The organism is Pseudomonas sp. CJQ_9 (assembly GCF_043106615.1).
Taxonomy (GTDB): Bacteria; Pseudomonadota; Gammaproteobacteria; order Pseudomonadales; family Pseudomonadaceae; genus Aquipseudomonas; species Aquipseudomonas juntendi.
This window is the reverse complement of sequence record NZ_JBICMS010000074.1, coordinates 1-57,671: the sequence shown is the minus strand read 5'-3', so window position 1 is coordinate 57,671 and position 57,671 is coordinate 1. Positions and strand designations below refer to the sequence as shown.

Here is a 57,671-nt window from a genome sequence, read left to right as displayed (position 1 = left end):
GCGCTGAACGTTCAGCCAGAGCCAACGAGCCTGGCGTTCCCTGGCGCACTGTCGGTTTCAGGAGCGCTGAGCAATCCGGCCGGGTTTGTCATCCGCGACGATGCGGTCAATCTGCTCGCTGGCAGCTCGCATGAATTCAGCGTCGATAACCCGCAGGACCAAGCCCTGACCTGGACGTTGCAAAGCCTGCCAGGTGGGCCCACGCACCCCGGCAGCTTCGACGAAGGGAAGTACCAGGCACCGCCCGCCCACACGCTACAGCGGCGTTCCGGGCAAGTGCTGGTGATTGCCTCCAACCCGGCAGGGCAACGCAGCGTGGCCGTGGTGACCGTGCTGCGCCAGGCGCTGACGGCCAACCCCTTCATCACGGTGATGCAAGCCGGAACGCAGCGCACGTTCAGCGCCGGGGTGCTGGATGTTGCCGCCCTGGGCACCAATCCCTTGAGCTGGACGATGCTCACCCACGACCCTGAGCACAGCGGCGAGACGCGGGAGGAGGATCAGGGACAGCGCTGCGTTTACAGCGCCAAAGCAGCCGACCCAGCCAGCCGGACAACCTATTGGCTGGAGTCGCTCGAAGTCGCCTCTGACGAGCCGCTGGCGAAACAGACCGTGCACGTGCTGGTGACCCAGCGCACGCCTGGTCTGGTGGTTGCGCTGGCCGACGAAGTGAAGGCCGATGGCAACCTGCAATTCGTCGCCTATTTGAACGGCCGCCCAGTACAGGCCGTCTGGTCGCTGGCGGTTGGCACGGGGCAGATCGAGCGTGACACCGGCCTTTATGAGCCCGCCCGCAGCGGGCCGCAGTCACCAGGGATTCTGGTGTTTGCAACATTCGACAGCGGTGACTTCGGCGTTTTCGAGGGGCACCAGATCATGCCTTTGCAGACCGACCGCTTTACCACCTTGACCCGCCAGTTGCTGGCACCCTCCGCTCGCTTGGCATGAGCCCAGGGCATCTTTTCAGGAGAATGTCATGTCTAACAATCCTATCGAGCATGTGTTGGCGCGAATGGATAGGCGCAACATCACCAACGGCTGGGGCGCCGTTGCGGCATTCAGCCGCTCGCGCTTGAATGACTTGCTGTTCGCGCAATACCGGCAGCGCTCGACCAACTATAGTTTTCTACCGCTGTTGAACATCGATGTCGACCACAACGATCACATCCGCACCCGCAGCGTCTTGCGCCAGATCGAGTTCGGCGCGCCGCTGTTGTCGTTCGCCAATGCCTCGTTGCGCGATTCGCGGGCGCAGCTGACGTTTCCCATCATTGCGGGCGTCTACAGCCGTCAGTCGCCCTTGGCCGAGAACCTGCTGACGCGTTTCATCATCGATGAGTCGATGGGCTATACGCTGGTGTTGGAGATCGAGCTGCGCCTGGTGACCGGTTCGGTCGACCGGCGCGGGAGGGTAATTTTGGACCTGGCCGATGCGTCGACCTTCAGCTGCAACCTGGCGGGGGAGGACCCGCGGGTCAATGACCTGATCGCTGCTGCTATCCAGGAGCAGTTTGCCCAGTTGCCCGCGCATCGCAGTCAGTTCGAGCTCGGCATGCTGGATTTTTCGGGCTATTCCGCTTTGACACCGACGCACTTCAGCCTCGTGACCCAGGCGGCGCCCGGCGCCCAGACGCTGGGTGCTGATAACTACGGGGACGGTGCAGTGCTTGCATTCATCCAGCTGCGGGCCAATACCGGTCCGGGGCATGACCCTGCGCAGACGTTTCCGTATCTGATTCCCGATGACCGCGATGACGATGGCCGCGAGCGCTATTCCGCGACCATGGTCGTGGACAAGAGCATGCTCGAACACGTGACAGACGACCGCCTGGAGGTGCTGGCTTCTTTGCTGTTCACAACGTCGCACCGGTTCGCAGAGCGGGAACGGCACACCCCCCATGACCTTGCAGTATTTGGCAATATTGTCGCGATACCGCCGTTGTATACCATTGATTCGCCGTCGAACAAGGTGCTTGCGGGGCAAGCCTTGAAGTTCACCTTGCGCGATCGGGCTGGGCAGGAGGTGAGCGCAACCAAATGGCATGCCCAGAGCCGTCAGAGCCATTCGGCAGTGGGCGATGGCGTGATCGACGGGAACGGTTTCTACCAGGCTGTGGGGCTCGAGGATATCGGCCACCATAGCCTGACCGTGGTGATCACGGCCGAGGTTGAACAGGGAAACCAGACCCATCGAGTGAGCACTGATCTGATCGTGCAGTTCGAGCAGGTTCAGATCGCGCCGCGAGTCAGTGTGTTCGCACCCCATGCGCCCATGGCGTTGGCCGCGGCGATGCAGGCCGATAGTGTCGAGTGGTCGCTGTCTGGCGCCGAGCTCGGTCAGCTTGCTCAGCCCCACGGCAGTCGCAATGTGTTCAGCGCCGGGCAGGCTGCCAGCCGGCGCCAGTTGAGTGTCCAGCAGGTGCAAGCCGCGGGTGGTGAACGGCGCAGGTCAGCGCTTGTCATGCTCAATGGTTTGCAATCGATGGTGATTGACCCCGTACGTGCTGTCGGCCTGCAGCCAGGTGAGGTTGTGTCGTTGACTGAACGGGATGCGGACCTGCTGCCAGGTGCGCATAGGCGCTGGCAACTCGCCGGGCCGGGGACGCTGGATGCGACGGGCAATTACACTGCGCCTGCTGGCGACGAGCAGGGCACCAGCGTGGTGACGTGCGAGCTGGTGCAGAACGGCGTGGTGCTGGCGGCCGGTTATAGCCTGTTGGAGTTCGGCGAGCCCCCCCTGGTAGACGAACCCTCCTGGCAAAAGATACTGACCTACAAAATTTTTGTGCCGGGCGGGCAAGAGAATGAGACCAAGGGCCAGTTGCTCAACAACGGTTTTCAGTCAATACGCTTGCAGGCGGTCATCGAGACCGAACCGGTGGATGGCAAGTTCTATCGTCTCAGCCCTAACGAGCGCGCCAATATCGGCTTGAACGCGCTGATCAGCAAACAGCGCCTGAAGGCGTTGTCTACCGATAGCCTGAGCGGCGGGCTGGAACCGGCCGACGAGGCCCTATGGGCGACACGCCAGGTGCCCAACCGCTTCGAACTGGCCATGGGGGGCGTGGCCGAGGTCTCTGCCAACGAAGAAGCCATTACCCGGCAAGATATCTACCTTCATTGTCTAGAGCGTGCGGGCACGGTGACCACCTTTTACAGCACGTTCGCTGCTGACAAGGGCGGCATAGAGTCTTCCGATAAAGACAGCGGACAAGAGAATGGCCTGGTGATGATTCTACCGGTGTCACCCCAAGACTTCGGTAATGAACACTATACATTCACCCGTGTGCGTGTAGAGGGTGGAGCGGGCGGTCCGAACGATCCGGGGGACCCAGACTTCGACTACCATCTGCGAACCCTGGACTATTGGGTATTCAAGCTGATGGGGAGCCGTTTCGAAACCGTCGAATTCCTGCCGCAGACGGTAAAAGAGCCAAATAAGGACGCCCCTATCAACCGCTCCATGATTCGTTGGGAGTCCGAGCACAGCAACGAAATCATGTTCAGCTTTACCGGCTCGATTTTCCGCGACAGGTTGTCCGAGAGTAAGGGCGAGGACGCTGGCAATGGTGATGGCGATGGCGATGGCGATGGCGATGGCGATGGCGATGGAGACGATGGGGACGATTGGGCATCGGGGGATGTCCGTATCAAATTCGATGAGCAACTGTTTACCTTGATGAAGGACCGCGAAGAGCTCTTGACCAAGGTAAGCCTGACCAACTTCGAAGAAGGCAGTCTGGTCATCACCAATCATCGGGTGCCCGATTTCAGGTACCAGGCACCAGGCACGGAAGTACGCGACCTACTTGCGCGAGATATCGTGGTGCTGCTGCGTGACCGTAAGGGTAATGCACATTATCGGCGCTTCGCTTATCGACCTGCCTCAGTTCCTGGTCACCGGAATTACATTGAACATAGCCTGTTCACGCCAGTATGAAACTTACCGGCCGCTTTTTATTGAAGCCGGCCGGTTCAATATCCTTTGTGGGAGCGTTGCCATGAAATACCGTTCAATTATGTTGAGCCTGGGGCTGTCGTTGGCCTGTTTGTCAATCGGGGCTTGTTCGAGCCCAACGCAAGCTGATGGCTCGTTCAAGCCGCAACATACCCCCCTCATTTATTTTGCGGGTGGCAAAAATGGCGAGCCCGATGAAAATTCATGTTCAATCGAGATCAAGAAGGGCACGTACAAATTCAACGGAGGGGATAACAATTCCTGTACAAATGATGATATGTATTTTTACCGTGTCGATAACGCCCCCTCGGCAGCATTAATTACGCTGCATGCGGAAGACGATTGCAGAGAGGAGGGTGGGGATTGGCATTTCCAGCTTCGTATCTATATAAATCCGACCACAACGGGTTGGCTGAAAATATCGGACCTCAAGAACTACAACGCCGGGGATATCGTGACGGCGGGGGTCATGTACCAAACGGGTAAATATGAAAAGGGCAGTGTGGGTGGAAAACTGTCCTGTGTCACCATCGACTACTGACTTTTTGACATCGGTGTGGAGAACATCACTATGTCTAATGACCGTTTAGTTCATTCAAATGCCTTCAATTTCATGAGCCACTTGTCGGGTGGCGTGGATCCGCGCACAGGCTTGTACACGTTTTCTGCCAACCTGCGCAGTGTTTCCGGTAACGACCAATTGGGGCCCGAGTTTGACGTTGTGGTGCGCTACAGTCCACTCAGTCTTCAAGACAGTGGCTACGGTAAAGGGTGGACTCTGCGCACCAGCGAATTCGATTTCAACCGCGGGCGGCGGATCATCTCCCTGGCCAATGGCGAAACCTTCAAGGCCGACGGCCGAGTGGGTACGACCAATCAGCTGACCATGTCGGAAAAGAAAATCGACACCTTCCACCTGTATGAGGACAGCGACAGCCAATGGCGCGTGGTGCACCGTTCCGGCGTGGTCGAGGTGCTCGAGCCAAAAGGCACGGGCGAAAATGCCAGGGCCGTGCCGACACGCATCTTCAGCCCGCAGGGGCATTGGCTCGACCTCGAATACACCAACCATGCCGGTTTCCCGATGCTGAGCAAAATCACCGACATGCGCGACGACGTGGTGTTCGAGGTGACCCCCAGAGGCCAAGGCAAACGCGTCACGCTGACACTGCCAAGCGACACCGGCAGTGCCAGCTACACCTTGGTGCTGAACGGCGACAGCCGGGTGGAGCGCATCGAACTGCCCACCGAGAACCTGGCGAGTTGGCGCTTTTCCTATGGCGAGCAGCGCGGACTCTATTGCTTGCGTGAGGTACGCACCCCGACCGGCGGTTTCGAAGAAATCACCTACGGCGATGGCGGCCACCAGTTCCCGATCGGTTCAGGCCTGACCCCACTGCCGCGGGTAACCCGCCATGTGCAGCACCCAGGCCATGGGCAACCGGCGATCGACACACGCTACACCTACGGCGCCGATGACCATAACTTCCTCGGTGGCAACATCCGGCTGGACTGGGCCGACGATGGCCTGGACAACCTGTTTCGCCAAGTCATCGAATATGACTATGCCACTACCGAGACCCTGTGGGTCGATGAAAAACCGGTACGCAGCATCGTCCGCGAGTTCAACAAGTTTCACTTGCTGACGTCGGAAACTACCTATCTGGGCGATGAGCGCAATGCTGCTGGAACCGAAGTCATCGGTAACCAGATCAAGGAGGTCAAGACAACCTATGCATTGAGGTCTGGCTTTTTCAGGGAACAGCCGAATTATTGCCAGTTAGCCCACGGCATCGATACACGCTGGTGGCTTGTGAACAACCCCGGCAACAATTTCACCCTGTCTGAGGCCAGTACCTACGACGACTACGGTAATCTCCTGACACAAAAAGCCGTCAGTGGTGTGGAGGACACCTACCAGTGGTACAGCGCCAAGGAGCCAGGTTTCCCCGGGCATGACGAAGGCTTCGTCATGTACATGAAGGAAAAGAATCAGCGCCCGGCCGCCGGCCACTCCGGCGCGGCGCCGGTGCGCACCACGCATTATACCTGGCAGCAACTGCCAACCCTGACCGCCAGCCAATCGCAGACCGGGCAAACGCATTGGCTGGCGGTAGATGTCGAAACCTTCACCAGTGGGGATAATTCAAACACCACTTCCCACTGTTTCGAGCAAGTGGCGGATGAAACCGTCGTTGCGGCTGTGCCGCTGCAGCATGGTCGCCTGAAGCGGCAAGTGATCAGCTATCCGAACCCGAAAAAAGGTGCGACGGATGAACCGGACACGTTGGATACCTTGACTGAGCACGCCTACACCTACGAAACGCTGAACTGGGGGGTTGCCAAGCACGCCGGCCCCTTGGTCCGTGGCGCCATGCGCGTGCTGCAAGACCACCAGCTGGTTACCGGCTTTGACGCTACGAGCAAGCAAATCAGGACCCAGCAATCGCTGGCAACGGGTGAAGTGGTGCTCACCCGCGACGACACCGACACAGAGATCATGACCGTGTGGGACGCGCTGCTTCGCGTGGAACGTGAAATCGTCAGCCCGGGTAAGGAGGAAGAAGCATTTCGCCGATACGAATATGCACTGTGCGCCAATGACGGCGAGCAGGCGACCCAGACCCGGTTCGATGTGAAGGATGTGATGACCGTGGCGTACTTCGATGGCGTGAACCGCACCGTCAGGGAAGAGCGGGAAACCAGGATGCTTGAACTGCCTCAGGCGCAGTACACGCCCAAGGCCGAGAGGTCGACCAAACCTGCCTACAGGGCAAACTATGACAGTTGGGGCCGATTGAAGGATGAAACCGAGATCGACTGGCTCACCAAGGGTGACCTGGACCTGACCAGTCATTATCGCTACGACGAATGGGGTGAGCAATTGTGTGTAATTGGCCCGGATGGTGTAGCCGACTTCGCCCACACCGACCCGATCGGCGACGGCACTATTGGCCCGATCAGGCGCGAATGGCGCCAGCAGATGTTCGACGAGCAAGGCGCTGAGCTGGAGAACGGTCGCAAAACGGGGGTCACGCAGACCCAGTTGAACCGTTTTGAATTGCCAGTCACACTTCGCCGCTTGGTCAAGGAAAAGCCAGATGATGAGCAAGAGACCGTCCTTAAGAGCGAGACGCGAACCGATTACGATGGGTTCGGGCGCAAGATCAAGGAGGTGTCGGGGCTGGGCACTGCAGCGCAAAAACAGGAGGAAACTTTCAGCTACGATGGGTTCGATCGTTTGTTGACGCATAGCCTGCGCGAAGGCGACGTGGTGCACAGGGCCTATGCTGCGCATTCTGATCAGGACCTGCCGATCAGTATCCGAGTGAATGACCTGTTGCTGGGTGAGCAAGGTTTCGATGGCCTGGGCCGCAAGGTCTTGTCCATCACCGGTGGGCGTCGGCAGATTCTGAAATACGGGCCCGGTGAATCGCAGCCGAACGAGGTGATTACGCCGATGGGAGCGATCCATTATAGCTATCGCCCCCATCTGACAACAGAGCCGACAGCCAGGACACTGGCTGGAACTGAGGCAAGCTATGTATTCGACGAGCACAATGCACGTCTCAAAAGCTGTAGCGAGCAAGGAGGAGAGGCATTTACACGTAGCTACTACACCACCGGGCAAGTGCATAAAGAAGAGCGTGGTGAGTACGCAATGGAATATGTCTACAGCCTGCAAGGGCGCATGGAGCAGTACCGGGATGTTCTGGAGCAGGTTCAGGTCAATGATTACGATGCCGCTGGACGGCTCGAACTGACAACGTTAGGCGAACTGAGCAGCCTGTTCAAGTATGACGAGCTCGGCCGGACCTTGAGTTATGAAACGCTCGACAATACCCCTGGCAGCGTAAACGCACTGAAAACCGAACTGACATACGACGATCTAGAGCGAGAGGTTTCACGCACATTCACCTTCAGTCAGCACCCGGCGCAGGTGCTGAGCCAGGACTATGACGAGTTTGACCGGATCACCGAGCGTACCTTGTTGCAAGGCACCACAGAATTGCGCAAGGAAACCTACAAGTACGACACGCGCGGCCGCCTGACCGGATACGCGTGCTCTGGCGAGTTGTGCCCTGTCGATCCGTATGGCAAACAGATCACTGAACAGGTGTTCGGTTTCGATGCGCTGGATAACATCAGGCAGGTGTTGACCCGCTTCGAGGGGGGGGAGAATCGTGCGATCTATTGGTTTGATAACGACGATGATCCTGCGCAGCTTTCACGGATCACCAACACCTTCACTGATCTTTATCCGGCGGAAATCCAGTTGGCCTATGATCCGAATGGCAACATGACCGTCGATGATGCGGGGCGTGTGCTGGAATACGATGCGCTCAATCGCCTGAGGAGGGTCACCGATGCCGAAAATCGCCAGCATGACTATGGCTACGATCCGATGAACGTTCTGACTTCGACCAACGGCCCGGCGTGACGCTGGCGCCGAGCGTGATCCCGACAACCAAGGCGTGTGTCGCCTTGGTTGTCGTTTTTTTGCTGTCAGCGGTAACGGATGGTGAAGTTCAATGCGCCCTTCGCTTCACCTGCGCGCACGGCGCTGGCATCGTCGGTCTGATAGAAGCGGACGCCAAAGTTCAGCTCGGTGGTGCCATTCTGGATCGCCTTGAGGTCCTCTTCGCGCTGGAGGGGTAAGGGGCTGCCGTCGTCCTTCAGCACCTGGATACCCACCCCCTCAGCGGTGGAGTCCGTTGTCAGGGTGAATACCCCATCCAGACCGGGGACCGGGCTTGAGCCGTCGGCAGGATCGAGTTCGATGCTGGCCCGCGTCAAGCCGCCGGGGTCTGTCTGGCAGTTGCTCAAGGTGATCGAGAACGGGATGATCGCGGTCGTGGTGCCCTTGGCAACGAAGTGGGACTTGTCCCATGGCTGCAGGTCAACCGGATTGGCGTCGACCGGGTCACCAATAAGGCTGCACTGGGTTTGCAACACCGTGGCCTGCAAGCGATAGCGCGTCACCAGCCCCAGCCCCTGGGCACTCAGATGCCCGGTGAACAGTTCGCTGTCGACGTGGTGCTGGCCGGGGGCGATGTCGCCTGTCTTGACCAGCGTCACCTCATTCCACACTCCGCCGAGCGTGAACCCGCCTATTTGATTGTTGTACTGAAACGTCGAATTGAAGGGAATGAACGGATTGCCAGGCCCACCTTCGGGCATGAAGTAACCTGGGTGTGAGCCGTTGAAAGGTTCTCTTAGGCGAATTCTGGCGCCGACGCCATCGATATTGGTGTTGAGGATGTAGCCATCGGACGGCTCACCTGCCACCGGTGGCAACGGATCCGGGAATACCGAGTTGGCATGCGTGTCGTAGCGCCAGAGCACGTCGCCGTCGTTGAAGCAAAGCATCGTCGATCTTGGGGACGAGACGGTGAAATCCCGCTGGTTGGGTGTGCCGATCACATCGCCTGGCGTGGCGTTGAGGGGGACATGCATGATTCCGGGGAGGACACGCGTCAAGTTCGTGGGTTGGGTACCCTCCGACCATGAGCATCTTTCACCAGCACGGACTTGGCCACCGGCAAATAACATGACGATGAGCCCCAGGGGTATATAGCGATTCATGAATGGTCCTGCTGTTATGGGGCGATTGTGGGCGTAGGTACTGGAGTGGGGCTTTTCATTCGCAGAGCAATGACTGCAAGCGATAGCCCTGGTCTGGCGCAATGGCTTGTGGGTCTAGCTGGAAACTACAGCCGCTGTCTGGCGCCTCACCCCAGCGGGCCTCGAGCTGCTGCATGCCATCGGGCAGCGACACCACGGCGCGACCTGCCGGGCCAACCATACCCAGCGCGCTGCCCTCGGCATCGTGCAATTGGCTACCGAAAGGCAATGGCAACTGGTTGCTGTCGAACAGCGTGAGCACAACGCGATTGGCTTTTCGAGCTTCAAAGCGGCTTTTGACCACCGCCCCGCGCCGTGGCACCACATCGGCGGTGGCATTGACGATTTCAACATCCGGGGCCAGTTGGTCTGTGTCGAGTACCAATTGGTTGAGCCGGTACGGCCGCAAGTGCGGTACCAACGCATAACCTTTAGCGTTGGTGCGGCTTGCGCCATGGTTGCGTACCCCCACTGCGGGAATGTCCGGTACCTCTACCAGGCCGATGGTCTCGCCCAGGTACGGTCCCAACTCCATGCCATCGGCATGCAGCAGGGCCGCGCCGCTCATGTTCAGCGACAAACTACGGTGGTTGTCCGACGCAGACAGGCCCGCGCCCAGGGTGGCTTGGGGCGCCTGATAGGCCAAGGACAGCGCAGCGGCCTGCTGGCGCTGCGCGTCGGAGGCTATCGACGCGTTGTAGCTCAGGCGCTCGACCTGGCTGCTCAAGCTTGCACGCTGCGATGTGCCGTGGGCCGAATGTTGCACGTCCAGACTCAGGCTGCTGCTGCGGCCAAACTCCAGCGGTATCGAAACGCTGAGGCCGAACTGGCGGTCGGTCGCCGCATGGTCGCGCGTCAACGACTGTGACCCATGTAGGTTGTAGCTGATGCCGTTGTGCGAAGTGCTGAAGCTGAGCTGGAACTGGCGTTGGCTGTCGCGGCGCTGCCAGTAGTCCTGTTGCGACAGGCTGAGGCTTAGCGTGCTGCGCTCCCCAATGCGCTGGTTGATCGAACCTTCCAGGCGGCTGCGCCGGCTGCCAAGGAACAAGCGGTCGCTGCTGCGCTGGCTGACCCACTCGTCGAAGTCGCGATAGCCGCGGGTCGAGTAGCGGTAGCCGGCGAAGCGCACATGGGTGCCGCTGTTGAATGCCTTGCTGTATCTGGCGCTGTAGCTCATGCCTTGTACGGTTTGTGGCTCGGCCGGCGCGAGATCACTGCGGGCATGGGTGATATCGAACGACAGCGCACCGATGCTCCCGAGGTCGCGCGCGATGCCCACGGCTTCAGCCGTATAGCCCTCACTGGCCATCAAGCCGCCGTACAACGTTGCATTCCACACCATGCCTTTGGCCAGGGTGCCTTGCCACAGCAGTGGCTGCTGGTTGCCATAAGCCGGGTTGTAGCGCCCCAGTGTAGTGCTGTAGCGCGTAACGCCGGGCCGCAGCAGGTTGGTGATGCTGGCGTAAGGCTGGATGAAGCGCCGCACCTGGCCATCGGCCTCGGTCAACACCACCTCCAGCTCACCTGCGGCCCCCACGTTGAGATCGTCGATGGCGTAGGGGCCTGGGCTGACGTAGGTGGAATAGATCGGGTAACCGTTTTGCCATACTTCGAGTTTGGCCCGCGTCTGCGCCACCCCACGCAAGGTGGGCGCATAGCTGCGCAGCAAATCAGGCAGCATGTCGGTATCGGATGCCAGGCGCACGCCGGTGACCGGCACGCTGCGAAAGACATCGCTGCCGCTGAACGTTTCGCCCACGGTGATATTGCCCCAGGTGCCGGGCAGATCATGCTGGGCGTAGGTTGATGAGCGATCCCACGTTTGCCGGCCATCGTGGTCGCGCCGCCAGGCCTGGTTGCTGCGCAGGCGCCAGCCGCCTAGATTGATACCGCTGTTGAGGTACAAGTCCTGGCTGTTCTGCGTGCCGTATGCGCGGCTGCCGCTTTGCTGCACGGATGCCTGATAACTGACGAATGCCGCCGGAATGCCTGCTTCCCATTGTGCCGGATCAACCTGGCCGGCCAGATCTCGGCGCATGGCGATCTGCGGAATGGAAATTGCGAGTTGCAACTTGCCTGCGTCGAAGGTGGCCAGTGCGCCTGGCACTAGCCTGGGTAAGTCCAGGCAGGCGCTGGCCAGCGCGCCGGGGTCGGCGATGGCGTCCAGCCTCAGGCCCAGCTCGGCCAGCAGTTCAGGCGCCAGGCACGCCTGCAGTTGCCCGTCGGGCCTTGCCTCGAAGGTCAGTTCATGTATGCCGCCCGGGCTGAGATTGACCAGCACTTGCACCGAATAACGCCCAGGCGGCAGCTCTTGTTGTTCTGAAAGCCCGTGCAGGGCGTGGGTGGCATGCGTTCTTGGCTGCCCGGGGGAAAGATGCAGAAAGCTGGCATCGAATTCAGCGCTTGCCAGCGCAAATGGGGGGGGCACCAGCGTGGCAGCCGTCAGGGACAGGAGCATGGGGTAAACGCGGCGCAGGCGCGTACGCCTGCACCCGATGGGTTGCAGGATCATTGAAGTTCCTTCGTTGGAGCGGTAGATCAGGGGGTGTCGTTCACACGTAACGTCAGCGGCTTGCTGGTGCCGCCATAGTCATTGATCACCGCGACGATGGCCTGCAGACCGGGGCCGTCGAGCCCGTCTGGCAGCGCGTAGCTCAGTTCGGCCATGGGCGGCAGCATGTCTACACCAGGCACGGCTTTTTGCTGTTTGCCCTTGATCAGATCCAGCCGGCTGAAGGTGTAGTGGTAGGGGGTGGGGTTGCGCAGCGTCAGGCGCGCTTTGCCGTTGCGCACGGTTCTGGAAAGCTGCAACTGGTCGAGCTGGTTGGCCGGGTTGCCCTGCACGGCGGCTGGGCGGTAAAACAACTTGATGCGCGTGCGCAAGGCGATGTTCAGGGCGTTGCGTTGACTGTCGACCGCTTGCGGAACCTCTTGCAGGTTGAAGAAGAACAGCGATTCACGGTCTTCGGGCAGGTCGTTTGGCAACCCGCTGATCTGAACCGACTGCTGCTTGCCAGCGGCTAGCCGGAAGAGGGTCGGTGACGTCACGAATGGAACCGCCGTGGTGGTGTCATCGGCCAGGGTATTGATCCAGGCCTGCGCGGCAAAGGCGCGTTGACTGGGGTTCGCAATTACCACCGAAGCACTGCGCTGGCTACTCTCGTAGACAATGCGCGTGCTGCTGATGGTGAGGGCAGCTTGGGCGGTGTTCTGCAGGCTGCTGAAAAGCAGCATGCAGCCCCCCAATAACGTTGAGATGCGAGTGAAGGAACGCATAAAAATGACCGAGTCGCGGTGATTGGAGCGTCCAGATGCACAGCGGCATCTGGACAGAGGGTCAAGGAAGGGCGACGATGAAGTTCACATCTGCGTTGGTAGCCCCGTCAGTCACGGTTCCAGTCTTTCTCAGCGAGGCATAGAACTTCAGGTCGGTGATGCCGGTGGATGCCACCGGGTAATCCTTGGAATCAGTGCGTGGAGGGATCGAGTCGTAATCATCATCCTTGATTTCCAGTGCCAGGCCGCCGGCACCCGCAGTGCGAATGGCGTAGTATTCGCTGCTGGCCCCCGCATCACCGTTCACCGAGTCGAATTGCACTTTGGCGTTGCCACCCGGTGGGACGACGCAGGTGCCATCGGCTTCGACTCGCAGAGCGAACGCGACATCGGTGGTAGAATCGTTATTGGTGAAGTACTTGACTGGGTATACCCCGAGATCTACCCAGCCCGTGCCGCCCAAACCCGGATCGACGACTTCGATGGGGCAAGTGCTGCCCCCATTGATGTGGCCCTTGAAGAGAATTTTGCCGGTTTCGGTGGCGGCAAATGCGCTGCTGCTTGCCAGGCTGAAGATGAGCGCGATAAGCGTTTTGTTCATGTCCTTATCCTTACGTTGAGAGGTGGGCGGGCTGCTTGAGGAGCACGCAGCGTTCCAAGTGCCGGAGCATGCTTGGAACCCGATCAGCGTATGGATAGGGCGTGGAGAAGTATGTAGGCCGAGGGGAAACCTGGATGGTGATACTTCCCAACCCCAGCGGGTAAATGCCAGGCGCCAGGCCTGTCAGTGGCGGGGCACTGCGCCCGCTGCGTTCAGCAACTGCTTTTCCGCATGCCAGTCGAAAGGTTCGTCGTTCTGCTCAGCCTCATAGCGGCGTTCTTCCAGTTGCTGATAGAGGGCAAGTTCGTCATCGGGCATGAAGTGGAGGCAATCGCCGCCAAAGAACCACAGTAGATCCCGCGGCACCAGATGGGCGATCTGCGGGTAGCGCTGGATCACTTGGCAGATCAGGTCTTGGCCCAGGTACTGGCTGTGCAGCGGGTCCTGCGGCAGCAGCGTGAGCAGTTCATCGAAGCGGTCGAGGAACAGGGTGTGGCTTTCCTCCGGGACCTGCTCGGCATCACCCAGGGCCGCCAGGATGGTGCGCAGGTGGTTGAGCAGTTGCAGGTGGTATTCCAAGTGGGGGGTGGCCATGGGGCGATCCTCGATTGGTTGAAACGGGCGCGGAGTATACGCCGGTTCGGCCTGGGGCTGAAAAGCGGGGAGCGTTGCGAGCCTTGTCCCCGGCAAGCCTGCTCCCCCCGCTCTGGTTCAGCGCACCTTGCCTGGTTCAGGCAACAACTGCTCCTTGTCGAAGGCATCCACATCGATGACTGCCCGGCGCGCTTGCTCCGCGGCATACAGCCGTTGCCCTTCGCCAGGCTGCAGCACACCGCTTTCGACTGCTGCCTCGATAAGCGGCTGCCTAGGTGCGGCCCTGACCTGGCCCTGCTTGATCGCATGGTTTAGCGCCTTATGCAGAGGCGCGGCTTCATCCAGCAGGTCGCTAGCCCGTTGTAGGGCCGCCACTGGGTCGCCTTCGGCCTGGGGCCTGAAGCAACCGGCTAGCAGCTCTTCCAGTGCGGGATCACCCTTGCTGCGGCCGATCAATGTCGCCACTTCGGCATCCAGCTCATCGCTCGGCCCGTTATGCCGGCGGCCGAAGGGGAATACCAGCACACGCAGTGCGCAACCCACAAATCGGCTGGGGAAGTTGTCGAGCAACCGGTCCAGGGCCTGCTCCGCCTGCCCAAGGCTTTCTTCCATGGCCCAGCGCAGCAATGGCCGCATGTGCTCCGGCGAGCCCAGGTCGTGGTAGCGCTTGAGTGCAGCGCTGGACAGGTACAGGTAGCTCAACACATCACCCAGCCGTGCGCTCAGCCGCTCGCGGCGTTTGAGTGCGCCGCCCAGCAGCATCATCGACAGGTCAGCCAATAGGGCGAAGGCTGAGGCCTGGCGGTTGAGCGCGCGGAAGTAGCCTTGGCTCAATGCATCACCGGGCACGCTTTCCAGGCGGCCCAGCCCCAGGTTGAATACCAGCGTGCTGGCCGCATTGCCAGCGGCGAACATGATGTGCTGCATCAACAGGTCGTCGAACTCGCGCAGTGCCTGGTCGTGGTCATGGCGCCCGGCCAGGGCCATTTCCTTGAGCACGAACGGGTGGCAACGGATGGCGCCCTGGCCAAAGATCATCAGGTTGCGCGAGAGGATATTGGCACCCTCGACGGTGATGAAGATCGGCGCCCCTTGCCAGTTACGGCCCAGGTAGTTGTTCGGGCCCATGATGATACCCTTGCCGCCGTGCACGTCCATGGCATGCTGGATGCATTCACGGCCGCGCTCGGTAAGGTGGTACTTGAGAATCGCCGACAGCACCGAGGGCTTTTCGCCCAGGTCCACGGCCTTGGCGGTCAGCAGGCGGGCGCTGTCCATCAGCCAGGCGTTGCCGCCGATGCGTGCCAGGGATTCCTGGATGCCTTCGAAGGCCGCCAGCGGCACATTGAACTGCTCGCGGATATTGGCGTACTGGCCGGTGACCAGGCTGGTGTACTTGGCCGCCCCCGTGCCGACGGCGGGCAGGGAAATCGAGCGGCCCACCGACAGGCAGTTCATCAACATCATCCAGCCCTTGCCGAGCATGGCCTGGCCACCGATCAGGAAGCTCAGTGGCACGAATACGTCCTTGCCGCTATTGGGGCCGTTCATGAAGGCAGCGCCCAGCGGCAGGTGGCGCTTGCCGATTTCGACGCCGGGGGTGTCGGTAGGGATCAGGGCCAGGCTGATGCCCAGTTCTTCCTGCTCGCCCAGCAAATGGTCCGGGTCGTAGGCCTTGAAGGCCAGGCCCAGCAGGGTCGCCACCGGGCCGAGGGTGATATAGCGCTTTTCCCAGTTCAGGCGCAGGCCGAGGACTTCTTCGCCTTGCCATTGGCCTTTGCAGATGACACCAGTGTCGGGCATGGCGCCAGCGTCGGAGCCGGCCAATGGGCCGGTGAGGGCGAAGCAGGGGATTTCTTCGCCACGGGCCAGGCGCGGCAGGTAGTGGTTGCGTTGCTCATCGGTGCCGTAGTGCAGCAGCAACTCAGCGGGCCCCAGGGAGTTGGGCACCATCACGGTCGAGGCCAGGTCGCCGCTGCGGGTGGCCAGCTTCATCGCCACCTGGGAGTGGGCATAGGCGGAGAAACCTTTACCGCCATATTCCTTGGGGATGATCAGGGCAAAGAAACCGTTCGACTTGATATGCGCCCACGCTTCGGGCGGCAGGTCGAGGTCCTGGCCGATCTGCCAGTCGCTGACCATTGCGCAGAGCGCTTCGGTGGGGCCGTCGATGAAGGCCTGTTCTTCCTCGGTCAGCTTTGGTGCAGGATAGGCCAGCAGGGTACGCCAGTCGGGGCGGCCGCTGAACAGTTCGCCGTCCCACCAGACGGTGCCTGCGTCGATCGCTTCGCGCTCGGTTTGCGACATGGGCGGCAGGGTGCGCCGGAACCAGTTGAACACCCGGCCGGTGAACACCTTGCGGCGCCAGTCGGGCAGCGCCACCAGGGCTACCTTGAGCGCCAGCACGATCCAGATCAGCGCTAGCAGCCAGCCGGGGGCGCTGCTGAAAATGCTCATCAGCAGGGCATAGGCCGCCACGCTGCCGAGAATCTGCAGGGGCGCCAGGCGCCGGTGCGTGAGGTATGCCGCGCCGATCACCAGCACTACCAACCATAACAGCAACATAATCGGTCCTCCTTGGAACCAAGGGCTTGAGCCGTCCCGGATAGCTTAGACGCAACGCTGTGAACGGCAGGGTCAGAACAGTGACAGGGTGTGGCGGTGGGAGTTTCAGGATATTTTCAGCCTGTGCCGGCCTCTTCGCGGGCACGCCCGCTCCCACAGGGATATCACAGGGTTCGAGACTGGTGAGACACCTGTGGGAGCGGGCGCGCCCGCGAGGAGGCCGGTACAGGCGAGAAAACTCTGGAGTAGACTGTGCAGCCCTCCACATTCATAAGGACGTTGCCATGCTGAAGATCTGGGGCCGCAAGAATTCGAGCAATGTGCGCAAGGCGCTGTGGATTGCCCACGAACTGGGCCTGGACTTCGCGTCCATCGACGCCGGCGGCGCCTTCGGCGTGGTCAACGAGCCGCACTACCGCGCGCTCAATCCCAACGGCCTGGTGCCCCTGCTGGAGGACGGCGACCTGGTCCTGTGGGAGTCCAACGCCATTGTCCGCTACCTGTGCGCCGAGTACGGCGCCGAGCGAGGCTGGTACCTGGAAAACCCACGCCAGCGCGCCCTGGCCGACAAGTGGATGGACTGGACCACGTCATCCTTGGCAACCCCCTTCCGCCCGCTGTTCTGGGGCCTGCTGCGTACCCCGGAAGACCAGCGCGACTGGGTGGCGATCAACGCTGCGCACAAACGCTGTGCCGAGCTGCTGGCGATGGCCGATGCAGCCCTGGCCAAGCAACCGTATCTTTCCGGTGACCAGATCGGCATGGGCGACATCCCACTGGGGTGCTTCGCCTATGCCTGGTTCGAGCTGCCCATCGAGCGCCCGGCCATGCAGCATCTGGAAGACTGGTACGCACGACTCAAGGCACGCCCGGCCTACCAGGCTGCGGTGATGACGGCGTTGACCTGAATCGAACACCACGGCTGTTTCGATAGTCACTATCAATACACATGACTGTACTTGTGCGGCCAGGCCTTGCACCATTGGCCGCACTCACTGCGCCAGTGACGTTATCTGGCGTGTCCTGCACCTTATTCTTCGGTAAGTGACCCGCTATGAGTTCTGCCCTGTCCATCCGACAGCTCACCAAAACCTACGGCAACGGCTTCCAGGCCCTCAAGGGCATCGACCTGGACGTTGCCGAAGGTGACTTCTTCGCCTTGCTCGGCCCCAACGGCGCCGGCAAGTCCACCACCATCGGCATCCTGTCCACGCTGGTGAACAAGACCAGCGGCACGGTCAACGTGTTCGGCCATGACCTGGACCGCGAGCCCGCCGCGCTCAAGCGCTGCCTGGGCGTGGTGCCGCAGGAGTTCAACTTCAACCAGTTCGAGAAAACCTTCGATATCGTGGTGACCCAGGCCGGCTACTACGGCATCCCGCCCAAACTGGCCAAAGAGCGCGCCGAGCAATACCTGACCCAGCTGGGTCTGTGGGACAAGCGCGACGTGCAGTCGCGTTCGTTGTCTGGTGGCATGAAGCGCCGCCTCATGATTGCCCGCGCGCTGATTCACGAGCCGCGCCTGCTGATCCTGGACGAACCTACCGCCGGGGTGGACATCGAGCTGCGCCGGTCGATGTGGAGCTTTCTCACCGAGCTGAACCAGAAGGGCATCACCATCATCCTCACCACCCATTACCTGGAAGAGGCTGAGCAGCTGTGCCGTAACATCGGCATCATCGACCACGGCACCATCGTCGAGAACACCAGCATGCGCCAGTTGCTGGGCAAGCTGCATGTCGAAACCTTCGTCCTCGACCTCAAGCAGGACCTGGCCACGGCGCCGCTGTTGCAAGGCTACCCTTGCCGGCTGCTGACCCCGCACACGCTGGAAGTGCAGGTGGACAAGGACATCGGCATTACCGCGCTGTTCGGCCAGCTGGCCCTGCAGAACATCGAAGTGCAAAGCCTGCGCAACAAGACCAACCGACTCGAGGAGCTGTTCGTGTCCCTGGTGGAAAAAAACCTGTCGAAGGTGGCCGTATGAGTGTGGAACTGCGTACCAACTGGGTCGCCCTGAACACCATCGTCTACCGTGAAGTGCGGCGTTTTCTGCGCATCTGGCCGCAGACCCTGCTGCCGCCCGCGATCACCATGGTCCTGTACTTCGTGATTTTCGGTAACCTGATCGGCCGGCAGATCGGTGACATGGGTGGTTTCACCTACATGCAATACATCGTGCCCGGGCTGATCATGATGTCGGTGATCACCAACTCTTATGGCAACGTGGTGTCGAGCTTCTTCGGCAGCAAGTTCCAGCGCTCGATCGAAGAGTTGATGGTGTCGCCGGTATCGCCGCACATCATTCTCGTCGGTTATGTGCTGGGTGGCGTGTTGCGTGGCCTGGCGGTGGGGGTGATCGTGACCATCCTGTCGATGTTCTTCACCGACCTGCAGGTGCACCACCTGGGCGTGACCGTGGCCGTGGTGCTGCTGACCGCGACCATCTTCTCGCTGTTGGGCTTCGTCAACGCGGTGTTCGCGCGCAACTTCGATGACATTTCGATCATCCCGACCTTCGTGCTGACGCCACTGACTTACCTGGGCGGGGTGTTCTATTCGATCAACCTGCTGCCGCCATTCTGGCAGACCGTGTCGCTGGCCAACCCGGTGTTGCACATGGTCAACTCATTCCGCTACGGCATCCTAGGGGTGTCGGATATCAGCATTGGTACGGCGATCACCTTCATGCTGGTGGCCACCGCGGTGCTCTACCTGCTGTGTGTGCGCCTGCTGGTCAGCGGCCGCGGCATGCGCGCCTGAGGCCTTGCACCGGCATTGGCGCCGCCGCCACTGCCGGCCCACCCACCAGCGCCAGTACAGCATGGTGCCGAAGTAGCCAAGGATGCCCAGCACCACGCCGCACACCACCGAGCCGAGCAGGAAGGGTTGCCACAGCGTCGACAGCTGGTCGGTGATCCACTCGAAGGTCAGTTCGTCGGGCAATGTGCGCGGTGGTACCTGCATCAGCCAAGCGCCGGTCATGTAGGTGACGAAGAACACCGGCGGCATGGTCAGTGGGTTGGTCAACCATACCAGGCTCACCGCGATCGGCAGGTTGCCGCGCACTGGAATGGCCAGCGCGGCGGCCAGCAGCATCTGCGCCGGCATCGGGATCAGTGCCGCGAACAGGCCAACGCCCATGGCCCGCGCCACCGAATGGCGGTTCAGGTGCCACAGGTTCGGGTCGTGCAGCAACTTGCCGAAAAAGCGTAAGGACTTGTGTTCCCGAATACTGGTCGGGTCCGGCATGTAGCGTTTGAAAAGTCGGCGCGGCATGTAGGCTCCCGGAGCGTTGACCCGGGCAGTATGCCCTTATTCCCGCTCAGCCTCGTTCAGAGTTTGTGACAATTGTTGAGCAAGCCGTGCCGGCAATTGGGCTATGCCTCAGAAGGTGATTTCGCTTCTGGAGCTCTACCTCATGCGCACAGGGATGTTGGCGCTTGCGCTCGGGCTGCTGTGCCTGGGCTTTCTTCCTGCATTGCCACCGGACGGGTGGTTGTGGGTGCTGGCGGCTTGCGCTGGCGTCTGCCTGTTCACCCGCGGGTGGCCATTGGGCTGTTTTCTGTTGGGGCTGTGCTGGGCCAGCTGGTCTGCCCAGCAGGCCGTGGATGACCGCCTGGCGGCCGCTTTGGATGGCCGCACCTTGTGGCTGGAGGGGCGGGTGGTCGGTTTGCCGGCGCGCACTGCGCACGGTGTGCGTTTCGAGCTGGAGGCCGCCCGTTCGCGCCGTGCCGAATTGCCGCAACGCCTGCAGGTCAGCTGGTTCGACGGGCCGCCGGTTCGGGCTGGCGAGCAGTGGCGGCTGGCAGTGACCTTGCAGCGCCCGGCAGGGTTGTTGAACCCGCATGGGCCGGACCGTGAAGCGCAGCTGCTGGCCCGGCGGGTCGGTGCTACCGGTACGGTGAAGGCGGGGCAACTGCTGGCGCCGGCCAGCTATGGGTGGCGGGACTCGCTGCGCCAGCGCTTGCTGGCGGTCGATGCCAACGGCCGGCAGGCCGCGCTAGTGGCCCTGGTGCTCGGCGACGGGGCCGGTCTTGCGCGGGAAGATTGGCAGACGTTGCAGGCCACCGGCACGGTGCACTTGTTGGTGATTTCCGGCCAGCACATTGGCTTGGTCGCCGGTTTGCTCTATGGCCTGGTCGCCGGGTTGGCCCGCTGGGGGCTGTGGCCCGCGCGTCTGCCATGGCTGCCCTCGGCCTGCGCGCTGGCCATGGGGGCGGCACTGGCCTACGGCTGGCTGGCCGGCGCGGGGGTGCCGGTACAGCGTGCCTGCCTGATGCTGGCCGTGGTGTTGCTGTGGCGGTTGCGTTTTCGGCACCTGGGGGCGTTCCTGCCACTGTTGCTGGCGCTGGTGGCCGTGTTGCTGGTCGAGCCGCTGGCGGCACTGCTTCCGGGCTTCTGGCTGTCGTTCGGCGCCGTGGCCACGCTGGTGTTTTGCTTCAGTGCCCGCCTGGGGGCATGGCGGCCATGGCAAGCCTGGACGCGGGCGCAGTGGGTGATTGCCATCGGTTTGTTGCCGGTGCTCCTGGCTGTGGGCTTGCCGGTGAGCCTGAGTGCGCCGCTGGCCAACCTGGTGGCGGTGCCCTGGGTGAGCCTGGCGGTACTGCCGTTGGCCTTGCTGGGTACCTTGCTGTTGCCGTTGGGTGGGGCTGGGGAGGCCTTGTTGTGGCTGGCAGGTGGCTTGCTGGATGTGCTGTTTCAGGTGCTGGCGCTGGTTGCGCAGCAACGCCCGGCATGGGTGCCGCCAGCCCTGCCGCTATGGGCCTGGCTGCTGGTCTGCCTGGGGGCTTTGCTGGTGCTGCTGCCCCGTGGCGTGCCGCTGCGAGGGTTGGGCGGGGTGATGCTGTTGGCCCTCTGGGTGCCCCGCGAGCCGGTGCCTTTCGGGCAGGTGGAGGTCTGGCAACTGGACGTCGGCCAAGGCTTGGCGGTGCTGTTGCGCACCCGGCATCACAACCTGCTGTATGACGCCGGGCCGGCGAGGGGCGACTACGACCTGGGGGAGCGGGTGGTGTTGCCGACCTTGCGCAAGTTGGGGGTGAGTCACCTGGACGTGATGCTCATCAGCCATGCCCACGCCGATCATGCCGGCGGTGCTGGGGCGATACAGCGGGGTTTGCCGGTCGAGCGGGTTATCGGTGGGGAAGCGCTGGATGATGTTCAGTTGCAACCTTGTGCCAGTGGCGAGCAATGGGAATGGGATGGCGTGCGTTTTTCGCTGTGGCGCTGGGCGGATGGGCGCAGCAGTAATGACCGCTCCTGTGTGTTGCTGGTCGAGGCGCAGGGGGAACGGTTGTTGCTGGCCGGCGACATGGAAGCGGGGGCGGAGCGTGCCTGGCTGGCGGCGACCGACGCGCCACGCATTGACTGGCTGCAGTCGCCGCACCATGGCAGCCGCAGTTCTTCCAGCGAGATGTTCATGCGTGCCACGGCGCCGCGTGGGGTGCTGATATCGCGGGGGCGCAACAATAGTTTTGGGCACCCGCATGCGCAGGTGGTGGAGCGGTACCGGCGGCATGGGGTGGTGGTGCATGACACGGCGGTGCAGGGGGCTTTGCGGTTGGTGTTGGGCGGGTGGGGGGAGGTTGAGGGGATGCGGGGGCAGCGGCGGTTCTGGCGGGGTCGGGGGGAGTGAGGGGAGGGGCTTGCAGGTGCTTGCCATGACATTTTCTATGCCCCAGGGGTTCGCCATGACAGTTGCAGCGCCTGTGAAATCGAGCGCCGCCCGCGCGGCGCATCGCCGGCAAGCCGGCTCCCACATCTGTTTTGAGCCAGTCTCTCCTGTGAACTCACCGCTGCGCGCCTTGTTCGTTCCCTTCGATATTGAAGGTGTCGCCTCTGTCTTTCATCAATATCCAGCCATGCACCAAGGGTGCGCGCGCCTAAGGTGCAGGAGTAACTGGCCCGAAACAGATGTGGGAGCCGGCTTGCCGGCGATGCGCCGCGCGGGCGGCGCTCGGTCTCACAGGCGCTGGAAAACCCAAGGCATGCACCTGTCAGCTCTGATACCCACCCAAGGCATGCCCCTGTCAGCCCTGATACCCATCCAAGGCATGCTCCCTGACCTCCGGCAGATGAGCCTCCGCCGTGCCTATGGTAGAGTGGCGGCCTTTATCCGAAGGGGCGTTTACTGTGTGGGAATTGGTCAAGTCCGGTGGTTGGATGATGCTGCCGATCATTCTGAGCTCCATCGCTGCCATGGCTATCGTCATCGAGCGCCTGTGGACCCTGCGCGCCAGCCGCGTCACCCCGCCACACTTGCTCGGCCAGGTCTGGATATGGATCAAGGACAAGCAACTCACCAGTGACAAGCTCAAGGCGCTGCGCGCCGATTCGCCACTGGGTGAAATCCTCGCCGCGGGCCTGGCCAATTCGCGCCATGGCCGCGAAATCATGAAAGAGTGCATCGAAGAGGCGGCTTCGCGCGTCATTCACGAGCTGGAGCGCTACATCAGCACCCTCGGCACCATCGCCGCCATGGCCCCGCTGCTGGGCCTGCTGGGCACCGTGCTGGGCATGATCGACATCTTCAGTGCCTTCATGGGCACGCAGATGACCGCCAACGCCGCGGTACTGGCCGGTGGTATTTCCAAGGCCCTGGTCACCACGGCGGCGGGCCTGATGGTTGGTATTCCGGCGGTGTTCTTCCACCGTTTCCTGCTGCGCCGCATCGATGAACTGGTGGTGGGCATGGAGCAGGAGGCGATCAAGCTGGTGGAAGTGCTGCAGGGCGACCGCGAAGTGGAAGTGGCTGGAGGCAAGGCGTGAAGTTCCGGCGCAATCGCCAGCGGGAGAACGTCGACATCAACCTGGCGTCGCTGATCGACGTGGTGTTCGTGCTGCTGCTGTTCTTCGTGGTCACCACCACCTTCACCCGTGAAACGCAGCTGCGGGTCGAGCTGCCAGAGGCCGCCAGTGCCGAGCAGGCGCCGGCCGACCAGGGCAAGCTGGTGGAAATCACCATCAGCGCCGAAGGCGTGTACTCGGTGAACAACCACCTGCTGCCCAAGAGCGACCTGGCCACCCTGAGCGAGGCCATCGAGCGTGAGTCGGGTGGTGACAACAAGCTGCCGCTGGCCATCAGTGCCGATGGCAAGACCCCGCACCAGGCTGTGGTCACTGCGATGGATGCTGCCGGCAAGCTCGGCTTCAGCCAATTGCGCATGACCACCGTCGAGGCGGCCCAGGGCACGCCCTGATGGCTATCGCCGACCGCCTGCTCGCCGCCTGGTACGCCGGGCACCCGGCGCTGGCGCTGCTGCGCCCGCTGGAGGCGTTGTACCGCCGCGTGGTCACGCGCAAGCGCGCGCGCTTTCTAAAGGGTGAAAGTGCCAGCTACCGCGCACCGGTGCCGGTCATCGTGGTGGGCAATATCACCGTGGGTGGCACCGGCAAGACACCGATGATTCTCTGGCTGATCGAGCATTGCCGCCAGCAGGGGCTGAAAGTCGGCGTGGTCAGCCGTGGCTATGGCGCCAAACCGCCGCAGTTGCCGTGGCGGGTGCTGGCCGACCAGTCGGCCGAACAGGCCGGGGACGAACCGCTGCTGATCGTGCAGCGCAGTGGGGTACCGCTGATGATCGACCCAGATCGCGCCAGGGCCGTGCAGGCCCTGCTGGCCAGTGAACCGTTGGACCTGATCCTGTGTGATGACGGCATGCAGCACTACCGCCTGGCACGTGACCTGGAGCTGGTCCTGATCGATGCCGCGCGTGGCCTGGGCAACGGCCGCTGCCTGCCGGCCGGCCCGCTGCGCGAGCCTGCCGAACGCCTGCAGGGCGCCGACGCGGTGCTGTTCAATGGTGCCGGCGAAGACCGTGCCGGTGGCTTTGGCCTGCGCCTGCAGCCATCCGCACTGGTCAACCTGCGCAGCGGCGAGCGCCGCGCACTCGACCATTTTCCCGCCGGCCAGCGCCTGCACGCGGTGGCCGGTATCGGCAACCCGCAACGTTTCTTCAATACCCTGCTGGGGCTAAACTGGCAGCCGCTGCCGCACCCTTTTGCCGACCATGCACAATTCAGCGCCCGGAGCCTGGCCTTCAGCCCACCGCTACCGCTGGTCATGACCGAGAAAGACGCCGTGAAATGCCGCGCCTTCGCCGCCGACGACTGGTGGTACCTGGCTGTCGAAGCACAGCCCACGCCGGCATTCAGCGCCTGGTTCGACAGCCAACTGCAGCGTTTGCTGCACCAGCCCTGAGCCCGTTTTCATTTCTGGCCATCTGGCCTAAAGGAAGCCTTCAATGGACACCAAACTGCTCGATATCCTCGCCTGCCCGATCACCAAGGGCCCGCTCAAGCTCAGCGCCGACAAGACCGAGCTGATCAGCAAGGGTGCCGGCCTGGCCTACCCGATTCGCGACGGTATCCCGGTCATGCTGGAGAGCGAGGCACGTACCCTGACCGACGACGAGCGCCTGGACAAATGAGCCTTGACTACACCGTGGTGATTCCTGCCCGCCTGCGTTCCACGCGCTTGCCAGGCAAGCCGCTGTTGGCCATCGCCGGCAAGCCGATGGTGCAACATGTATGGGAGCAGGCGCGCAAGAGCGCGGCCAGCCGCGTGGTCATTGCTACCGACGATGCCAGCATCTTCGAAGCTTGCCAGGCATTTGGCGCCGAAGTGCTGATGACGCGTGTCGACCATGAGTCGGGTACCGACCGCCTGGCTGAAGTGGCGACGCAACTGGGCCTGGCGGCCGATGCCATCGTGGTCAACGTGCAGGGTGACGAGCCGCTGATCCCGCCGGTGATCATCGACCAGGTAGCTGCCAACCTGGCTGCTCACCCGCAAGCGGCCATCGCCACCCTGGCCGAGCAGATCCATGAGCCGGAAACCGTGTTCAACCCCAATGCGGTGAAGGTGGTCAGCGACAAGCATGGCCTTGCCCTGAGCTTCAGCCGGGCGCCGCTGCCGTGGGCGCGTGACACCTTCGCCAAAGGCCAGGACCAGTTGCCCGCCGGCGTACCTTACCGCCGCCATATCGGCATGTACGCCTACCGCGTGGGCTTCCTCCACGACTTCGTCAGCTGGGGCCCGTGCTGGCTGGAGCAGACCGAAGCCCTGGAGCAGTTGCGTGCCCTGTGGCACGGTGTACGCATCCACGTCGAGGACGCGATCGAAGCGCCTGCCGTGGGCGTAGATACCGCTGAAGACCTGGAGCGCGTACGGCGCTTGCTGGAGGCCTGATGCGCGTACTGTTCGTGTGCCTGGGCAACATTTGCCGCTCGCCCACTGCCGAAGGCGTGCTGCGCCACCAGCTACAGGCTGCCGGGCTCGCCGACCGCGTGCATGTGGCCTCTGCGGGTACGAGCGACTGGCACGTTGGCAAACCACCCGACAGCCGCACCTGCAAGGCGGCGCAGGCGCGTGGCTATGACTTGTCCAGGCAACGCGCGCAGCAGGTCAAGCAGCGGCACTTCGCCGAATACGACCTGGTGCTGGCCATGGACGAGAGCAACCTTCGCGACCTGAGTGCCCTGCGCCCGCCAACGGCGACGGGCGAGCTTGACCTGTTCCTGCGCCGCTATGGTGCGGCATTGGATGAAGTGCCTGACCCGTACTACGGCGGCGCCGATGGCTTTGAGCAGGTACTCGACCTGATCGAATCGGCCTGCCAGGCGCTGGTGCTGGAAATCAAGGGGCGGTTATGACCGGGCAATGGCAGGAGCAGGTATCGCTCAAGCCTTACAACACCTTCGGCATCGACGTGAAGGCGCGGTACTTCAGCCAGGCGCATGATGACGAGCAGATACGCCAGGCGCTGACGCAGGCGCACCAGCGCGGCCTGCCGGTGCTGGTGATCGGTGGCGGCAGCAACCTGCTGTTGACCGGCGATATCGACGCGCTGGTGCTGCACATGGCCAGCCGTGGCCGCCGCGTGCTAAGCGACGATGGCGAGCGCATCGTGGTCGAGGCCGAGGCCGGTGAGCCTTGGCACCCGTTCGTGCAGTGGACGCTGGCGCAGGGCTATTGCGGGCTGGAAAACCTCAGCCTGATCCCCGGTACCGTGGGCGCCGCGCCGATGCAGAACGTGGGGGCCTATGGGGTCGAGATCAAGGACGTGTTCGTTGGTCTGACCGCTCTGGATCGCGAAACTGGCGAGCTGCGGGACTTCGATCTGGCGGAATGTGCCTTCGGTTATCGCGACAGCCTGTTCAAGCGTAACCCTGGGCGTTGGTTGATCCTGCGCGTTCGGTTCGCCTTGAGTCGTACTTTGCAGGCTCACCTGGACTACGGACCGGTGCGCCAACGCCTGGCCCAGCAGGGGGTGGCTACGCCGACCGCGCAGGCGATCAGTGATGCGATCTGCAGCATTCGTCGCGAGAAGCTGCCGGCCCCGGCAGAGCTGGGCAATGCCGGGAGTTTCTTCAAGAACCCGGTGGTATCGACGCAACTGGTTGAGCGTATTCGTGCGCAGTACCCGGGCGTGGTGGCTTATCCCCAGGCTGATGGCCAGGTGAAGCTGGCGGCGGGCTGGTTGATCGAGCAGGCGGGCTGGAAGGGTTATCGCGAAGGTGATGCCGGGGTGCATCGTTTGCAGTCGCTGGTGCTGGTTAACTATGGCCAGGCGAGCGGGGTGCAGATGCATGCGCTGGCGCGACGGATCCAGGCCGATATCCTCGAACGGTTCGGGGTTGAGCTGGAGATGGAGCCTAACCTGTACTGATTGCTCCCACAGGTTTACCGCTGCATTAGAGGGCGGTGCAGAACCTGTAGGGGCGGGCCTTGTGTCGCGATGGGGCGCAAAGCGGCCCCAGGAATATTTGCATTGACGCTGAAATCTGGGGCCGCTACGCGCCCCATCGCGACACAAGGCCGCTCCTACAAAGGGCAGCGCCGGCGCTGACATAAAGTGATAGGCCAAGAAAAAGCCCCGCCAGTTCGCACTGGCGGGGCTTTTTCATTCAGCCTTGGCTATCAACCATGATGAGGCTTTTGCTCATCGGCGGTTTCCAGGGTTGGCTCTCCGGCGGCTGCAGCAGCTTCCTGCGCGGCTTTGGCGGCAGCCTCGGCCTCACGTTTGCGGCGGCGAACTTCACGCGGGTCATTCGGCGCACGGCCGTTGGCCAGCATGACAGTGGCAGGCTCTACCACGGCTGGGGCCGCGACCGGCGCAGGCTCGACAACCACAGGTGCAGGCTCGGCCACTACTTCTGGCTGGGCTTCGGCAACCGGGGCAGGCTGTTCGGCAGCCGGCGCAGCCTCGACCACGGTCGGGGCCTGCTCGATTTCACCGGCTTCGACAGCTGGCGCTTCTACCGGAGCTTCGACAGCCACGGCCGGCTCGACAACAGGCGCTTCTTCGACGACCGGTTGTGGCGCGACTTCGACCACTGGCTCGGCAGTTGCCTCGACCACGGCTACAGGCTCGCTGACCGGCTGCTCGACCACTGGGGCCACGGCCACTTCTTCAACCTTGGTGCCAACTTCGACTTGCTCGACCTTTTCAGCCTGCTCAACCGGCTGGGCGGCTTCGCTGTTGTCGGTTGCTGCAGCGGCAACGACGTCAGCGGTGGCGCGCTCGGCCTGCTGGTTGGCCTGGGCTTCGGCGTCGCTGCTGATGTTGCTGGTAGCGACAGCGGCAGTCACGGCCAGGCCGGCCGCCAGTTCAGCACCCAGCTCGGTGGCCTGGTGCTGCTGTGGCTGTTCGTCGCTGCCTTCTTCTTCGCCGTCGATCAGCTCGCCATTGGCATTGCGCTGACGTTCACGACGGTTGCTGCGGCGACGCTGGCCACGCGAGCGGCGGCGCGGACGCTCGCCATCGGTGCCTTCCTGCTCGTCTTGCAGTTGTTCTTCATTCGGCAGTTGCTCTTCGGCCAGCTCGGCAGCCTGTTCGGCCGCTTCTTCGGCCGCGCGTGGCTGACGCTCTTCACGGGGTGGGCGCGGGGCGCGCTCTTCACGCGGAGCACGTTCTTCACGTGGTGCACGCTCTTCACGCGGGGCGCGTTCTTCACGTGGTGCACGCTCCTCACGCGGGGCGCGCTCTTCACGTGGTGCTCGCTCTTCACGCGGCGCGCGTTCTTCACGTGGTGCTCGCTCTTCACGCGGCGCGCGTTCTTCACGCGGGGCACGCTCTTCACGGGCTACGCGCTCTTCGCGCGGCTGGCGCTCTTCACGCTCGGCTGGCGGGGTGGCATCCAGCGGCTCGCGCAGTTCGCGCACGCGCTCTTCGCCACGGTTGCCACGGCGGTCTTCGCGTGGCTGGCGTGGGGCGCGTTCCTCACGTGGTGCACGCTCTTCGCGTGGTGCACGTTCTTCGCGCGGGGCGCGCTCTTCACGTGGCGCACGTTCTTCACGCGCAGCGCGTTCCTCGCGTGGCTGACGCTCTTCGCGTGGTGCGCGCTCAGCACGCTCTTCGCGTGGTTTACGCTCTTCGTCGCGGCGGCCATTGCGGTTGCGGCTTTGCTGACGGCCGTTGCGGCGTTCTTCGTTGCGTGGGCTGCGCTCGGCGGCCGGTTTTTCGGCGGCAGGGGCGACCGGGGCAGCGGCAGGCTCGTCCTTGCCGGCGAACAGGCTGACCAGCGACTTGACCAGGCCCTTGAACAGGCTTGGCTCCGGCGCGCTCGGCGCGGGGGCGGCAGGTGCAGGCTGCTGCTCTTCGGCGGCGGCCGGTACCGGTGCATTGGCGCGGGCCGGGGCGGTTTTCACTGCCGCCTCCTGGCGAACCAAGGTACGGGTGGCAGTCGGTTGTGGTGCTTCTTCGGTTTCGCTGGCGGCGATTTCGTAGCTGGACTGGTTGTTCAGCACTTCCGGGTTGTCGTCGCGCAGGCGCTGGACTTCGAAGTGCGGGGTTTCCAGGTGATCGTTCGGCAGGATGATGATGCGCGCACGGGTGCGCAGCTCGATCTTGGTGATGGAATTACGCTTTTCGTTGAGCAGGAACGCTGCCACCGGGATTGGCACCTGGGCACGCACTTCGGCGGTGCGGTCTTTCAGGGCTTCTTCTTCGATCAGGCGCAGGATGGCCAGCGACAGCGACTCGACGTCACGGATGATGCCGGTGCCGGAGCAACGTGGGCAGACGATGCCGCTGCTTTCACCCAGCGATGGGCGCAGGCGCTGACGGGACATTTCCAGCAGGCCAAAGCGCGAGATGCGGCCCACCTGCACGCGGGCGCGGTCGGCTTCCAGGCACTCACGCACGCGCTCTTCGACGGCGCGCTGGTTCTTGGCTGGGGTCATGTCGATGAAGTCGATGACGATCAGGCCGCCGATATCACGCAGGCGCAACTGGCGGGCGATTTCCTCGGCCGCTTCCAGGTTGGTCTGCAGGGCGGTTTCTTCGATGTCGCTGCCTTTGGTGGCGCGCGCCGAGTTGATGTCGATGGACACCAGGGCCTCGGTCGGGTCGATCACGATCGAGCCCCCGGACGGCAGGTCGACCACGCGCTGGAAGGCGGTTTCGATCTGGCTTTCGATCTGGAAGCGGTTGAACAGCGGTACGCTGTCTTCGTAGAGCTTGACCTTGCTGGCGTACTGCGGCATCACCTGGCGGATGAAGGTCAGGGCTTCTTCCTGGGCGTCGATGCTGTCGATCAATACTTCGCCGATGTCCTGGCGCAGGTAGTCGCGGATGGCGCGAATGATGACGTTGCTTTCCTGGTAGATCAGGAACGGCGCGGCGCGGTCCAGGGACGCTTCCTTGATGGCGGTCCACAGCTGCAGCAGGTAGTCCAGGTCCCACTGCATTTCTTCGCTGCTGCGGCCCAGGCCGGCGGTGCGCACGATCAGGCCCATGTCGCCCGGTACGGTCAGGCCGTTCAGGGCTTCGCGCAGTTCGTTGCGCTCTTCGCCTTCGATGCGGCGCGAGATGCCACCGGCGCGCGGGTTGTTGGGCATCAGTACCAGGTAGCGGCCGGCCAGGCTGATGAAGGTGGTGAGGGCGGCACCTTTGTTGCCACGCTCTTCCTTCTCGACCTGAACGATGACTTCCTGGCCTTCGCTGAGCACTTCCTTGATGTTCACCCGGCCTTCCGGGGTTTTCTTGAAGTATTCGCGGGAGATTTCTTTCAGCGGCAGGAAGCCGTGACGTTCGGAACCGAAGTCGACGAAGGCGGCTTCGAGGCTGGGTTCGATGCGGGTGATCTTGCCTTTGTAGATGTTGGCCTTTTTCTGCTCACGCGCGCCGGACTCGATGTCCAGGTCGTAGAGACGTTGGCCGTCCACCAGGGCTACACGCAACTCTTCGGGTTGAGTTGCGTTAATCAGCATTCTTTTCATGTTGTACCGTCGGTTTCCGGGCTGCCGGAAACGGCGTTCGGCACACACGACGTCTCATGGTCGGTGCCAAGGTGCGCAAAGGGTGGCCGGGCCACCCCCGTGTCGAGCAACGTTCGGCACCAGCCGGTTGCCCAGCCTGCCGTTGTCGCGACGACGCGTCCTGTTTGCTGCGGTGCCAACAAGGCCCCGGTGGCTTCGAATGGGTATCCGAATCAACCAAGCGGGCCTTGTGCACTCAGTCAGGAGGAGGAATCAACCGTCAGCCGTGGACGCCCGGGGGCATCTGTTCAGGACCTTATCCGCTCACCAGCCTTCAATCGGCTGCTGGCCGGACGCGGTGCTACACGGTCCGAGGGCTGTGCATCTCCACCCTGCACGTATCCCTGATAATTCGGGTGCTGCCGCGCGCTGAATCCGCAACGGGTTGCATTTTTCGCCAGCTTCGAATGGGAAGCTGACGCCATTACATGTCCAAGGCTGTTGTTTCCGGAGCATTCGCCTTGCGTTGCGTGGAAGCGACGGGGCGGGCAGAGCTACAACGAAAAGAATCGGGTAAGCAGGTGAACAACCACACTTGTCGTTTTTTTCGGTCTTCTCTACACAGCGCTGGTGGCGATTCCAGGCAATTCGGTAAACTGGCGAAAACCCCGTAGGACGGCCTCGCGTCCTGGAGAATTGCGTAGGTCAGCAACCGGCCCAGGGCCTGGTTTTGCTGGCCTGCCACTTTTGGCGGCGTTCGCGACTATAGCAGCAATGATTAAGTGCTTCAATTCCATAAAAAATTGTTATGATTCCCGCCATGACGACCAATACCCCTCCGACTTCCGGCGTACAGCTGATCGAAGTCGCGCCGGAGCTTGCCGGCCAACGCATCGACAATTTCCTCATCACGGCGCTCAAGGGCGTGCCCAAGACCCTGGTCTACCGCATCCTGCGCAAGGGTGAGGTGCGGGTCAACAAGGGCCGCGTGAAACCCGAGTACAAGATCCAGGCCGGCGATATCGTGCGGGTGCCGCCCGTCCGCCTGCCGGAGCGCGACGAGCCGGCACCGGTTGCCCAGGGGCTGTTGCAGCGCCTGGAGGCGGCCATCGTCTATGAAGACAAGGCGCTGATCGTGATGAACAAGCCCGCCGGCATCGCCGTGCATGGCGGCAGCGGCCTGAGCTTCGGCGTGATCGAGGCGCTGCGCCAGCTGCGCCCCGACGCCAAGGAGCTGGAGCTGGTGCACCGCCTGGACCGCGACACCTCCGGCCTGCTGATGATCGCCAAGAAGCGCAGCATGCTGCGCCACTTGCACGCGGCGCTGCGCGGTGATGGCGTGGACAAGCGCTACATGGCATTGGTGCGGGGCCACTGGCCCACGGCCAAGAAACAGGTCAACGCGCCCCTGCTCAAAAGCAACCTGCGCTCGGGCGAGCGTATGGTCGAGGTGAACGATGAGGGCAAGGAGGCGCTGACCCTGTTCCGCGTGCTGCGTCGCTTCGGCGATTTCGCCACCATTGTCGAGGCGCGGCCGATCACCGGGCGTACCCACCAGATTCGCGTGCATACCCTGCATGCCGGGCACATGATCGCCGGCGACAACAAATACGGCGACGAAGATTTCAGCCGCGAAATTCGCGAGCTGGGTGGCAAACGCCTGTTCCTGCATGCCTACGCGCTGACCGTGCCGCTGCCGGACGGTGGCGAGCTCAAGCTTGAGGCGCCGGTGGACGAAGTCTGGGCCAAGACGGTGGAGCGGCTGAGTGCGCCGTGACCTATGAAAAAAGCTTATGAACTGCTGATCTTCGACTGGGACGGCACGCTCGCCGACTCCATCGGGCGCATCGTGGAGTCCATGAACGCGGCTGCCGTGCGTGCCGGTGAGGTGCAACGCAGTGATGATGCGATCAAGGGCATCATCGGCCTGGCCCTGGACGAGGCCATCCATACCCTGTACCCGCACCTGGAGCCCGTTCAGGTCGAAAGCTTCCGTCAGCATTACGCTGATATCTACACCGCCCTGGATCAGCAGCCTTCGCCGCTGTTCGAGGGGGTGAGCGAGTCGCTTGACGCCTTCCGCGCCGAGGGTTACCGCCTGGCGGTGGCCACCGGCAAGGCCCGTCGCGGCCTGGATCGGGTGCTCAAGGCCAACGGCTGGCAGGCGTTTTTCGACATTACCCGCGCCGCTGATGAAACCCGCGGCAAGCCGCACCCGCTGATGCTCGAGGAAATTCTCGGCCATTGTGGTGTAGAACCGCAGCGAGCGCTGATGGTCGGAGATTCTGCATTCGACCTGCAAATGGCCAGCAATGCCGGCATGCATTCGGTGGCCGTGGGCTATGGTGCCATGTCGTTACAGGCGCTGGCCGAGTTCGGCCCGCAGGTGTGCATCGAGCATTTTTCCCAGCTGCGCGAGTGGTTGGCTGGGGCCGCAATTCCACTTCCAAGGTAGGTGAGCATGGCAGACGAATGGAAAGCCCCCGAGGCCGAGCCCGGGGAGCGCGAAGAGCGCAAGAGCTGGCAACTGCTGGAAAAGACCCTGTTGGCCAGTGTGCAGGAGCAGCGCCGCTCACGGCGCTGGGGTATTTTTTTCAAGCTGCTGACCTTCGTTTACCTGTTCGGCATCCTGGCGCTGTTCTCGCCGCTGATGGATATGGACAAGGCCGCCTCGCGCGGTGCCAGCCATACCGCACTGGTCGAGGTGCGCGGCGTGATTGCCGACCAGGAGGCAGCCAGCGCAGACAATATCGTCAAGAGCCTGCGTGAGGCCTTCAAGGACAGCAAGACCAAGGCAGTGGTGATGCGCATCAACAGCCCGGGTGGCAGCCCGGTACAGGCCGGCTACGTGTACGACGAAATCCGCCGCCTGCGTGCCGAATACCCGGCCATCAAGCTGTACGCGGTGATCGCCGACCTGGGGGCGTCCGGTGCGTACTACATTGCCAGTGCCGCAGACGAGATCTACGCCGACAAGGCCAGCCTGGTGGGGTCGATCGGGGTAACGGCGGCCGGCTATGGCTTTGTCGGCACCATGGAAAAGCTGGGTGTCGAACGCCGCGCCTATACCTCGGGTGAGCACAAGGCGTTCCTTGATCCGTTCTCGCCGGAAAAGCCCGAGGAGACGCGGTTCTGGCAAGGGGTGCTGGACACCACGCACAACCAGTTCATCGCCATGGTCAAGCAGGGCCGTGGCGAGCGCCTGAAAGACAAGGAGCACCCGGAGCTGTTCAGTGGCCTGGTGTGGTCGGGTGAGCAGGCCAAGGCGCTGGGGCTGGTGGATGGGCTGGGCAGTGCCAGCTATGTGGCCCGCGAGATCGTGGGCGAGAAGGAGCTGGTGGACTTCACCGTGCAGGAATCGCCGTTTGACCGCTTCTCCAAGCGGGTCGGGGCCAGTGTGGCTGAGCACCTGGCCATGTGGATGGGCTTCCAGGGGCCACAGCTGCGCTGATAGCCTGTTCAGGCCCCATCGCCGGCAAGCCGGCTCCCACAGGCGCCCCACAGTTCTCAAAACTTGTGCAGTATCTGTGGGAGCCGGCTTGCCGGCGATGGGGCGCAAAGCGGCCCCAGGCCCTCAAGGAATCACCACCCCTTCCTTGGTCAGCATGTCCACCAGCCGAATCAACGGTAGCCCGATCAGGCTGGTGGCGTCGCAGCCATGGGTACTCTGAAACAAACTCACCCCCAACCCCTCCGCCTTGAAGCTGCCAGCGCAGTCCAGCGGCTGCTCCGCCGCTACATAGCGCTCCACCTGCTCCCGGCTCAGTTCGCGCAAGGTCACGGTAAACGGTACGCAATCGACCTGGCATTGCCCGGTGGCGCTGTTGAGCAGCGCCAGCCCGGTCAGGAAGCTCACCTGCTGCCCGCTGCACGCCAGCAATTGCTCGCAAGCGCGCTCGAAGGTATGTGGCTTGCCCAGCACCTGTTCGCCCAGTACGGCCACTTGGTCCGAGCCGATGATCAGGTGCCCGGGGTGGTTGCCCGCCAGTGTCTCGGCCTTCTGCCTGGCCAGGCGCCGCACCAGCTTTGACGCCGGCTCGTCGACCTGGCGCTGCTCGTCTATGTCGGGGCTTGCCCAGGTGAAAGGCAGCTGCAGGCGGGCAAGCAGTTCGCGGCGATAGGCAGAGCTGGAAGCCAGTAACAGAGGAAGCATGGTAGACTCCTGATTCAGTTGAACAAATTCTATCACGCACGATGCCGCCTAATTTCCTTTGACAGGGGCGGGGGGCATCCCTATTATGCTGCGCCTATGTTGAATGACCCGATTCCACCTCACGTTGACCCGCGCAAATTAGCCGATCGTGGCGTAACCCTTAACGGTTCGCTGCAGCTCGCTGATTTGGAAAGACTCTGCGACCCGCTTTCCGACAATGTCGGTACGGTGCAGGCGAAGTTCGATTTTGAACGAGATGAACAGCACGTGGTGGTTATCCACAGCGAGCTGGACGTCGAAGTCAAAATGGTTTGCCAGCGTTGTCTTGAGCTGGTCACCCTGCCGATCCATAGCGAATGCAGTTACGCTGTGGTGAAGGAGGGTGCGAATACCCAGTCGTTGCCGAAAGGCTATGACGTGCTGGAACTGGGCGAAGATCCTTTGGATCTGCAGGCACTAATCGAGGAGGAGCTTCTGCTCGCCCTGCCAATCGTGCCTGCTCATCATCCGGAAGAATGCCAGCAGCCGGCGGGCGCAGACGAGCCCGAATCGAGCAAGGACGAGGTATCGCGGTCCAACCCGTTCAGTGTTTTGGCGCAGTTAAAGCGTGACCCAAACGTTTAGGAGTTAATCAATTATGGCTGTTCAGCAGAACAAAAAATCCCGCTCTGCCCGTGACATGCGCCGTTCGCACGACGCTCTGTCGGAAAACGCGCTGTCGGTAGACAAGTCCACCGGTGAAGTACACCTGCGCCACCACGTTTCGCCAGAAGGCGTATACCGTGGTCGCAAAGTGGTCGACAAGGGCGCTGACGAGTAATCCTTGTCCGCTCAGGTCATCGCGATCGACGCAATGGGCGGGGACTTCGGTCCCCGCAGCATTGTTCAGGCTAGCATTGCCTGCCTTTCCGCTACCCCCTCGTTACACCTGACCCTCGTCGGTCAACCCTCCCTCCTGGAAGATCTTGTCAGCGGCCTTGCGGCTGCGGATCGCGCGCGCCTGCAAATCGTCGCCGCCAGTGAAGTGGTCGGCATGGACGAGCGGCCATCCCAGGTGCTGCGTGGCAAGCCGGACTCGTCCATGCGCATCGCCCTTGAACTGGTGCGTGATGGCAAGGCTCAGGCCTGCGTCAGTGCCGGCAATACCGGCGCGCTGATGGCGTTGTCACGCTTCGTGCTCAAGACTCTGCCGGGTATCGATCGCCCGGCCATGGTGGCGGCGATCCCGACCCAGGCCGGTTACTGCCAGTTGCTCGACCTGGGTGCCAATGTCGATTGCAGTGCCGAAAACCTGTACCAGTTCGCCGTGATGGGGTCGGTGGCCGCCCAGGCCCTGGGTGTTCATCGCCCGCGCGTGGCGTTGCTGAACATCGGTACCGAGGACATCAAGGGCAACCAGCAGGTCAAGCTGGCGGCAAGCCTCTTGCACAATGCCCGCGGGCTCAACTATGTGGGCTTTGTCGAAGGTGACGGGCTGTACCGTGGCGAGGCTGATGTGGTGGTGTGCGACGGCTTTGTTGGCAATATCCTGCTCAAGTCCAGCGAGGGTCTGGCCACCATGATCGGTGCGCGGATCGAGCAATTGTTCAAGGGTGGCTTGCTGGCGCGGGCTGCTGGAGCGGTGGCCATGCCCCTGCTCAAGCGTCTGCAGGCCGACCTGGCCCCGGCCCGGCACAATGGCGCGAGCTTCCTGGGTTTGCAGGGTATCGTCATCAAGAGCCATGGCTCCGCGGGCGTTCAGGGGTTCCAGAGTGCCATCCAGCGGGCGTTGATCGAGATTCAGGAGAATCTGCCGCAGCGTTTGCACGGGCGTTTGGAGGACCTGCTGCTCTAGCCTACGACGGGGCCCGAGCAGGCAAACAAAGACCTTAGGTATATCACCGATGAAGTGCTTAAATGTGACCGCTTGGTCTGCGTCTTCATCCAAGCTTTCAGATTCCGCGCCTGGCCCAAGGCCTGGCGTACCCTATCCGACGACAAGATCATAAGGGCTTGTTCAATGTCTGCATCTCTCGCATTCGTCTTTCCCGGTCAAGGTTCCCAGTCGCTGGGCATGCTCGCCGAGCTCGGCGCCGAGAAGCCAGTGATCATCGAAACCTTCAAGGAAGCTTCTGAAGCACTCGGTTACGACCTGTGGAAGCTGGTCCAGGAAGGTCCGGAAGAGCAACTCAACCAGACCGACAAGACGCAGCCGGCGATCCTCACCGCGTCCATCGCGTTGTGGCGTCTGTGGCTGGAAGAGGGCGGTGCCAAGCCAGCTTTCGTGTCCGGTCACAGCCTGGGTGAATACAGCGCCCTGGTCGCTGCTGGCAGCATCAGCCTGAAAGACGCTGTGCGCCTGGTCGAGCGCCGTGGCCAGCTGATGCAGGAAGCGGTGCCTGCCGGGCACGGGGCGATGGCCGCCATTCTCGGCCTGGACGACGCTGTGGTCGTGGAGCTGTGCGCCGAAGCGGCTGAAGACCAAGTGGTCAGTGCCGTCAACTTCAACTCGCCAGGGCAGGTGGTCATCGCCGGCAACAAGGCGGCGGTCGACCGCGCCATGGAGCTGTGCAAGGCCAAAGGCGCCAAGCGCGCCCTGCCGCTGGCTGTCAGCGTGCCTTCGCACTGCGCCCTGATGAAGCCAGCTGCCGAGCGCTTTGCCGATGCGGTCAACGCCATCGAGTGGAAGGCCCCGCAGATTCCGGTGGTTCAGAACGTCACCGCCGCCATCGCGGCCGACCTCGATGCCCTCAAGCAGGACCTGCTGGCGCAGCTGTACCAGCCGGTACGCTGGGTTGAGTGCGTGCAGGCCCTGGCGGCCAATGGTGCAGTCAATCTGGTCGAGTGCGGCCCGGGCAAAGTGCTGGCTGGCCTGAACAAGCGTTGCGCCGATGGCGTGACCACTTACAACCTCAATACCCCTGACGCCGTTGCCGCCACCCGCGCGGCACTGGCCTGAATTGGAGAAGCTTGCATGAGCCTGCAAGGTAAAGTTGCACTGGTCACTGGCGCCAGCCGTGGCATTGGCCAGGCCATCGCCCTGGAACTGGGCCGCCAGGGCGCAACCGTGATTGGTACCGCCACTTCGGCCTCCGGCGCCGAGCGTATCGCCGCCACCCTGAAAGAGCACGGTATTACCGGCACCGGCATGGAATTGAACGTGACCAGCGCCGAGTCGGTGGAAGCGGTACTGGCTGCCATTGGTGAGCAGTTCGGCGCCCCGGCCATTCTGGTCAACAACGCCGGCATCACCCGCGACAACCTCATGCTGCGCATGAAAGACGACGAATGGTTCGACGTGATCGACACCAACCTGAACAGCCTCTACCGTCTGTCCAAGGGCGTGCTGCGTGGCATGACCAAGGCCCGTTGGGGTCGTATCATCAGCATCGGCTCGGTCGTCGGTGCCATGGGTAACGCTGGCCAGGCCAACTATGCAGCTGCCAAGGCCGGGCTGGAAGGCTTCAGCCGCGCCCTGGCGCGTGAAGTCGGTTCGCGTGGCATTACCGTCAACTCGGTGACCCCTGGTTTCATCGATACCGACATGACCCGCGAACTGCCTGAAGCGCAGCGCGAAACCCTGCAAACCCAGATTCCACTGGGCCGCCTGGGGCAGGCCGACGAAATTGCCAAGGTGGTTTCGTTCCTGGCTTCGGACGGTGCAGCCTATGTAACCGGTGCAACCGTGCCGGTCAACGGCGGGATGTACATGTAACCCTGCAACTCAATGTGACGGATTTCGTAAAAAAAGAGTCATACTGCGAGCCTAAAATCCGTTATAAAGCTGCAATCAGATTCCAGACAGCGGGTGCGGTGACTAGCCTGAAGGCAGGTTCAGCTTGAAAAGCGAACGTCTTTCTATAAAATTAGCCACCGGCCAGCTGCCTGCATATATCCATTAGGAGTGAAAACTAGGTATGAGCACCATCGAAGAACGCGTCAAGAAAATCGTCGCCGAGCAACTGGGCGTCAAGGAAGAAGAAGTGACTACTGAGAAGTCCTTCGTCGATGACCTGGGTGCCGATTCGCTTGACACCGTTGAACTGGTGATGGCTCTGGAAGAGGAATTCGAGACCGAAATCCCTGACGAAGAAGCCGAGAAGATCACTACCGTTCAAGCTGCTATCGACTACGTCAAGAGCCACCAGGCTTAAGACGTTACCGTCGACGCTACTTGTCGGGGAAAACCGCACTGCCTTCGCTGGCGTGCGGTTTTTTCTTTGCGAGCGCCGCGTATTGTCCAGGCCGCCTCGTTCACCGCGCACCAAGAGCCTGTTGCCATTTCATTCCAGCGCTTGAATGCAATGCCAAGAGACTCTGTTATTAGAAAAGGAGAGTACTGTGTCGCGTAGACGCGTCGTGGTCACCGGTATGGGTATGCTGTCGCCACTGGGTACCGATGTACCGAGCACCTGGCAGGGCATTCTGGCTGGCCGCAGTGGCATCGGTCCGATCGAACACACGGACCTGTCTGCCTACTCCACCCGTTTTGGCGGCTCGGTGAAAGGCTTCGAGGTGGAGCAGTACCTGTCGGCCAAAGAGGCCCGCAAACTCGACCTGTTCATCCAGTACGGCCTGGCGGCCGGGTTCCAGGCGGTGCGTAATGCCGGCCTGGAAGTCACCGACGCCAACCGCGAGCGCATCGGCGTGGCCATGGGGTCGGGGATCGGTGGCCTGACCAACATCGAAGAAACCAGCCGCACCCTGCATGACTCGGGGCCGCGTCGCATTTCGCCATTCTTCGTGCCGGGCTCGATCATCAACATGATCTCGGGTTTCCTGTCGATCCACCTGGGCCTGCAGGGCCCCAATTACGCCATTGCCACGGCCTGCACCACCGGCACCCATTGCATCGGCATGGCCGCGCGCAATATCGCCTACGGTGAAGCCGATGTAATGATTGCCGGCGGCGCCGAAATGGCCGCTTGCGGGTTGGGCATGGGTGGCTTCGGTGCTTCGCGCGCGCTGTCCACCCGCAACGACGAGCCTGCCCGCGCCAGCCGCCCATGGGACAAAGGCCGCGACGGTTTCGTGCTGTCCGACGGTGCCGGTGCCTTGGTGCTCGAAGAACTGGAGCATGCCCAGGCCCGTGGGGCGACCATCTATGCCGAGTTGATCGGTTTTGGCATGAGCGGCGACGCTTACCACATGACCTCGCCACCAGACTCCGGTGAAGGCGCTGCGCGCTGCATGGCCAACGCCCTGCGCGATGCTGGCATCCAGCCGGAACACGTGAGCTACATCAACGCCCATGGCACTTCGACCCCCGCGGGCGACATTGCCGAAGTGGCGGCGATCAAGCGCGTATTCGGCGAGCACGCCTACAAGCTGGCAGTCAGCTCGACCAAGTCGATGACCGGCCACCTGCTGGGGGCAGCTGGCGCGGTAGAGGCGATCTTCAGTGTGCTGGCGATCAACAGCCAGATGGCGCCGCCGACCATCAACCTGGACGAACCGGACGAAGGTTGCGACCTGGACTTCGTACCGCACCAGGCGCGCAGCATGCCGATTGATGTGGTGTTGTCCAACTCGTTCGGCTTTGGTGGCACCAACGGCTCGCTGGTGTTCCGCCGGTTCGCCGGTTGATGCTCAGCTGGATCGACGGCCAGCCCGCGACTGCGCTCAATCTGCAGAACCGCGGCCTGGCCTACGGCGATGGTCTGTTTGAAACCATCGCCGTTCGGCATGGCCGGCCCAGCCTGCTGGACGGCCATCTCGCCCGCCTGGCGCTGGGTTGCCAGCGGCTGGCGATTGGCGCCGACCTGGCGCAGGTGCGTGAGGAATTGCTGCGTTATGCCAGCCAGCTCGGCAACGGGGTAGCCAAACTCATCCTCACCCGTGGCGACAGCCAGCGTGGTTACGCGCCGGTTGCCGATGCCGTGCCCCGGCGTATCCTGCAGGGCGGCCCGTTACCCAGCTATCCTGTTGCCCATGCCGAGCAGGGCGTACGCTTGTTCCCCTGCCAGACACGGCTTGGGGAACAACCGTTGCTGGCCGGGCTCAAACACCTCAACCGCCTGGAGCAGGTGCTGGCCCGTGCCGAATGGCAGGACAGTGACCATGCCGAGGGCCTGATGCGTGACTGGCAAGGCCGGGTGATCGAAGGGGTATACAGCAACCTGTTCCTGGTGCGCGACGGCGTGCTCTTTACCGCCGACCTCAGCCGTTGTGGCGTGGCCGGGGTCATGCGCGGTGCCTTGCTCGACCAGGCGCGCTTGCAGGGTATTACGGCCAACGTCTGCGACCTGCCGTATGATGCGCTGGAGCAGGCCGATGAAGTATTTGTTTGCAACAGCGTCTATGGCGTGTGGCCCGTGCGCGGGCTTGCCGCGTTAAACTGGTCGCCGGGCCCGCTTACCCGAAAACTGCAGGCCGTTGCCCGTACGTTACTGGAAACCTGAATTCGTGAGACGTAAATTCCTGCTGTTGCTGGAAATGGGTCTGATCCTCGCCGGTCTGGCGCTAGGCTGGTCGGCCTGGAAAATCAACTCGGTCCTGGAGCAGCCACTGCACGTCACGCAGGAACGCCTGCTCGACGTGCCCAATGGCACCACCCCCAACCGCATGTTCTACCGCATGCAAACCGAAGGGCTGCTCGACGACGCCGTCTGGTTGCGCCTGTACTGGCGCTTCAACATGGCCGGTACCCCGTTGCACACCGGCGAATATCGCCTCACCCCTGGCATGACCGTCGAGCAGCTGTTCGACGCCTGGCGCCGGGGCGACGTGGTGCAATACAACCTGACCCTGGTCGAGGGCTGGACCTTCCGCCAGCTGCGCTCGGCCGTGGCCAAGCATGAAAAGCTCAAGCACACCCTGGATGGCCTGTCGGACGCCGAGGTCATGGACAAGCTCGGCCATACCGGTGTGTTCCCTGAGGGCAGGTTCTTCCCCGATACCTACCGCTTCGTGCGCGGCATGAGCGACGTCGAGTTGCTGCAGCAGGCCTACATGCGCCTGGAAGAAGTGCTGGCCAAGGAATGGGCCGAGCGCGCCACCGACCTGCCGTACCGCGATCCCTACCAGGCGCTGATCATGGCTTCTCTGGTGGAGAAGGAAACCGGCATCCCCCAAGAGCGCGGGCAGATCGCCGGGGTGTTCGTGCGGCGTCTGCGCCTGGGCATGATGCTGCAGACCGATCCGACGGTTATCTACGGGATGGGTGAACGCTATAACGGCAAGATCACCCGTGCCGACCTGCGTGAGCCTACGCCCTACAATACCTACACCATCACCGGCCTGCCGCCCACGCCGATTGCCATGGTCGGCCGCGAGGCGATTCACGCGGCGCTCAACCCGGCCGATGGCACCAGCCTGTACTTCGTCGCCCGTGGCGACGGCAGCCATGTGTTCTCCGACGACCTCAACGATCACAACTCGGCGGTACGGGAGTTTCAGCTCAAGCGGCGGGCAGACTATCGCTCCAGCCCCGCGCCGCAGCAACCGGCAAAACCGGGTGACGATGACGCGGCGCCAGCGGCCAGCGAAGAGCAGCCGGCGCCGGCCGCTCCCGGCGGTGATGCCCAGGCGGCCGAGCCGGCAACGCCCGACGAACAACATTAAGGACTGCCTGTGAGCGGCTTGTTTATTACTTTGGAAGGCCCCGAAGGCGCGGGCAAAAGCACCAACCGCGACTACCTGGCGGCGCGCCTGCGCGAGCATGGCCTGGATGTGGTGCTGACCCGTGAGCCTGGTGGCACGCCGCTGGCCGAGAAGGTGCGTGAACTGCTGTTGGCCCCCAGCGATGAACCCATGGCCGCCGACACCGAACTGCTGCTGGTGTTCGCTGCCCGCGCCCAGCACCTGGCGCAGGTGATCCGCCCGGCGCTGGCCCGTGGCGCTGTGGTGTTGTGCGACCGGTTTACCGATGCCACGTATGCCTACCAGGGCGGTGGCCGCGGCCTGTCGGTCGAGCGTATCGCCACCCTGGAGCAATTCGTCCAGGGCGACCTTCGCCCGCAGCTGACGCTGGTGTTCGACCTGCCGGTCGAAGTCGGTTTGGCCCGTGCCGCTGCGCGCGGTCGCCTCGACCGCTTCGAGCAGGAGGGCCAGGCGTTTTTCCAGGCTGTGCGCCAGGCTTACCTGCAGCGCGCTCGGCGCGAACCCCAGCGTTACAGCCTGCTGGATGCCGCACAGCCGCTCGCGGCCGTGCAGCGTGCTATCGATGCGCTGTTGCCGGCCATCGTGGAGCGGTGCCGTGGCTGAGGCCTACCCATGGCAGCAGGCGCTCTGGCAGCAATTGGCCGGGCGCAGTCAGCATGCCCATGCCTACCTGCTGCACGGTCCGCAGGGCATTGGCAAGCGGGCCATGGCCGAGCGCCTGATGGCCCGCCTGTTGTGCCAGCAGCCGCAAGGCCTCGATGCCTGCGGCACCTGCAAGTCCTGCCTGCTGCTGAAGGCAGGTAGCCACCCTGACAACTACATCCTTGAGCCCGAAGAGGCCGATAAGCCGATCAAGGTCGACCAGGTCCGCGAGCTGGTGGCCTTCGTGGTGCAGACGGCGCAGTTGGGTGGGCGCAAGGTGGTGTTGATCGAGCCGGTGGAAGCCATGAACGTCAATGCTTCCAACGCACTGTTGAAAAGCCTTGAAGAGCCTTCCGGCGACACCGTGTTGCTGCTGGTCACGCACCAGCCCAGCCGGCTGCTGCCGACCATCAAGAGTCGTTGCCAGCAGGTGGCCTGCCCCCAGCCGAACCTGGCCCAGAGCCAGGCCTGGTTGGCCGCGGCGTTGCCTGATACGGCCGAGGCCGAGCGCGATGAATTGCTGACCCTGGCCGCCGGTTCGCCGCTGATGGCGGTCAGCCTGCAGGCGCAGGGAGTGCGCGAGCAGCGTGCGCTGGTTACTGACGGGGTGAAGAAGTTACTCAAGCAACAGCAATCGCCCAGCCAGCTGGCCGAAGCCTGGAAGGCTGTGCCGGTGTTGAGGGTATTCGACTGGTTCTGCGATTGGGCGCACCTCATTCTGCGCTACCAGTTGACCCAGGACGAGGAGGGGTTAGGCTTGGCCGATATGCGCAAGGTGGTGCAGTACCTGGCGCAGAAAAGCCGCCAGGCCAAGGTGCTGGAGGTGCAGGCGTGGATCCTCGAACAGCGCCAGAAGGTGCTGGGCAAGGCCAACCTCAATCAAATCCTGTTGCTCGAATCGCTGCTGGCTCATTGGCTGCAACTGCCGGGCGCCCGCTGATTTCCCATTTTCCATGTGTGCCGCTATCCCATGCTCGTAGACTCCCATTGCCACCTTGACCGTCTTGACCTCAGTGCCCATCAGGGCTCGCTCGATGCTGCGCTGCAGGCGGCGCGTGATCGCGGGGTGGGGCATTTCCTGTGCATCGGTGTCAGTGCCGAAAACGCCGGCGCGGTAAAGGCGTTGAGCGAGCAGTACGCGGATGTCGACTGCTCGGTCGGTGTACACCCGTTGGACCTGGCGCCGGGCGAAACCCCGGCGCTGGAGTGGCTGTTGCGCGAACTGGCCCACCCGCATGTGGTGGCAATTGGCGAAACCGGGCTGGATTACCACTACGAGCCTGAAGCCGCTGAATTGCAGCAGACCTCGTTCCGCCTGCACCTGGAGGCTTCGCGGCAGACCGGCAAGCCAGTGATCGTGCATACCCGTGCGGCGCGGGCCGATACCCTGGCGCTACTGCGCGAGGCCAATCTGCCGCAGGCTGGCGTGCTGCACTGTTTTACCGAAGACTGGGACATGGCCAAGGCGGCGCTGGACCTGGGCTATTACATATCGCTGTCTGGCATCGTTACCTTCCGCAATGCCGATGCCCTGCGGGAAGTGGCGCGGCAAGTGCCGGTCGACCGCTTGTTGGTAGAGACCGATTCGCCGTACCTGGCGCCGATTCCGTATCGCGGCAAGCCGAACTTGCCGCAATATGTGAGAGAAGTGGCGGAGTATGTGGCTTCGCTGCGCGGGGCCAGTTATGGGCAATTGGCTGAGCAGACAACGGCTAACTTCAAGCGGTTGTTTCCGTTAGCGCGGGTGGGTTGATTCATTGGAGTTGAAGGTTGTGTGAGGGCCATGAGGTGCCTGCCACAACAAATTCAGCGCCCGTGAGATCGAGCGCCGCAGGTGTTCGCCGAAGGATTTGCAGCGCCTATGAGATCGAGCGCCGCCCGCGCGGCGCTTCGCGGCTAAAGCCGCTCCTACGTTTGTTTAGGGCCAATTATTCCTGTGGGATTTGCGCGCGACCGCCTTGGCGCATGGCACGATATGGCGTCATACAAACAAGGCGGTCGCGCGCGCCTGGCACAGGCGATACTGGCCCGAAACAAACGTAGGAGCGGCTTTAGCCGCGAAGCGCCGCGCGGGCGGCGCTCGATCTCACAGGCGCTGCAAATGCTTCGGCGAACACCAGCGGCGCTCGTACCATCCCCAAAAATCCCACCTCCAACGCCCGCCGCAAACACACAAAAAAAACCCGGGTTCTGGGGGAGGAATCCGGGTTAAGACCATTAGGAGTAAAACAAAGGTACGCGGTCCCTGAGCACCTTTATCGGCGCGCCGCTAGGGGGGATGCGCCGCGCCAACACTTCTAGTATTGGCCAGGTTTGGCGGCCTGCCAGTGGCTATTGGTCGTTTTTTAAACAAATTTGGAATACGCCCGCGTCTGGTTCCTCCCGCAGCGTATGGCCGAGAGCATCCTGAAACACAGCCATGCTCTGAAGATCCGTGCAATTTCCCGCAAGTTAGGCATAATAAACCGCTTCGATTGTCATCCAGTCCTTCCCATGCAGAAAGAACCTCGTAAGGTCCGTGAGTTTCGCCGTCGCGAACAGGAAATCCTCGATACCGCGCTCAAGCTGTTTCTCGAGCAAGGTGAAGACAGCGTCACCGTCGAGATGATCGCCGACGCCGTGGGCATCGGCAAAGGCACGATCTACAAGCACTTCAAGTCCAAGGCCGAAATCTACCTGCGCCTGATGCTCGACTACGAGCGCGACCTGAACGGGTTGCTGCACTCGGCCGACGTCGACCGTGACAAAGAGGCCCTGTCGCGTGCCTATTTCGAATTCCGCATGCGTGACCCTCAGCGTTACCGGCTGTTCGACCGCCTGGAAGAGAAGGTGGTCAAGGGCAACCAGGTGCCGGAAATGGTCGAACAGTTGCACAGCATCCGTGCCTCCAACTTCGACCGCCTCACCCAGCTGATCAAGGGCCGCATCAGCGAAGGCAAGCTCGAAGACGTGCCTCCTTACTTCCATTACTGCGCCGCCTGGGCACTGGTGCATGGCGCCGTTGCGCTGTACCACTCACCGTTCTGGAGCAATGTGCTGGAAGATCAGGAAGGCTTCTTCCAGTTCCTGATGGACATTGGCGTGCGCATGGGCAACAAGCGCAAGCGCGACCCGGAACCGTCCCACTGAGCTACGCCCCACCGGCTATGTGTACAGGGCTTGCAAAAACCTGATTTATGAGTCAGTTTTTGCCGGCCCCTCTACCCATGCCGGAGTCATCCATGATCGTCGATCGTCAAGGCAGGCGGTTTCGCAACCTGCGTGTCAGCCTGACGGCTGCCTGCAATTACGCCTGCACCTATTGCGTGCCCGACGGCAAGCGCCTGGTGGCGGCGCAGGATGAGCTTTCGGCAGACGCACTGGCGCGTGGCGTGGCCTACCTGATTGAAGCTGCCGGCATCGAGCGCTTGCGTATCACCGGTGGGGAACCGCTGGTCAGTCCGCGCCTGGATGCCTTTCTCGCCGCGGTGGCCAAACTCGGCCTCGAGGATATTTCGCTGACTACCAATGGTCAGCTGCTGGGCCGTAAGTTGCCGCAATTGCAGGCAGCGGGAATTCGCCGGCTGAATGTCTCGCTCGACACCCTGGACCCGTTGGCGTTTCGCCAGATCGCCCGCGGCGGCGACCTGGCCACGGTGCTGGCGGCGATGGAGCGGGCCCGCGCCATGGGCATGCAGATCAAAGTGAACATGGTGCCGATGCGCGGGCAAAACCTCGACCAGGTGCTGCCGTTGCTGGATTACTGCATGGCGCGTGGCTTTGAGTTGCGTTTTATCGAACTGATGCGTATGGGCCACCTGGCGCTTGACCACTCTGCTTTCCTGCGACAATTTGTCAGCCTCGATGACCTGCTCACGCTGATCGGCGGCCAGCACGCCTTCGCCCGTGTCGCTGCGCCGGTGGACGCCACCGCCATGCGCTATCAGATCCCCGGCAAGGGGCACTTCGGCGTCATTGCAAATGAGAGCGTGCCGTTCTGCCGGACGTGCTCCCGGCTGCGGCTGTCATCCACAGGTTGGCTGCATGGCTGCCTGTCGTCGGGTAATCGTCATTTCGTTGGCGACCTTCTGGAAAAGCCACGCCACCAAGCCTTGCCCGCGCTGCAACGGTTGCTGGTCAAGGCCCTGGCTGACAAACAGGCTTTGGCGTTTTCCGGCGGTGTGACCGTGATGAAGGTCATCGGCGGCTGAAGCTGGCGCAAAAGCTGCATCCGCCGGCTATTCGCCGGTTTTTCGTCGCCGGTCACTGGAGGAAAGATGCGTAGCCTGGTCTTGCTGCTGGCGCTGATGGCGTTGAGCGGCTGCATGAATGTCAGCGATATGGGCGAGGGCGTCCGCTATCACATGAGCGACGCAGGGCTGCTGGACCATAGCGAAACCCGGCGCACGCTGTCGATTCGCCTGCAGCCTGACTCGTTCATCTTCATAGGGCAGGGCGCATTCGTGCCGCCTGGCAAGGGCCCGGTACCCCGGCAGAATGCAGTGGCCGAGCAGGCGTTCAAAAGTTTCGTCGAGTATTTCCCGCTTGTGCGCCGCGCCCAAGGCCCGCTGGGCCTGGAAGAGGCCATTGCGCAGGCCCGTTCGGTCGGTGCCGACTATGTGCTGTATACCCGCTTTGCCCGCACCGACGACCGCATCGGCAATGGTGACGAGTGGTACGACGAGCAAGCCGTCGACCGCCTGGGCTGGGACAGCGGCGTGGTGCAGATGATGCTGATCGAAACCAATACCCGCTACCTGATCGATACCGCTCGCATCAAGAGCCGTGGCGGTTTGTTGACGTCCCACGACAAAACCCCCGAGGATTTGCTTGCCGCACCGATGCGCGAGTACGCTCGTAGCCTTCTGGGCATGAGTGAGTGAGGCGAGTGTGATGAGCGACACCGGTAAGGCCAACGACCTGCTGGCGCAGATCCCCAAGGCCAAGGGCCTGCCGCCGGTCCACCTGTGGAACCCGGATTTCTGCGGTGACATCGACATGCGTATCGCCCGCGATGGCACCTGGTATTACCTGGGCACGCCCATCGGCCGCAAACCGATGGTGCGGCTGTTCTCTACCATCCTGCGCCGCGATGGTGACGATTACTTCCTGATTACCCCGGTGGAAAAGGTGGGCATTCAGGTAGACGATGCGCCGTTCGTGGCAGTGGCGCTGGAGGTGCAAGGGCAGGGCGAGCAGCAGGTGCTGCGCTTTACCAGCAATGTCGAGGATCAGGTAGAGGCCGGCCCGGCCAATCCGCTACGGGTAGTCACCGATCCGGTGACGCAAGCGCCGTCGCCGTACGTGCTGATGCGCAGTAATCTCGAGGCATTGATACACCGCAATGTGTTCTACCAGATGGTGGAGTTGGCGGTGCCGCGCGAGATCGATGGCGAGCCATGGCTGGGCGTTTGGAGCGGTGGCGAGTTCTACCCGATTGGGCGCAGCAGCTGATTGGATTGTGCGTGCGTCGCCGGCTTCGCAGCAAACGAAAAAGCCCCCGGCTGCTGTGACAGCTGGGGGCTTTTTCAATGTTTGGCTCCGCGACCTGGACTCGAACCAGGGACCCAATGATTAACAGTCATTTGCTCTACCGACTGAGCTATCGCGGAATCTGCGCACATCATACCGATCGCCAGGGGGAAGTCAAGACACCCCCTGGCAAATCAAGCAGTTACAGCACTTGCACGATCGCTTTGGTGACGACATGGATGTTGCTCTGGTTCAGCGCAGCCACAGCGATGCGGCCAGTGTCCAGCGCGTAGATGCCAAAGTCGTTCTTCAACCGGGCCACCTGCTCTACGCTCAGGCCCGAGTAGGAGAACATGCCGACCTGGCGACCGACGAAGCTGAAATCGCGGTTGGCACCGTATTCGGCCAACAGCGCGACCATCTGCTTGCGCATACCGTGGATACGTTCGCGCATTTCGGCCAGTTCGGTTTCCCACATCTGGCGCAGCTCGGCGCTGTTCAGCACGGTAGCGACGATGGTTGCGCCGTGGGTGGGCGGGTTGGAATAGGTGGTGCGGATCACGCGCTTGACCTGCGACAGCACGCGGGTGCTTTCGTCTTTGGAGGCGGTAACCACCGACAGCGCACCCACGCGCTCGCCGTACAGCGAGAACGACTTGGAGAACGAGCTGGATACGAAGAACTCCAGGCCCGACTCAGCGAACAGGCGGACCGCGAAGGCGTCTTCGGCAATGCCGTCGCCAAAGCCTTGGTAGGCCATGTCGAGGAACGGCACGTGGCCTTTGGCCTTGACCACTTCCAGCACGTTTTTCCAGTCGTCCAGGCTCAGGTCGACGCCCGTCGGGTTGTGGCAGCAGGCGTGCAGCACCACGATCGAGCCAGAGGGCAGGGCGTTGAGGTCTTCTAGCATGCCGGCGCGGTTGACGTCGTTGCTCGGGGCGTCGTAGTAGCGGTAGGTCTGCACCGGGAAACCGGCCGACTCGAACAGGGCGCGGTGGTTTTCCCAGCTCGGGTCGCTGATGGCCACCACGGCGTTTGGCGAGATCCGCTTGAGGAAGTCGGCACCGATTTTCAGTGCGCCAGTACCACCGACGGCCTGCACGGTGACCACGCGGCCGGCGGCCAGCAGTGGCGATTCGGCACCGAACAGCAGCTTTTGCACGGCCTGGTCGTAGGTGGCGATACCATCGATCGGCAGGTAGCCGCGCGAGGCATGCTGGGCTGCACGCTGGGTCTCGGCTTCGATCACGGCGCGCAGCAGCGGAATGCGGCCTTCCTCATTGCAATACACGCCAACACCCAGGTTGACCTTGTCGGTACGTGGGTCGGCGTTGAATGCTTCGTTGAGGCCCAGGATAGGGTCGCGGGGTGCCAGCTCGACAGCGGAAAACAGGCTCATTGTTACTTCGGCTCTGATTGGAGAGTGATAGGGCGTACACGCTCCAGCCGAATGCACTGAAGCGGTGCACAAACGGGGAGTCAGTATAGTGATACCGACCGGTGACCGCGACACTCTGGCGCGGCTTTTCCGGGTATTTGCGCAAATATTTTTTGACCATCGGTCTGATTGCCCGGTCAACCGTAATACCTGGTTGTGGCTGTGCCTTGAAAGCCGCCCCTTGCGGGCGCATTTGGGTATAGACTACTGGCTAAATTTACAGTTGCTGCAGCACCGCGAGGTCCGTCATGTCCGAGTTCCAGCTCGTTACCCGTTTCCAGCCTGCCGGCGACCAGCCCGAGGCGATCCGTCAGATGGTCGAGGGCATCGAGGCCGGGCTGTCGCACCAGACGCTGCTGGGGGTGACCGGTTCGGGCAAGACGTTCAGCATTGCCAACGTGATCCAGCAGGTCCAGCGCCCGACCCTGGTGCTGGCGCCGAACAAGACCCTGGCCGCGCAGCTGTACGGTGAGTTCAAGGCGTTTTTCCCCAATAACGCGGTGGAGTACTTCGTCTCCTACTACGACTATTACCAGCCGGAAGCCTATGTACCGTCGTCGGACACCTTCATCGAGAAGGATGCATCGATCAACGACCATATCGAGCAGATGCGTCTCTCGGCGACCAAGGCGCTGCTGGAGCGCCGCGATGCGATCATCGTCACCACCGTGTCGTGCATCTACGGCCTGGGCAGCCCCGAGACCTACCTGAAAATGGTCCTGCACGTGGACCGCGGCGACAAGCTCGACCAGCGCGCACTGTTGCGCCGCCTGGCCGACCTGCAGTATACCCGCAACGAGATGGACTTCGCCCGCGCTACATTCCGGGTAAGGGGGGATGTGATCGACATTTTCCCGGCGGAATCGGACCTGGAGGCCATCCGCGTCGAGCTGTTCGATGACGAGGTGGAGAACATCGCGGCGTTCGACCCGCTGACCGGCGAGGTCTTCCGCAAGCTGCCGCGGTTCACCTTCTACCCCAAAAGCCACTATGTCACCCCGCGGGAAACCCTGCTGGATGCCGTGGAGGGCATCAAGGCAGAGCTCAAGGACCGCCTGGAGTACCTGCACAAGGCCAACAAGCTGGTCGAAGCCCAGCGCCTGGAGCAGCGCACCCGGTTCGACCTGGAGATGATCCTGGAGCTGGGCTACTGCAATGGCATCGAAAACTACTCGCGTTACCTGTCTGGCCGCCCGGCGGGTGCACCGCCGCCAACGCTGTACGACTACCTGCCGCCCGATGCGCTGCTGGTGATCGACGAATCCCACGTCAGCGTGCCGCAGGTGGGGGCCATGTACAAAGGCGACCGTTCGCGCAAGGAAACCCTGGTCGAGTATGGCTTCCGCCTGCCGTCGGCACTGGACAACCGGCCCATGCGCTTCGATGAATGGGAGAGTGTCAGCCCACAGACCATCTTCGTTTCCGCCACCCCGGGGCCTTACGAGGCCGAGCATGCCGGGCGGGTGGTGGAGCAGGTGGTGCGCCCCACCGGGCTGGTCGACCCGCAGGTCGAGATTCGCCCGGCGCTGACCCAGGTCGACGACCTGCTGTCGGAGATCCGCAAGCGGGTGGCTGCCGGCGAACGGGTGCTGGCCACCACCTTGACCAAGCGTATGGCCGAGGACCTCAGCGACTACCTGGCCGATCACGATGTGCGGGTGCGCTACCTGCACTCGGACATCGACACGGTGGAGCGGGTAGAGATCATCCGTGACTTGCGCCTGGGTACCTTCGACGTGCTGGTGGGGATCAACCTGCTGCGTGAGGGCCTGGACATGCCCGAGGTGTCCCTGGTGGCGATCCTCGATGCCGACAAGGAAGGCTTCCTGCGCTCGGAGCGGTCGCTGATCCAGACCATTGGCCGTGCGGCGCGTAACCTCAATGGCCGGGCCATCCTGTACGCCGACAACATCACCGGCTCGATGCAGCGGGCGATCGATGAAACCGAGCGCCGCCGCGAGAAGCAGATCGCCTTCAACGAAGCCAACGGCATCGTGCCCAAGGGCGTGATCAAGGACATTACCGACATCATGGAGGGCGCCACCGTACCGGGTGCGCGCAGCAAGAAGCGCAAGGGCATGGCCAAGGCCGCGGAGGAGAGCGCCCGTTACGAGGCCGAACTGCGCACGCCTGGGGAGATCACCAAGCGTATCAAGCAGTTGGAAGAGAAAATGATGCAGTTCGCCCGCGACCTGGAATTCGAAGCCGCGGCGCAGTTGCGTGACGAGATCACCAAGCTGCGTGAGCGGTTGATCACCAGCTGAAGGCTGGCGCCGGCCCTGTGGGTGCATCGCAACAAGCTCAATGGGCCTCGCCAGCTTTCAAGCCCTGGGGCAATTTGCGCGTCAGCAGCACCGCCACCATGCTTACCGCCAAACCAATCCCGACGAAGTGGAAGGCGTCGTTGTAAGCCATGATCAGCGCCTGCTGGTGGGTGATCTCGCTCAGCTTGCCCAGCGCTGCATTGTCACTCCCCAGGCGCTCCGTCAGTTGCGCCAGGCGCTCGGCCACTTGGGGGTTGGTGGGCACCACGGCCTCACGCAGGTAATCGAAATACACCTTGGTCCGCGCGTCCAGCAGTGTTGCCAGCAAGGCAATGCCAATGGCGCCGCCGAGGTTGCGCAGGATATTGAACAGGCTCGACGCAGACCCTGCGTCCTGCGGCTGAATATAGGCGGTGGCGATCAGCGAGATGGTGACCATGATCATTGGCTGGCCAAGTGCGCGAATGATCTGCACATGGTTGAACTGCGGCCCGGCAAAGTCAGGGTTCAGTACCCCCGAGCCGAAACTGGCAGCGCCGAACAGGCAGAAGCCCAGCGCACACAGCACCTTGGGTGATACCACCTTCATCAGCTGCGGCACCAGCGGAATCAGGAACAACTGCGGAATACCCATCCACATGATCACTTCGCCAATCTGCAGGGCGTTGTAGCCCTGCACCTGGGTCAGGTACAGCGGCAGCAGGTAGATCGAGCCATACAACCCGACGCCCATGCCCAGGCTGGCGATGCTCGACAGGCCGAAGTTGCGGTTGCCGAGGATGCGCAGGTTGATCAGTGGGTGCGGCCTGGAAAACTGCAGGATGACGAAGGTGATGAGGCTGATCAAGGCGACGCTGCCCAGGGCTACGATCAAGTGCGATTCCAGCCAGTCCTTGCGGTGGCCTTCTTCGAGAAATACCTGCAGGCAGCCCAGGCCCAGGCCGAGTGTGAGGATGCCGCCATAGTCGGTGCTTTTCAGCAGGTCCCAGTGCGCCTCCTTTTTCTCCAGCCCGTACAGCAGGCCAGCGATCATCACCAGGCCCGGCGGAATGTTGATATAGAAGATGTATTCCCAACCCCAGTTCTCGGTCAGCCAGCCGCCCAGGGTGGGGCCGATCGAAGGCGCGAAGGTGGCGGTCATGGCGAACATGGCCATGCCCTTGGCGCGGTGGTGCTCCGGCAGTTTGGTCAAGGTCAGGGTGAATGCCAGCGGTATCAGCGCGCCGCCGGTAAAGCCTTGCAGGGCGCGGAACAGGATCATGCTTTCCAGGTTCCAGGCCATCGAGCACAGTAACGAAGACAGCAGGAACCCGGCCGAAACCCACACCGCCAGGCGCCGCGCCGACAGCAGTTGCACCAGCCAGGCCGTCAGCGGGATCATGATGATTTCCGCGACCAGGTACGAGGTGGAGATCCACGAACCTTCTTCCAGGGTGGCCGACAGCGCGCCCTGGATGTCCTTGAGCGAAGAGTTGGTGATCTGGATGTCCAGCACCGCCATGAAGGCGCCGAGCATCACGCTCATCACGGCGATCCAGTCGCGGCGGCTGGGCTCCCCTGTCGGGCGCAGCAGTTGTTCAGCGGCCATCGTGGCCTTCGTCTTCGTTGCGCAGATCCACGGTGGCAGTGACCGACATGCCCGGGCGAATACGCCCGTGCAGAGGGTTGTCGGCGCGGAAGGTGAGTTTTACCGGGATGCGCTGGACCACCTTGGTGAAGTTGCCGGTGGCGTTGTCCGGTGGCAGCAGGCTGAATTGCGCCCCCGAGGCTGCGAACAGGCTGTCGACCCGGCCTTCGATCGGCGTATCGGGGTAGCTGTCGAACAGTAGTTCGGCGCGCTGGCCTGGCTGCATATGCCCAATCTGGGTTTCCTTGAAGTTGGCCTGCACCCAGATGTCTTCGTCAGGCACGATCGACAGCAAGTAAGCCCCGGCCTGCACCACCTGGCCATTGCGGGCACTGCGCTGGCCGATGGTGCCGCTGATGGGCGCGCGGATCTCGCAGCGGGTGAGGTTCAACTCGGCCTGGGCCAGGTCGGCGCGGGCATTGGCGATCTGCGCATCAAGGCGCTTGAGGTCGGCATTCAGTGCGCTGACCTGCTGGCGCTGGCTTTGCAGGTCGGCACGGGCCTTGTCCACTTGCGACCCGGCAACGTGGCTGTCGGCCGACAGGGTGGTGACGCGTTCTTCCGACACAAACCCTGGCTTGCGCAGTTTCTCGGCGCGGCTCAGGTCCAGCCGCGAGCGGTCGAACGCGGCCTTGTTGGCGGCCACCTGGGCCTGGCCGGCGGCAATCAGGCTGCTTTGCTGGGTAAGGCGGCTTTGCGCCTGGGCGTACTCGGCTTCGCGGGTGGCCAGTGCCGCACGGGCGCGCTCAAGGGCCAGCTCGAAATCGGCCGCCTCCAGGCGCACCAGCAGGTCGCCCTGGTTGACATGCTGGTTGTCTTCGACCGGCACGCTGTCGATGCGCGCGCCCAACTGGCTGGAGACACGGGTGATCTCGCCCTGTACGTAGGCGTTGTCGGTGCTTTCGTAGAAGCGCCCTTTGAAATACCAGTGGGCCAGGAAAGCCAGGGCAATGATGGCCACCAGGGTGAAAAATATCGCCAGGCGGCGTTTGAGTTGGGCAGGCATGGGGGATTGTCGTTGCAGAAATGTAAATAAATTTAACAGCGGCAGATGGCCAGTCGGCAAGTGACGTTCGCGCCATTGCTGGAGCCCGGTGCCCGCCACCTGCTAACATCCCGCCTTTGTTTCATCTTTCGTTCGAGACTCTCCATGACCACCGTACGCACGCGTATCGCGCCATCGCCTACCGGCGACCCTCATGTTGGCACTGCCTACATCGCCCTGTTCAACTACTGCTTCGCCAAGCAGCACGGCGGTGAGTTCATCCTGCGCATCGAAGACACCGACCAGTTGCGCTCCACGCGCGAGTCGGAACAGCAGATCTTCGATGCCCTGCGCTGGCTCGGCATCGAATGGAACGAAGGTCCGGACGTTGGCGGCCCGCACGGCCCTTACCGGCAGAGCGAGCGTGGCGAGATCTACGCCCAGTACGCCAAGCAACTGGTCGACGCCGGCCACGCTTTCTACTGCTTCTGCACCGCCGAAGAGCTGGAACAGATGCGTGCCGAACAGCAAGCCCGCGGCGAAACCCCGCGCTATGACGGCCGTGCCTTGCTGCTGAGCGACGAGGAAGTGCAGCGCCGCCTGGCCGCTGGCGAGCCGCACGTCATCCGCATGAAGGTGCCAAGCGAAGGCGTGTGCGTGGTGCCGGACATGCTGCGTGGCGATGTCGAAATCCCGTGGGATCGCATGGACATGCAGGTGCTGATGAAGAACGACGGCCTGCCCACGTACTTCCTGGCCAATGTGGTGGACGACCACCTGATGGGCATCACCCACGTGCTGCGCGGCGAAGAATGGCTGCCATCGGCACCCAAGCTGATCAAGCTGTACGAGTATTTCGGCTGGGAGCAGCCCAAGCTGTGCTACATGCCGCTGCTGCGTAACCCCGACAAGTCCAAGTTGTCCAAGCGCAAGAACCCGACGTCGGTCACCTTCTACGAGCGCATGGGCTTCATGCCGGAAGCCATGCTCAACTACCTGGGCCGCATGGGCTGGTCGATGCCAGACGAGCGCGAGAAGTTCTCGCTGGCCGAGATGGTCGAGCACTTCGACCTGTCGCGCATCTCGCTGGGCGGCCCGATCTTCGATATCGAGAAGCTGTCCTGGCTCAACGGCCAGTGGCTGCGCGAGCTGCCGGTCGAGGAGTTCGCGGCGCGCCTGCAGAAGTGGGCGTTCAACAGCGACTACATGATGAAGATCGCCCCGCATGTGCAGGGCCGGGTGGAAACCTTCAGCCAGGTCGCCCCGCTGGGCGGTTTCTTCTTCGAAGGCGCGTTGAAGCTGGACGCCAAGCTGTTCGAAAGCAAGAAGTTGTCGGCCGACCAGGTGCGCCAGGTCATCCAGCTGATCCTGTGGAAGCTCGAAAGCCTGCGCCAGTGGGAAAAAGAACGTATCACCGGCTGTATCCAGGCTGTGGTCGAGGCCCTGGAGCTCAAGCTGCGCGATGCCATGCCGCTGATGTTCGCGGCCATCACCGGCCAGGCCAGCTCGGTATCGGTGCTGGACGCCATGGAAATCCTTGGCCCGGACCTGACCCGCTACCGCCTGCGCCAGGCCCTGGACCTGCTGGGTGGTGTGTCGAAGAAGGAAAACAAAGAGTGGGAAAAGCTGCTGGCTTCCATCGCCTGATTCAATACTACACCTAACCTGTGGGAGCGGGCGCGCCCGCGAATGCGGTGTTTGATCTACGATCGCATTCGCGGGCACGCCCGCTCCCACAGGCCCAGCTGAAGCCCAAAAACCGGGGTAGGGCGGTAAGTGATTGTTATCTGTGAAAAAATTTTTGGTTATTTTTGAAAATTCGTTTGACAGCCCTGCAATCCGATCTTAATATGCGCCCCGTCCACAGCGATGAACGTAAACGAAGCGCCAGGCACCCAGTCAGCGGTTCGGTTCAAAGCGACATTGTGGGGCTATAGCTCAGCTGGGAGAGCGCCTGCATGGCATGCAGGAGGTCAGCGGTTCGATCCCGCTTAGCTCCACCAAATTCCGCTTAACAGCCCAGGCTGGTAAGCAAGACCGGGTCCAGCAACCGGGTCTTGAAGGTAAGAAGGTTCGTCCCCTTCGTCTAGTGGCCTAGGACACCGCCCTTTCACGGCGGTAACAGGGGTTCGAGTCCCCTAGGGGACGCCAGTTTTGCACAAGCGATGTTGTAGATGTCGCTGGGCCGCGAGGCTAAAAATCCGGGGCTATAGCTCAGCTGGGAGAGCGCCTGCATGGCATGCAGGAGGTCAGCGGTTCGATCCCGCTTAGCTCCACCAATTCTGCCAGGGTTCATGCAAATGAATCTTTGCGAAGGTTATGTCCCCTTCGTCTAGTGGCCTAGGACACCGCCCTTTCACGGCGGTAACAGGGGTTCGAGTCCCCTAGGGGACGCCACTTTTCCTGCGTTTTGCAGGGCTTAAAAAGGCTCGTCGATTATTGATGAGCCTTTTGTTTCGGGGCTATAGCTCAGCTGGGAGAGCGCCTGCATGGCATGCAGGAGGTCAGCGGTTCGATCCCGCTTAGCTCCACCATTTATGCCAGGGTTCATGCAAATGAATCTTTGCGAAGGTTATGTCCCCTTCGTCTAGTGGCCTAGGACACCGCCCTTTCACGGCGGTAACAGGGGTTCGAGTCCCCTAGGGGACGCCAATTTTTTTACCCGCGTTTTGCGGGACTTTGAAGGCTCATTCGATTATTGAATGAGC

The 57,671-nt window shown here is 62.4% G+C and carries 47 protein-coding genes, 7 tRNA genes and 1 pseudogene (1 of these 55 running past the window's edge); 42 read left to right on the top strand and 13 right to left on the bottom strand.

All coding sequences use genetic code 11. The features are described 5' to 3' along the window. From ACF8SD_RS14835 to ACF8SD_RS14820, 4 genes are all read left to right on the top strand, one after another. Positions 1-948, top strand: partial view of a hypothetical protein gene (locus ACF8SD_RS14835; RefSeq protein ID WP_392484614.1) — the final stretch only. It extends 1,335 nt beyond the left edge of the window; only the last 948 of its 2,283 coding nucleotides appear in the window; the start codon falls outside the window, past its left edge; it ends in the stop codon at positions 946-948. Positions 949-976: 28 nt separating this feature from the next. Then, on the top strand, positions 977-3,940 hold the full coding sequence (locus tag ACF8SD_RS14830; protein WP_392484613.1) for a hypothetical protein: 2,964 nt from the start codon (positions 977-979) through the stop codon (positions 3,938-3,940). A 61-nt stretch (positions 3,941-4,001) separates the two neighbouring features. Further along, complete coding sequence (locus ACF8SD_RS14825; RefSeq protein WP_392484612.1) at positions 4,002-4,499, top strand: hypothetical protein; 498 nt, start codon at positions 4,002-4,004, stop codon at positions 4,497-4,499. 30 nt (positions 4,500-4,529) lie between these two features. Beyond that, positions 4,530-8,399 carry an RHS repeat domain-containing protein gene (locus ACF8SD_RS14820; RefSeq protein ID WP_392484611.1) on the top strand — a complete coding sequence of 1,290 codons (3,870 nt, stop codon included), beginning with the start codon at positions 4,530-4,532 and terminating at the stop codon, positions 8,397-8,399. A 65-nt stretch (positions 8,400-8,464) separates the two neighbouring features. Here the strand turns inward: ACF8SD_RS14820 and ACF8SD_RS14815 are convergent, their stop codons facing one another. From ACF8SD_RS14815 to ACF8SD_RS14790, 6 genes are all read right to left on the bottom strand, one after another. Continuing rightward, complete coding sequence (locus tag ACF8SD_RS14815; protein ID WP_392484610.1) at positions 8,465-9,415, bottom strand: fimbrial protein; 951 nt, start codon at positions 9,413-9,415, stop codon at positions 8,465-8,467. 184 nt (positions 9,416-9,599) lie between these two features. Continuing rightward, on the bottom strand, positions 9,600-12,095 hold the full coding sequence (locus tag ACF8SD_RS14810; RefSeq protein WP_392484609.1) for a fimbria/pilus outer membrane usher protein: 2,496 nt from the start codon (positions 12,093-12,095) through the stop codon (positions 9,600-9,602). Positions 12,096-12,121: 26 nt separating this feature from the next. Then, entirely contained in the window at positions 12,122-12,859 is a 738-nt protein-coding gene (locus tag ACF8SD_RS14805; RefSeq protein WP_392484608.1) for a molecular chaperone, read from the bottom strand. Between the two features lie 61 nt (positions 12,860-12,920). Continuing rightward, positions 12,921-13,460 (bottom strand): fimbrial protein, encoded by a 540-nt coding sequence (locus tag ACF8SD_RS14800; protein WP_392484607.1) that lies wholly within the window; start codon positions 13,458-13,460, stop codon positions 12,921-12,923. Between the two features lie 183 nt (positions 13,461-13,643). Then, positions 13,644-14,054: a PA2817 family protein gene (locus tag ACF8SD_RS14795; RefSeq protein ID WP_392484606.1), complete on the bottom strand. Its 411-nt coding sequence runs from the start codon at positions 14,052-14,054 to the stop codon at positions 13,644-13,646. A gap of 117 nt (positions 14,055-14,171) precedes the next feature. Further along, the gene (locus ACF8SD_RS14790; RefSeq protein WP_392484605.1) at positions 14,172-16,619 is read right to left on the bottom strand and encodes an acyl-CoA dehydrogenase; all 2,448 of its coding nucleotides are present in this window, start codon (positions 16,617-16,619) and stop codon (positions 14,172-14,174) included. A gap of 284 nt (positions 16,620-16,903) precedes the next feature. Here ACF8SD_RS14790 and ACF8SD_RS14785 point away from each other — a divergent pair, with 284 nt between their 5' ends. From ACF8SD_RS14785 to ACF8SD_RS14775, 3 genes are all read left to right on the top strand, one after another. Then, the gene (locus ACF8SD_RS14785) at positions 16,904-17,527 is read left to right on the top strand and encodes a glutathione S-transferase (RefSeq protein ID WP_392484604.1); all 624 of its coding nucleotides are present in this window, start codon (positions 16,904-16,906) and stop codon (positions 17,525-17,527) included. Between the two features lie 146 nt (positions 17,528-17,673). Further along, positions 17,674-18,606 (top strand): ABC transporter ATP-binding protein, encoded by a 933-nt coding sequence (locus ACF8SD_RS14780; RefSeq protein WP_173890709.1) that lies wholly within the window; start codon positions 17,674-17,676, stop codon positions 18,604-18,606. After that, positions 18,603-19,382 carry an ABC transporter permease gene (locus ACF8SD_RS14775; RefSeq protein ID WP_009681883.1) on the top strand — a complete coding sequence of 260 codons (780 nt, stop codon included), beginning with the start codon at positions 18,603-18,605 and terminating at the stop codon, positions 19,380-19,382. The genes ACF8SD_RS14780 and ACF8SD_RS14775 overlap by 4 nt, the downstream gene beginning before the upstream one ends. 9 nt (positions 19,383-19,391) lie before the next feature. Here the strand turns inward: ACF8SD_RS14775 and ACF8SD_RS14770 are convergent. Beyond that, positions 19,392-19,898: pseudogene (locus ACF8SD_RS14770) on the bottom strand (DUF2062 domain-containing protein); the annotation flags it as partial. 142 nt (positions 19,899-20,040) lie between these two features. On the opposite strand from ACF8SD_RS14770, the gene ACF8SD_RS14765 reads away from it, so the two are divergent. The 8 genes from ACF8SD_RS14765 (at position 20,041) to murB (ending at position 27,289) form a co-directional block, all read left to right on the top strand. Further along, positions 20,041-22,254, top strand: a complete 2,214-nt coding sequence (locus ACF8SD_RS14765; RefSeq protein WP_392484603.1) for a DNA internalization-related competence protein ComEC/Rec2 — start codon at positions 20,041-20,043, stop codon at positions 22,252-22,254. Between the two features lie 497 nt (positions 22,255-22,751). Further along, entirely contained in the window at positions 22,752-23,387 is a 636-nt protein-coding gene (locus ACF8SD_RS14760; protein ID WP_009685211.1) for a MotA/TolQ/ExbB proton channel family protein, read from the top strand. Continuing rightward, a complete protein-coding gene (locus tag ACF8SD_RS14755; protein ID WP_012271149.1) occupies positions 23,384-23,818 on the top strand; it encodes a biopolymer transporter ExbD in 435 nt (144 codons plus the stop codon). The genes ACF8SD_RS14760 and ACF8SD_RS14755 overlap by 4 nt, the downstream gene beginning before the upstream one ends. Beyond that, complete coding sequence (gene lpxK, locus ACF8SD_RS14750; RefSeq protein WP_173890706.1) at positions 23,818-24,819, top strand: tetraacyldisaccharide 4'-kinase; 1,002 nt, start codon at positions 23,818-23,820, stop codon at positions 24,817-24,819. The genes ACF8SD_RS14755 and lpxK overlap by 1 nt, the downstream gene beginning before the upstream one ends. A gap of 43 nt (positions 24,820-24,862) precedes the next feature. Next, positions 24,863-25,048, top strand: coding sequence for a Trm112 family protein (locus ACF8SD_RS14745; RefSeq protein ID WP_003247142.1), 186 nt, complete (start codon positions 24,863-24,865; stop codon positions 25,046-25,048). Further along, positions 25,045-25,809 carry a 3-deoxy-manno-octulosonate cytidylyltransferase gene (gene kdsB / locus ACF8SD_RS14740; protein WP_054905782.1) on the top strand — a complete coding sequence of 255 codons (765 nt, stop codon included), beginning with the start codon at positions 25,045-25,047 and terminating at the stop codon, positions 25,807-25,809. The genes ACF8SD_RS14745 and kdsB overlap by 4 nt, the downstream gene beginning before the upstream one ends. After that, on the top strand, positions 25,809-26,273 hold the full coding sequence (locus ACF8SD_RS14735; RefSeq protein WP_392484602.1) for a low molecular weight protein-tyrosine-phosphatase: 465 nt from the start codon (positions 25,809-25,811) through the stop codon (positions 26,271-26,273). Before kdsB ends, ACF8SD_RS14735 begins: the two co-directional genes overlap by 1 nt. After that, positions 26,270-27,289, top strand: a complete 1,020-nt coding sequence (murB, locus tag ACF8SD_RS14730; protein ID WP_173890704.1) for a UDP-N-acetylmuramate dehydrogenase — start codon at positions 26,270-26,272, stop codon at positions 27,287-27,289. The genes ACF8SD_RS14735 and murB overlap by 4 nt, the downstream gene beginning before the upstream one ends. 251 nt (positions 27,290-27,540) lie before the next feature. On the opposite strand, the gene rne is transcribed toward murB, so the two are convergent. Further along, positions 27,541-30,843, bottom strand: coding sequence for a ribonuclease E (gene rne / locus ACF8SD_RS14725; protein WP_392484601.1), 3,303 nt, complete (start codon positions 30,841-30,843; stop codon positions 27,541-27,543). A gap of 799 nt (positions 30,844-31,642) precedes the next feature. Between rne and rluC the strand changes: the two genes are divergently transcribed. From rluC to ACF8SD_RS14710, 3 genes are read left to right on the top strand one after another with little or no spacing between them, the layout of a single operon-like run. After that, positions 31,643-32,599 (top strand): 23S rRNA pseudouridine(955/2504/2580) synthase RluC, encoded by a 957-nt coding sequence (gene rluC / locus ACF8SD_RS14720; RefSeq protein ID WP_009685075.1) that lies wholly within the window; start codon positions 31,643-31,645, stop codon positions 32,597-32,599. A gap of 3 nt (positions 32,600-32,602) precedes the next feature. Continuing rightward, complete coding sequence (locus tag ACF8SD_RS14715) at positions 32,603-33,277, top strand: HAD family hydrolase (protein ID WP_392484600.1); 675 nt, start codon at positions 32,603-32,605, stop codon at positions 33,275-33,277. Between the two features lie 6 nt (positions 33,278-33,283). Then, entirely contained in the window at positions 33,284-34,273 is a 990-nt protein-coding gene (locus tag ACF8SD_RS14710; RefSeq protein ID WP_009685073.1) for a S49 family peptidase, read from the top strand. A gap of 123 nt (positions 34,274-34,396) precedes the next feature. Here ACF8SD_RS14710 and ACF8SD_RS14705 read toward each other — a convergent pair whose 3' ends face one another. After that, positions 34,397-34,975, bottom strand: coding sequence for a nucleoside triphosphate pyrophosphatase (locus ACF8SD_RS14705; RefSeq protein WP_173890701.1), 579 nt, complete (start codon positions 34,973-34,975; stop codon positions 34,397-34,399). A gap of 96 nt (positions 34,976-35,071) precedes the next feature. Here ACF8SD_RS14705 and ACF8SD_RS14700 point away from each other — a divergent pair, with 96 nt between their 5' ends. The 16 genes from ACF8SD_RS14700 to ACF8SD_RS14625 all read left to right on the top strand — a co-directional run bounded on the left by ACF8SD_RS14700 (position 35,072) and on the right by ACF8SD_RS14625 (position 48,631). Continuing rightward, positions 35,072-35,599 carry a YceD family protein gene (locus ACF8SD_RS14700; protein WP_392484599.1) on the top strand — a complete coding sequence of 176 codons (528 nt, stop codon included), beginning with the start codon at positions 35,072-35,074 and terminating at the stop codon, positions 35,597-35,599. A gap of 13 nt (positions 35,600-35,612) precedes the next feature. Next, complete coding sequence (rpmF, locus tag ACF8SD_RS14695) at positions 35,613-35,795, top strand: 50S ribosomal protein L32 (protein WP_029887079.1); 183 nt, start codon at positions 35,613-35,615, stop codon at positions 35,793-35,795. Between the two features lie 3 nt (positions 35,796-35,798). Further along, positions 35,799-36,809 (top strand): phosphate acyltransferase PlsX, encoded by a 1,011-nt coding sequence (gene plsX / locus ACF8SD_RS14690; RefSeq protein ID WP_082416259.1) that lies wholly within the window; start codon positions 35,799-35,801, stop codon positions 36,807-36,809. A 165-nt stretch (positions 36,810-36,974) separates the two neighbouring features. After that, entirely contained in the window at positions 36,975-37,913 is a 939-nt protein-coding gene (fabD, locus tag ACF8SD_RS14685) for an ACP S-malonyltransferase (protein WP_392484598.1), read from the top strand. A 15-nt stretch (positions 37,914-37,928) separates the two neighbouring features. Beyond that, positions 37,929-38,669 carry a 3-oxoacyl-ACP reductase FabG gene (gene fabG, locus ACF8SD_RS14680; protein WP_392484597.1) on the top strand — a complete coding sequence of 247 codons (741 nt, stop codon included), beginning with the start codon at positions 37,929-37,931 and terminating at the stop codon, positions 38,667-38,669. A gap of 202 nt (positions 38,670-38,871) precedes the next feature. Further along, positions 38,872-39,108 carry an acyl carrier protein gene (gene acpP, locus ACF8SD_RS14675; RefSeq protein ID WP_392484596.1) on the top strand — a complete coding sequence of 79 codons (237 nt, stop codon included), beginning with the start codon at positions 38,872-38,874 and terminating at the stop codon, positions 39,106-39,108. 187 nt (positions 39,109-39,295) lie between these two features. Further along, positions 39,296-40,540 carry a beta-ketoacyl-ACP synthase II gene (fabF, locus tag ACF8SD_RS14670; protein ID WP_173890700.1) on the top strand — a complete coding sequence of 415 codons (1,245 nt, stop codon included), beginning with the start codon at positions 39,296-39,298 and terminating at the stop codon, positions 40,538-40,540. Beyond that, positions 40,540-41,355 (top strand): aminodeoxychorismate lyase, encoded by an 816-nt coding sequence (pabC, locus tag ACF8SD_RS14665; RefSeq protein WP_392484595.1) that lies wholly within the window; start codon positions 40,540-40,542, stop codon positions 41,353-41,355. Before fabF ends, pabC begins: the two co-directional genes overlap by 1 nt. A gap of 4 nt (positions 41,356-41,359) precedes the next feature. Next, positions 41,360-42,517 carry an endolytic transglycosylase MltG gene (mltG, locus tag ACF8SD_RS14660; protein ID WP_173890698.1) on the top strand — a complete coding sequence of 386 codons (1,158 nt, stop codon included), beginning with the start codon at positions 41,360-41,362 and terminating at the stop codon, positions 42,515-42,517. Positions 42,518-42,526: 9 nt separating this feature from the next. Next, a complete protein-coding gene (tmk, locus tag ACF8SD_RS14655) occupies positions 42,527-43,159 on the top strand; it encodes a dTMP kinase (RefSeq protein ID WP_173890697.1) in 633 nt (210 codons plus the stop codon). Further along, complete coding sequence (locus tag ACF8SD_RS14650; RefSeq protein WP_392484594.1) at positions 43,152-44,138, top strand: DNA polymerase III subunit delta'; 987 nt, start codon at positions 43,152-43,154, stop codon at positions 44,136-44,138. Before tmk ends, ACF8SD_RS14650 begins: the two co-directional genes overlap by 8 nt. A gap of 30 nt (positions 44,139-44,168) precedes the next feature. Beyond that, positions 44,169-44,951 (top strand): TatD family hydrolase, encoded by a 783-nt coding sequence (locus ACF8SD_RS14645; protein ID WP_173890693.1) that lies wholly within the window; start codon positions 44,169-44,171, stop codon positions 44,949-44,951. Positions 44,952-45,691: 740 nt separating this feature from the next. Further along, positions 45,692-46,327 carry a TetR/AcrR family transcriptional regulator gene (locus tag ACF8SD_RS14640; RefSeq protein ID WP_009685056.1) on the top strand — a complete coding sequence of 212 codons (636 nt, stop codon included), beginning with the start codon at positions 45,692-45,694 and terminating at the stop codon, positions 46,325-46,327. A 92-nt stretch (positions 46,328-46,419) separates the two neighbouring features. Further along, on the top strand, positions 46,420-47,388 hold the full coding sequence (locus ACF8SD_RS14635; protein WP_392484593.1) for a GTP 3',8-cyclase MoaA: 969 nt from the start codon (positions 46,420-46,422) through the stop codon (positions 47,386-47,388). Between the two features lie 66 nt (positions 47,389-47,454). Next, positions 47,455-48,060: a DUF4823 domain-containing protein gene (locus ACF8SD_RS14630; protein ID WP_392484592.1), complete on the top strand. Its 606-nt coding sequence runs from the start codon at positions 47,455-47,457 to the stop codon at positions 48,058-48,060. Between the two features lie 10 nt (positions 48,061-48,070). Beyond that, positions 48,071-48,631: a DUF1285 domain-containing protein gene (locus ACF8SD_RS14625; protein WP_173890687.1), complete on the top strand. Its 561-nt coding sequence runs from the start codon at positions 48,071-48,073 to the stop codon at positions 48,629-48,631. Positions 48,632-48,713: 82 nt separating this feature from the next. Here ACF8SD_RS14625 and ACF8SD_RS14620 read toward each other — a convergent pair. Together ACF8SD_RS14620 and ACF8SD_RS14615 are read right to left on the bottom strand one after the other, a co-directional pair. Beyond that, positions 48,714-48,789 (bottom strand) — tRNA-Asn (locus ACF8SD_RS14620). A gap of 62 nt (positions 48,790-48,851) precedes the next feature. Then, complete coding sequence (locus ACF8SD_RS14615) at positions 48,852-50,048, bottom strand: amino acid aminotransferase (RefSeq protein WP_029887102.1); 1,197 nt, start codon at positions 50,046-50,048, stop codon at positions 48,852-48,854. A gap of 287 nt (positions 50,049-50,335) precedes the next feature. On the opposite strand from ACF8SD_RS14615, the gene uvrB reads away from it, so the two are divergent. Next, positions 50,336-52,351 (top strand): excinuclease ABC subunit UvrB, encoded by a 2,016-nt coding sequence (uvrB, locus tag ACF8SD_RS14610; protein WP_009685051.1) that lies wholly within the window; start codon positions 50,336-50,338, stop codon positions 52,349-52,351. 37 nt (positions 52,352-52,388) lie between these two features. Here the strand turns inward: uvrB and ACF8SD_RS14605 are convergent, their stop codons facing one another. After that, on the bottom strand, positions 52,389-53,879 hold the full coding sequence (locus tag ACF8SD_RS14605; RefSeq protein WP_392484628.1) for an MDR family MFS transporter: 1,491 nt from the start codon (positions 53,877-53,879) through the stop codon (positions 52,389-52,391). Between the two features lie 49 nt (positions 53,880-53,928). Then, positions 53,929-54,984, bottom strand: coding sequence for an HlyD family secretion protein (locus tag ACF8SD_RS14600; protein ID WP_392484591.1), 1,056 nt, complete (start codon positions 54,982-54,984; stop codon positions 53,929-53,931). Positions 54,985-55,128: 144 nt separating this feature from the next. On the opposite strand from ACF8SD_RS14600, the gene gltX reads away from it, so the two are divergent. From gltX to ACF8SD_RS14565, 7 genes are all read left to right on the top strand, one after another. Then, positions 55,129-56,610, top strand: coding sequence for a glutamate--tRNA ligase (gltX, locus tag ACF8SD_RS14595; RefSeq protein ID WP_029887104.1), 1,482 nt, complete (start codon positions 55,129-55,131; stop codon positions 56,608-56,610). Positions 56,611-56,890: 280 nt separating this feature from the next. Beyond that, positions 56,891-56,966: transfer RNA gene (locus ACF8SD_RS14590), tRNA-Ala, on the top strand. 72 nt (positions 56,967-57,038) lie between these two features. After that, a tRNA-Glu gene (locus tag ACF8SD_RS14585) sits at positions 57,039-57,114 on the top strand. Between the two features lie 52 nt (positions 57,115-57,166). After that, positions 57,167-57,242: transfer RNA gene (locus tag ACF8SD_RS14580), tRNA-Ala, on the top strand. Between the two features lie 42 nt (positions 57,243-57,284). Continuing rightward, positions 57,285-57,360 (top strand) — tRNA-Glu (locus ACF8SD_RS14575). A gap of 61 nt (positions 57,361-57,421) precedes the next feature. Then, positions 57,422-57,497 (top strand) — tRNA-Ala (locus ACF8SD_RS14570). Between the two features lie 42 nt (positions 57,498-57,539). After that, positions 57,540-57,615 (top strand) — tRNA-Glu (locus tag ACF8SD_RS14565). Positions 57,616-57,671: the final 56 nt, after the last annotated feature.

Excerpts from the sequence above, each read along its gene's own strand:
- ACF8SD_RS14615 (WP_029887102.1), bottom strand. The coding sequence starts at position 50,048 with ATGAGCCTGTTTTCCGCTGTCGAGCTGGCACCCCGCGACCCTATCCTG.
- ACF8SD_RS14710 (WP_009685073.1), top strand. The coding sequence starts at position 33,284 with ATGGCAGACGAATGGAAAGCCCCCGAGGCCGAGCCCGGGGAGCGCGAA.
- ACF8SD_RS14765 (WP_392484603.1), top strand. The coding sequence starts at position 20,041 with ATGCGCACAGGGATGTTGGCGCTTGCGCTCGGGCTGCTGTGCCTGGGC.
- ACF8SD_RS14795 (WP_392484606.1), bottom strand. The coding sequence starts at position 14,054 with ATGGCCACCCCCCACTTGGAATACCACCTGCAACTGCTCAACCACCTG.
- ACF8SD_RS14630 (WP_392484592.1), top strand. The coding sequence starts at position 47,455 with ATGCGTAGCCTGGTCTTGCTGCTGGCGCTGATGGCGTTGAGCGGCTGC.
- fabG (WP_392484597.1), top strand. The coding sequence starts at position 37,929 with ATGAGCCTGCAAGGTAAAGTTGCACTGGTCACTGGCGCCAGCCGTGGC.
- ACF8SD_RS14780 (WP_173890709.1), top strand. The coding sequence starts at position 17,674 with ATGAGTTCTGCCCTGTCCATCCGACAGCTCACCAAAACCTACGGCAAC.
- ACF8SD_RS14810 (WP_392484609.1), bottom strand. The coding sequence starts at position 12,095 with ATGATCCTGCAACCCATCGGGTGCAGGCGTACGCGCCTGCGCCGCGTT.
- rluC (WP_009685075.1), top strand. The coding sequence starts at position 31,643 with ATGACGACCAATACCCCTCCGACTTCCGGCGTACAGCTGATCGAAGTC.
- ACF8SD_RS14600 (WP_392484591.1), bottom strand. The coding sequence starts at position 54,984 with ATGCCTGCCCAACTCAAACGCCGCCTGGCGATATTTTTCACCCTGGTG.
- acpP (WP_392484596.1), top strand. The coding sequence starts at position 38,872 with ATGAGCACCATCGAAGAACGCGTCAAGAAAATCGTCGCCGAGCAACTG.
- ACF8SD_RS14625 (WP_173890687.1), top strand. The coding sequence starts at position 48,071 with ATGAGCGACACCGGTAAGGCCAACGACCTGCTGGCGCAGATCCCCAAG.
- ACF8SD_RS14745 (WP_003247142.1), top strand. The coding sequence starts at position 24,863 with ATGGACACCAAACTGCTCGATATCCTCGCCTGCCCGATCACCAAGGGC.
- ACF8SD_RS14735 (WP_392484602.1), top strand. The coding sequence starts at position 25,809 with ATGCGCGTACTGTTCGTGTGCCTGGGCAACATTTGCCGCTCGCCCACT.
- ACF8SD_RS14825 (WP_392484612.1), top strand. The coding sequence starts at position 4,002 with ATGAAATACCGTTCAATTATGTTGAGCCTGGGGCTGTCGTTGGCCTGT.
- ACF8SD_RS14640 (WP_009685056.1), top strand. The coding sequence starts at position 45,692 with ATGCAGAAAGAACCTCGTAAGGTCCGTGAGTTTCGCCGTCGCGAACAG.
- ACF8SD_RS14705 (WP_173890701.1), bottom strand. The coding sequence starts at position 34,975 with ATGCTTCCTCTGTTACTGGCTTCCAGCTCTGCCTATCGCCGCGAACTG.
- ACF8SD_RS14805 (WP_392484608.1), bottom strand. The coding sequence starts at position 12,859 with ATGCGTTCCTTCACTCGCATCTCAACGTTATTGGGGGGCTGCATGCTG.
- gltX (WP_029887104.1), top strand. The coding sequence starts at position 55,129 with ATGACCACCGTACGCACGCGTATCGCGCCATCGCCTACCGGCGACCCT.
- ACF8SD_RS14775 (WP_009681883.1), top strand. The coding sequence starts at position 18,603 with ATGAGTGTGGAACTGCGTACCAACTGGGTCGCCCTGAACACCATCGTC.
- pabC (WP_392484595.1), top strand. The coding sequence starts at position 40,540 with ATGCTCAGCTGGATCGACGGCCAGCCCGCGACTGCGCTCAATCTGCAG.
- ACF8SD_RS14790 (WP_392484605.1), bottom strand. The coding sequence starts at position 16,619 with ATGTTGCTGTTATGGTTGGTAGTGCTGGTGATCGGCGCGGCATACCTC.
- ACF8SD_RS14820 (WP_392484611.1), top strand. The coding sequence starts at position 4,530 with ATGTCTAATGACCGTTTAGTTCATTCAAATGCCTTCAATTTCATGAGC.
- murB (WP_173890704.1), top strand. The coding sequence starts at position 26,270 with ATGACCGGGCAATGGCAGGAGCAGGTATCGCTCAAGCCTTACAACACC.
- kdsB (WP_054905782.1), top strand. The coding sequence starts at position 25,045 with ATGAGCCTTGACTACACCGTGGTGATTCCTGCCCGCCTGCGTTCCACG.
- rpmF (WP_029887079.1), top strand. The coding sequence starts at position 35,613 with ATGGCTGTTCAGCAGAACAAAAAATCCCGCTCTGCCCGTGACATGCGC.
- ACF8SD_RS14830 (WP_392484613.1), top strand. The coding sequence starts at position 977 with ATGTCTAACAATCCTATCGAGCATGTGTTGGCGCGAATGGATAGGCGC.
- ACF8SD_RS14800 (WP_392484607.1), bottom strand. The coding sequence starts at position 13,460 with ATGAACAAAACGCTTATCGCGCTCATCTTCAGCCTGGCAAGCAGCAGC.
- rne (WP_392484601.1), bottom strand. The coding sequence starts at position 30,843 with ATGAAAAGAATGCTGATTAACGCAACTCAACCCGAAGAGTTGCGTGTA.
- ACF8SD_RS14815 (WP_392484610.1), bottom strand. The coding sequence starts at position 9,415 with ATGCATGTCCCCCTCAACGCCACGCCAGGCGATGTGATCGGCACACCC.
- uvrB (WP_009685051.1), top strand. The coding sequence starts at position 50,336 with ATGTCCGAGTTCCAGCTCGTTACCCGTTTCCAGCCTGCCGGCGACCAG.
- ACF8SD_RS14785 (WP_392484604.1), top strand. The coding sequence starts at position 16,904 with ATGCTGAAGATCTGGGGCCGCAAGAATTCGAGCAATGTGCGCAAGGCG.
- ACF8SD_RS14700 (WP_392484599.1), top strand. The coding sequence starts at position 35,072 with ATGTTGAATGACCCGATTCCACCTCACGTTGACCCGCGCAAATTAGCC.
- ACF8SD_RS14715 (WP_392484600.1), top strand. The coding sequence starts at position 32,603 with ATGAAAAAAGCTTATGAACTGCTGATCTTCGACTGGGACGGCACGCTC.
- ACF8SD_RS14635 (WP_392484593.1), top strand. The coding sequence starts at position 46,420 with ATGATCGTCGATCGTCAAGGCAGGCGGTTTCGCAACCTGCGTGTCAGC.
- lpxK (WP_173890706.1), top strand. The coding sequence starts at position 23,818 with ATGGCTATCGCCGACCGCCTGCTCGCCGCCTGGTACGCCGGGCACCCG.
- ACF8SD_RS14645 (WP_173890693.1), top strand. The coding sequence starts at position 44,169 with ATGCTCGTAGACTCCCATTGCCACCTTGACCGTCTTGACCTCAGTGCC.
- fabD (WP_392484598.1), top strand. The coding sequence starts at position 36,975 with ATGTCTGCATCTCTCGCATTCGTCTTTCCCGGTCAAGGTTCCCAGTCG.